This window comes from Hungatella sp. L36, assembly GCF_014288035.1.
The window spans coordinates 1-57,671 of the sequence record NZ_JACOPC010000020.1; the positions used below are offsets into that span (position 1 = coordinate 1).

The following is a 57,671-nucleotide window of genomic DNA, read 5'->3' on the forward strand; positions in this document are numbered from 1 at the left end:
AAACGCTGAAGGCATCTAAGCGTGAAGCCCCCCTCAAGATGAGATATCCCATCGCAAGAGTAAGACCCCTTGAAGACGACGAGGTAGATAGGGCAGAGGTGGAAGCATGGCAACATGTGCAGCTGACTGTCACTAATAGGTCGAGGGCTTAACCAAGTTGGTTTAGGTTGTCAGAAATGGCAGAGGAAGTAAGAACGGATGAAAAGATATGTACAATGTGTGGTTTTGAGGGTATATGCCTTGAAATAGAGGATACCTCATGGTATAATAATCCTCGATAGCTCAGTCGGTAGAGCACGCGGCTGTTAACCGCGCTGTCGTAGGTTCAAGTCCTACTCGGGGAGTTTTGAAATACTTCTTTGTATTTCAGACTCAGCAGATACGAATTTATAAGGCCCCATGGTCAAGCGGTTAAGACATCGCCCTTTCACGGCGGTAACACGAGTTCGAATCTCGTTGGGGTCATTTGTTCCACCAGGCATATGCAGGGAGGAATGAGAATGCCGATGTGGCTCAATTGGCAGAGCAGCTGATTTGTAATCAGCAGGTTATCGGTTCGAGTCCGATCATCGGCTTAGTGACAACTAAATAGTAATCAGATTACAATATTTAGGACCTTTAGCTCAGTTGGTTAGAGCAACCGGCTCATAACCGGTCGGTCCTGGGTTCGAGTCCCCGAAGGTCCACTAACACTGAACTAAATATTTGAAATCTGGCCTGGTGGCTCAGCTGGTTAGAGCGCCGCCCTGTCACGGCGGAGGTCGTGGGTTCGAATCCCATCCGGGTCGTTTGCATGAAACATTTTGATGCAGCATTCACTACCAGCATATGTTGTATCGTTTCACAGCATGTTACAAAAACGGGATCTTAGCTCAGCTGGGAGAGCATCTGCCTTACAAGCAGAGGGTCACAGGTTCGAGCCCTGTAGGTCCCATTTTCATGAGAAATCATGATATGCCGGCGTGGCGGAACTGGCAGACGCACAGGACTTAAAATCCTGCGGGCCTAATCGCCCGTACCGGTTCGATTCCGGTCGCCGGCATGAATGAAAAAGCTTGAAAGTCTCTGTTTAGGAGAGTTTCAAGCTTTTTTGCTTCTCATTTATATAAGCGAATAAGATCATTCACAAGTATCTCTTCATTTGTAAATTGGATTTTATTGCTGCTTAACAATCCATCCGTTGACTGGATTGTTTTTTCGATCATAGAGATTTTCCATCTTTTGCTCAGATCTTTCTTAAAACTGATATAAATTTCGTTCTCTAAGGGATCATATACGATTGAACAGAGCGTATTCTTCTGGCTGGTTTTGTTTAAAGCTTCGAAGGCTTCATTGATTCCAAAGCTATGAATATGTTTCTGTATATATTCATAAGCACAAATATATCTGTCAGCTCCGATCCCATGTACCTTATTATAATCTGCTTCCTTAAAATTTCCGTTTGGAAAATTAGTCATGACAATAAAATCACCCGAAACAGGGGTTATTCTGTTTGTATCATTTCCCTCTTCCAGAATAAATGCATCCCCGGTTTTATCAGCGATCATAGTATGCAGCCCTAGATCGGGGTATAATGGATTTCTGGGATACGAGATTACTCTTTTATTGAGAACTTCAAAAAATTCTGATGCTTTTCCTGTTTTCTTTAGCACCTCATCAAGAATATCAAAGGCATACCAATCATTTTCGTCACAGCCTGATTGAAAGCCCTGACCATATTCTACGGCCTGCGTACAGATAAAAAGCCCCTCACTGTTCATACCGGCGATATCCCTGTATTTGTTTTCTAACAGGGCTGAAAAGTAAAATAAGTTCTTATCATGATAACGATTGACTATTAGTTTTAAATCAATTTCATCGGTATCGAAATTCATTCCGTAAACAGCCTTTTTTTGATGGTATACTGCAAAACTTGTACACATTTTGAAACCTCCTTTTCATACATGAGTTTGTGATATTATATGGCTTCTAACTATATGATATCATCAGGTATATCGAAGGTTCAACCTACAACATGTTTCTGATTCGAAAATGCTCCGCGCAGGCTTAAGCTTTAAAAGGCAGCCAGCCATGACGTGAACCGGTCTTTGTCTAGCAGACAGAGGTTGGATTACGTTATGGCTGGCTGTATTTTTCGTGCTGAATGTAGTTGGGAAATTCACCTAGACCGGTGCGATTAAAAACATCGTAAAGCTTGCGGATGCCACCAGTTTGCCGGCGTCGTTGGTGACGGTTACCTGATTGACAACGGTTTTCCGGCCTTTGTGTATGGCGTTGGATTCTATATAGATGGTTCCGGTATTCACCCCTCTTAAGAAATTGATGCTGCTGCATTCCGTGACATTGGTGGTCTCGCAGGCGTAAGTGGACATTCCTGCCGCCATATCACAGAGAGAGAATAAAAATCCGCCGTGAACATTTCCGTAAAGATTTAAGGCTTCCTGAGTAATTTCCATGGAGAGTTTCGCGTGGCCCGGAGAGACCTCCAAAAGCCTGGCGTTTTCTATGCCTCCGATCGGATGAATATGTCTCAGAATGCCGTCCATTATCTCTGGTCTCATGTATGCATACCTCCTCGTTATGAGCACTTAGCGGACGTCTTTTGGCCGCTTACGTGCGATACATGTCACTGGCGCTTGGCGAGGTCTTTTCGAGCTTAGCGCAGTGACTTCAGGCTATACTATATCATTGCAAAAATCCATTTACAACAGGAAAAAGGAATCATAGGTTTTAACTATCAATTATCGGAATTATCACGGACAGGGCCGATTGGATATTTCCTTCGCTACAGGCTATAATGGATTTATCAAGATTGTTAAAAAAATATTTAACAAGAATAAATAAGGAGGATATATCAAATGAGCAAGTTATCCAATGAAGAATTCCAGGCGTATTTAAAACAGATCCGTGAGCTGGCAGAGGGTCCCCTTGAGGAAATCCAGAAGGAAGTGGAAGTAACCAATAAGTTTCCTCAGGAGTTCTACGACTTAGCAATCCAGAACGATTTATATCGCTGCTCCCTTCCTGAGGAGTACGGCGGATACGGTTTGAACGAGCTGGAGATTTTACAGGTTCAGGAGGAATTCTCCAGAGGACCGGGCGGAATGAGAATGCATCTTCACTATGCAATGGATTTAAACTGGAGAATTCTCGACGATTACGGCAATGAGGAAGTAAAGGCTGAGTATATGCCGAAGTTCCAGAACAAGGAAGTATTTACCTGTTTCGCACTGACAGAGGCGACCGGCGGTACCGGCGCTGACTTACATACCATCGCAGTGAGAGATGGCGATTCTTACGTATTAAACGGTGAGAAGACACTGATTTCCCATACCGACTGCTGCGAATTTGCTTATGTAATCGCAGTAACCAATCCGGAATCCGATAAGAATGACAGACTGTCCGCATTCTTCGTTCCAATGGACGCTCCCGGATTTGAAGTGATCAACATGCCTCATATGATGGGATGCCGCGGAGCCGGCCATGGCGAGCTGAAATTCACAGACTGCCGCATCGACAAGAAATACCTCTTAGGCAAAGAGGGACAGGGACTGGAGATTGCCATGCACTCCTTATCCGTATCCCGTGCTCACATTGCTGCCAGCAACTTAGGTATGGCACAGAGAATGCTGGAACTGTCCTTACAGTATGCCGCTGACCGTGTAACCTTCGGAAAGCCGATCGGAACACGTCAGGCAATCCGCTGCAAGATTGCAGATATGTCCATGATGGTACACGCACTTCGCTGCATGGTTTACGATTTTGCTAAATCCTATATGGAGAATCCAACCGGCGAATATATCGAAGAAAAAGCTGCTATGTGTAAGCTGTACAGCATCGATACAACCAGAAGAGTCAGCGATGAAATGCTGGAGATCTTCGGCGGTGTCGGATACTTTGAAGACTGCAAGTACGGCCCGGTTGAGCGTCTCTACCGTGACTGCCGCGCGATGTGGTTAGAGGAAGGTGCTCCGACTGTACAGAGAATTACAATTTCCAGAAACACCATTAAACACGGCGCTCATATCGAATACGTGGTCTAAAGCTGATTCAGTATTTTAAAGCTATTTCGGGCAAGCCGCTTTGAAACCGAAGATATCTGACACAAAAGGGTCATCAGGTTCATACTCCGGACCTGCCGACCCTTTTCCATATATGGAGGGAAGACAATGAAACCATTAGAAGGCGTAAAAGTAGTGGATTTAACCACATATCTGGCAGCCCCTACCACGGTTCGCGTACTTGGCGAATGGGGAGCCGACTGTATCAAGATCGAATCACACAAAGGAGATCCTGCCAGGACTCAGGGCGCCGTGTTTAACATGCCGTTTACCGACGACGAGAACCTGGCCTTTGATGTGGCAAACTTAAATAAGAAATTTATCACTCTGAACCTGAAGACAGAAAAGGGGATGGAGGTTTGTTATAAGCTTCTGGAGGAAGCGGACGTATTCGTAACCAATACGAGAACGAAATCCCTGGTAAAGCTGGGACTGGACTACGATACTTTAAAGGAGAGGTTTCCGAAGCTGATTTTCGCCCAGGTTCTGGGATACGGGGAAAAGGGACCGGAAAAGGATACGGCGGGCTTCGACGTGACGTGTTACATGGCGAGAGGCGGCGTGTTTGGAACTACGGTAAACCGCGGCGACGCTCCCATGATTCCGACCAATGGTTTCGGAGATTTCCAGGTTGCCATGGCTCTGGCGTCCGGCATCTGTGCGGCTCTGTACCGCAGAGAGAAATCCGGCGAGGGAGACAAGGTCACCATCGGACTGCATCACGCGGCTGTCTATGCGCTGAGCACAGGCCTGATCTCCGCACAGTACGGAAACCAGTACCCGAAGAGCAGAAAAGAAGTTCCAAATCCATTTAATAATGTATTCCGCACCAGAGACAACAAGTGGGTCTGCATCTGCTGTCCGGAGTACGACCGCGATTATGAGAAGATGTTCACGCTCCTGGGCTGTCCGGAAATGCTGGAAAAAGAGCAGTACCGTCACTGCGCGGATGTCAACAGCAACCATTTGAATAAAGACGTGACCGATGTGCTGGATGCAGCCATTGCAAAGATTGACAGAGAAGACTTAATGAAGATGTTAAAGGAAAATGATATGCCGTGTGAAGCCGCATATGAGCCGCTGGATATCTATGAGGATGAGCAGGCGTGGGCCAACGATGTGCTGACGAAGATTCCTTATCCGTCAGGCGGAAAGATCATGCCGACCAACCCCGTAGGCTTTGCATCTCTGGGCAAACCGGACTATGTGATCGGAGGCATGCAGGGCGCCCATACGGTGGAGATTATGAAGCAGCTGGGATACAGTGACGAACAGATCAGCGAAATCATTGCTTCCGGAGCCGCAGAAGGCGCGACAGGACTGAAACCACTGTAATGAACAACGAACAACCAGAAAGGGGAAAGTGAAAATAACATGAGCTTACTTTACACCGAAGAACAGAAAGCGCTGCTTGCTCTTGTAAGGGAGATGGCAGAAAATGAAATAAAACCTCATGTAAAGGACGCGGACGAGAAAGGGGAGTGTCCGAGAGAGCTGTTTAAATGGGGATTCGATATGGGACTTCACATGCTGGAAATCCCGGAGGAATACGGTGGAACCGGTTTAAGCTATGAGACCACCGCCATGATTTTTGAGGAGCTGGCAAAGGTGGACGCGGGCTACGCCATCACCTTTGTAACCACGTTCGTGGCGCTTAGAAATGTAATCCTTGCCGGAACGAAGGAGCAGGGACAGTATTTTGCAGATAAGATTGCCCCCGGCGGATTTGCCGGATTTGCCCTGACGGAGCCGAATGCCGGTTCTGACCCCGCGGCTATGCGCGCCACGGCGGTGAAGGACGGGGACGAATATATTTTAAACGGAACCAAGACATTTATCACCAACGGCGCTCTGGCCGATGTCTTCGTGGGATTCTTTAAAACGGATCCGGCGGCAGGACACAGAGGCATGTCCGCATTTATCATCGATGCGGATGCAGAAGGCGTTACCGTAGGAGCCCATGAGAACAAGATGGGGCTCAGGCTTTCCAACACTACGGACTTGATTTTCGAAAACGTCCGCGTGAAGGCTTCCGCCATGGTGGGTCCTGAGGGCTCCGGGTTCAAGCTGGCCTTAAACGCGCTGAACTTATCCAGAGCCTTTGTGGCGACTCTGGCTGTGGGAATCATGCAGCGGGCGCTGGATGAATCCGTGAAGTATGCAAAGGAAAGAAAACAGTTTAACACCCCTATTATTAAATTCCAGATGGTACAGCAGATGCTGGCCGACATGGCAATTAAGATTGAAGCATCCAGGTGTCTGGTGAATAACACCATGCGGATGATGGATCAGGGAATCATGGTACAGAAGGAAGGCTCCATTTGTAAGACCTTTGTGTCCGACTGTGCACAGGAAGTGACCTCCAACGCGGTTCAGATCTTTGGCGGATACGGCTACAGCAAAGAGTATCCGGTGGAAAAACTCATGAGAGACTGCAAGGTATTCCAGATCTTTGAGGGAACGAACCAGATCCAGAGAATGACGATTGCAGGCGTATTGGATAAGGAATATAAATAGGAGGAATGAAGATGAATATCGTTGTTTGTATAAAACAGGTTCCGGATACCACTGAGATCAAGATTGATCCGGTGAAAAATACGCTGATTCGTACCGGCGTGCCGAGTATCATGAACCCTTTTGATAAAAATGCGCTGGAAACAGGCCTTCAGCTGAAGGACCGCTACGGCGGAAAAGTGACCGTGATTTCCATGGGACCGCCTCAGGCGAAGGCAGTGCTCCGGGAAGCGCTGGCCATGGGAGCTGATGAGGCGTATCTCGTTACCGACCGCGCCTTTGGCGGTTCCGATACGTATGCTACCAGTTATATTCTGTCTCAGGCGATTCAGATGCTGGGCGGGTTCGATGTAATCCTGGGCGGCAAACAGGCCATCGACGGAGATACGGGACAGACAGCCCCCAGTATTGCGGAGCATTTAGGCGCAGTCAGGCTGACGTATATTCTCGATATGGAGGTCGAGGGCGATAAGGTGATCGCCAGACGCCAGGTGGAAGAGGGCGTGGAGGTTATCGAGGCCAGCCTTCCGGTGCTTTGTACCGCGACAAAGGAGAGCAATAAACCCAGATACGCTACCATCAAGGGCGTGCTCACATCCTTGAGAGCAGAGATCGGAGAGATCACTCTGGCGAGTCTGCCGGGTTCCGATACGACTAAGATGGGCTTAAAGGGTTCCCCCACTAAGGTAAAAGCAACTTTTACGCCAAAGAGAAATGCAAACTGCATGAACATTGAAGGCAGCAGCCCGGCGGAGACCGCAGGGACCCTGATTGACAGGCTGACAGAGGCAAAAGTACTTTAAGGACGGCAAAAGGAGGTCGCGAGAGATGAGTTTTGATACATGTAAGGACGTATGGGTATTTATCGAATGCTTCCAGGGTCAGCCTAAAAGCGTGGGCCTTGAGCTGCTTGGCCAGGGACGAAAGCTGGCGGACGGCTTAAAGCAGAAGTTATGTGCCGTAGTCATCGCAAAGGATGTGGATGAGGCGGTGAAGGAGGCCGGCGAGTACGGCGCGGATAAGATTTACGTGGTAAAGGGAGATGAATATGAGAATTACTCCGCTGATGCTTATGGAAATGTATTCTTAAAGCTCTGCGAAAAGTATGATCCCAATACGATTCTGGTGGGAGCAACCGTGAACGGCAGGGATTTGGGCTCTAAGATTGCAGTCAGCCTGCGTACGGGTCTGACCGCAGACTGTACAGCACTTAGCGTAGACGAGGAGACCGGAAATGTGGTCTGGGAACGGCCTGCATTTGGCGGAAATCTTTACGCACAGATTCTGTGCAGCGAGACAAGGCCGCAGATGGGTACCTGCAGACCGGGCGCATTTAAGAAGCCGGAGAAGGTGATGGACAACAAGCCGGAGATCATCATGGAACCGATCCACACACCGGAAAGCGAGATCAGGACTAAGGTGATTGATTTTATTAAGGCGTGTGAGGACAACGATATCCCGCTTCAGGACGCGGAGGTGATCGTATCCGGCGGCCGCGGCATGAAGAATGGAGAGAATTTCAAAGTGTTGAAGGAACTGGCAGACGTGCTTGGCGGAACGGTCGGATGCTCCAGGGCAGCGGTCGATTCGGGATGGATGCCGCAGTCCAAACAGGTAGGGCAGACGGGAACCACGGTAACTCCGAAGATCTACTTCGCCTGCGCCATATCCGGCGCAGTCCAGCATGTGGCGGGCATGAGCGGCTCCGGAACTATTGTGGCGATCAATAAGGATGACACGGCGCCGATCTTCGAGGTGGCGGATTACGGCATCGTAGGCGACGTGTTCGAGATTGTTCCGGCTCTTGTGAAGGAGTTAAAGGCAAGACAGCAGGGATGAGGAAGCGTTCCTTAGAGCGTACCGCAGAGCATACCGCAGTACATGCGCTGATGGCAGGCGTGGTCTGGCAGGATGCACGCAAAAAGGTATAGGAGACGGGTCATGATTGATGAGATGAAGATCAATGCCATCCAGCGGGAAAAGTATCTTTCCGAGGGCTACTGGAAGGATATCACGCTGCTGGACTGTTGGAAAGAATCCGTGAAGAAGTATTCCGAACGGGAATATGTGGTGGATGACAGGGGGAATCGGTATACCTACCGGCAGATGGATGAGGCCGCGTCAAAAGTGGCGGCCTTTCTCCGGAAGCAGGGGGTTTTGCCGGGAGACGCGGTATCGTTCCAGCTCCCCATCTGGAGCGAGTTCGTGGTGGTGACCATCGCCTGCTTTATGACCGGGGCCGTAGCCCATCCCATCGCCATGTCCTATGAGGAAAAGGAACTGATCCGGAGCATGAATTTAACGGAGTCTAAGGTTTACTTCGGCCCCTCCTTTTTTCATAAAACGGATTATGCAAGCCGGATTCTGGCTGTGAGAGAACGCATTCCGTCGCTGTCCTGTGTCGTCATCGTGGGCGGTGAGAAGCCGGAGGGAAACGGGGTATTGGCGTTTACGGAAATTATGGACCAGGCGGATACGGAAAAGCAGGAGATCAGACGGACAGGTGAGGATCTGGCGCTGATTCTCTGCACCTCCGGGACGACCAGCGGGACGAAGGGAGTGCTGCTCACCCACAATAATATCCGCTACAGCGAGGAGGTATTTACCAGAGAGCTGGGGCTGACCAGTGAGGATATCATGTTCATGCCTGCGCCGTTAAATCATGCAACGGGCTTCCATCACGGGCTGATCGCTCCCATGCTGATCGGGGCCAAGGTGGTGCTTCAGCAGAAGTACCGCTGCCGCGAGGCCATTGATCTGATGAACCGGGAGCGGTGTACCTTCTCCATGGGCGCTACGCCATTTATCTATGACATTCTCCGGGAACTGGAGAACGGAGGCGGAGAACTGCCGTTTCTGAAGCTATACCTCTGCGGAGGCGCTCCGGTGCCGGGATATATGGTACGGAAGGCATGGAGCTTCGGAATCCTGCTCTGCGAGGTCTACGGTTCGACGGAAAGTGTCCCCCACGTGTTTGTACGGCCTGATGAGGCCCTCGAATTAAACGGAACCACTTCCGGCCGGCCGGTAGAAGGCGTCCAGATCCGCGTCGTGGATGACGAGGGAAACGATGTGCCGCCCGGGGTACCGGGAGAAGAGCTTTCCAGAGGGCCCAATGTATTTGTGGGATATCTAAAGGATAAGAAGATTACGGACAGTGCCCTGGATGATGACGGATGGTTTCACAGCGGTGATCTGTGCGTCATGGATGAAGCGGGTAATATTCGCATTATTGGAAGAAAGAAGGATATGATCGTCCGCGGCGGCGAGAATTTGAATTCCAACGAGATCAATGACCGGCTGGAGGGCTGTCCGGGAATGGGCGACCACACGGTGATCGGAATGCCGGACGACCGGCTGGGCGAGAGAATCTGCGCCTTTGCCGTTCCGCTGCCGGGATTTGAACATCTGAAGCTGGAGGACGTGACCGGATGGCTCTGCCAGAACGGCGTCCCGAAACGGTTCTGGCCGGAGAGGCTGGAGCTGATTGACCGTATTCCCCATACGGGCAGCGGAAAGGTGAAGAAGTATCTGTTAAAAGAGGAACTGGAAAAAAGAATGGAGGGCCCGGAACGCAATGATTGAGCAGAAATTTGGACCGAGAAGGTGCCGGGATACCAGAAAACCACGCGCGGATCAGTGTCCGGATGTCGTATTTTATCGCTGCAGAAGCTGTAACAGCTTATTTCCAGTTACCGGAGGCCAGGCGCTTGAGGAGAAGAAGATTCTCTGCTGTAATGTGGAAGCAGAGCGCCTGGCGCCGACAGACGCCGGGGAGGCAAAGGAGTTATTAGAACTCAGTTACCAGATTACCGGCGGCTATAACGACAACGCGGTAAAGGTATCCTGGAAAACGAAAAAACAGGAGTGCGCACCGCAGTGGATTTATTTGAAGACCTTCACGGGCGGTTATCTAAAATACGTGATGAAGGAAAAACGTTCCCCCATGGTATTTGCACTGGCAGACACGGATGCGTTCTGCTACTGCGATGAAGATCCCTGTCTGGAATGCGTGTTCCGCTGTAAGAGGGGCTTTACGGTTTACGCATATTCAGAGGGGACGGGACTATTGGAAATGCCGCTGGACAGAATGACAGCCCACTGGCAGACACGGGAAATGGAAACGGAGAGGTAGGGGGATTTTTTTAGATTTATTTGTTAATAAATTAACAGAACTCATGCAATGACGTCTGTTAAATATAATCGAGGAGGGTTTACAGATGAAAAGCGAAAATGTCGGAAGTGGCGGGACAGCGGTGGACTGGAGAGCAGTGCTGGTGTTTGTATCCATTGCATTCAGCTCGCAGTGCGGAGGCGGTTTTGCGTCAGGCTCCACACCCTGGACTTATTTTTTCCAGAACACAGGATTTTACGGTATGCTTCCGGAGGTGACACAGCCTTACTTCTGCCTGCTGATGCCTCTTGTGGTGGCGGCGATCAACTGCTTTATTATCTATTTCTTCATGAAATTCGCCATGGATTTCAGAACCTTTGACTATGGGAATTTCCTTGAAAAATACGGTTCCAGATTCTGGGGAGGCGTGTTGGCAAAACCGATGCAGATCGTGTATGAGCTGAATTTTAACTGGCTGCTCATCGTATGTATGGCACTGGCCTATTCCACCTCCGGCTCAGCCCTCAAGGAGCTGACAGGGATTCCGTACATATGGACCACTTTTATTGTAGGAATTATCATGTTTCTTCTCTGTATGAAAGGCACGGAGCTGGTCCGCAAGAACGCAGTGTTCATGAGTGCTGTTATCTTTATTGCCCTGGTTGTCGTTCACGTTCCAAACCTTATTTTCAATATCGGGAGCGGAAAACTGGCAAATGAGATGGCTGTTATGAGCAGCAGCATGGAGGCCGGAATTGCATCGGGCGCGGGCAGCTTTTTAAAATATCTTTTCATTGCATTTGTATGGGCCTATATCTTTTCCGGTCAGAATCTGGCTGGATTCGGCGCGTACGTCAATCATGCGCAGCTGTTTAACAACAAGAAAACTCTGCGCAGGGCGGTGATCCTGTCCGTGATTGTAAACTGGGTATTCCTGGAGATGAACGCCATTAACCTGGCGGGAAACTACAGTGCGGTTTACGATGGATGGGCAAATGGAAAAGCCGTGTATACAATCCTGGTGGTACAGAACGGCTGGGCGGGCGGCGCCGTCAAGGCGATTTCTCTGACGCTGCTTACCATAGCAATCTTTTTTGCAACAATCTCCACGGCGATCAACTATGCACAGGGCTTTAACGACCGTGCTCTGAACTGGTATCAGAAAAAGACCGGGGAAGATCCGAAGGTTTCTGAAGCTAAGCGCAACCGGCGGGGAGCTGTCCTTACCTTTGTCTATATCTGTCTTACCTGGGTGATTTCCCAGGCGGGGCTTACGGCACTGGTATCCAAGGGACTGACCGCGGCATCCTATATCAATTTATTCACCCTCATCCTTCCCACGGTGATAAATGTGATAATCGGATGGCCGGACAGAGAGTACGACAGCGGCAGGAAAGTGCAGGCCGGAACTAAAAAATAAATGATGGAGGTATTTTTATGTTAGCAACAATGGGTCTTATCTTTGCCATTGCTCTCTTAGTAGTCATGATCATCAAGGGGATTGACATGATCTGCGCCACCGTAATCACGGCGGTAATTATCTTATTGAGCAGTCAGCTCAGCCTGTCCGACGGTCTTCTTACCACATTCTCCGGCGGCGCCGGCGGTTTCGTAACTTCCTGGTTCCTGATCCTGGGGATGGGAGGCATCTTCGGACAGCTGGTGCTGGAAACCGGACTGGCCACAAAAATCGCCAAGTGGCTGACGCAGAAGCTGGGAGCTAAAATGGTGGGTCTGGTCATCCTGATCTGTACCTTTTTTATCACCCTCTTAGGCATCAACGGCTATATCATGGTGTTTGTACTGTATCCGATCGCAGACAATCTGCTTCGTGAAAACAAGATGGACCGCCGGCTGCTTCCATTCATGCTGCTGGGCGGCGGAGCTTCTGCCAATGGTTTTATGTATACCCTGGATATCTGTAACGTACTGCCCAGCGGTTATCTGGGAACGTCTCTGGGATCGGCACCGCTATTATCTCTGGTGTTTACCGTGATCCTGGCTGTGTGCTACTTCTTATATTTCAACTATGCACAGGCGCAGAGCCATAAGAAGCATACGAATGAGGAGCTGCTGGCCATGTATACCAGCTCCAACAAGGTTATGAGCGATGAAGAGCTTCCCGGCATTGGGATGTCGGTGCTTCCGTTCATCGTGGTGTTCGGCATTGTAGTGGCGACCTCCAGCTGGGGAACCTCCACCAGTATCCTGTTTTCGCTGACCGTAGGTATTCTGCTGATTATGGCGACTCAGTTCAAGCATATTGAAAACATCAAGTCCTCCGCTAAAACGGGCGCGGGATCCGGACTGAACTCCATGCTGACGGTTGCCGCGGTTATGGGACTCTCCAAGGTACTCAGCCTGTCACCTGCATTTAAAGAGCTGCAGCAGGCCGTTTTATCCATGAATATGCCGGTATATTTAAAGGCGTATTTCGGAACCGCGGTTCTGACCGGTCTGACCGGTTCTGCAATCTCCGGTGAAACCATTTTCCTGGAGAGCTTTGGTCAGGCGTTTGTGGATATGGGAGTCAATGTCCAGGCCCTGCACAGAATCGTGACAGAGTCGGCCCTGATCTTAAATAAGCTGCCTAACTCTTCCGTGGCGATTCTTACAATGTCCATCTGCGGATGCAGCCTGAAGGAAAGCTATAAGCATATTATTCTGGGGACCACGATTCCGGCAGCGGCAGCGGGATTGATAATCGCCTTGATGGCTACCTTTGGATTTGTATTTTAGTATTTTGTGAATATGAGAAAAGGAACCGTTCCTCTGGTTTATAGAGCAGAGGGCGGTTCCTTTTTGCGTATCAGTCAGGCGTTACGTGTAAGTGAGTCTTATTCCGGCATATTTAAGCAGTGGGCGACCATGAAGTTCGCAAAGGCTTCCACGGCTGAGGTAATGAAGTTTTTATTGCTGTAGACCATGTAAATCATGCGGGTGTCCTTTGGAACATCGAGAAGCCGGACCTTGGCAAGATTGTTAAACTGCCTCAAATAGGGGGTATCGGCCACGATGGCCACTTTTGAGGACTTGGAAATCCTGCCTGCAATGGAGATTTCGTCATCGTAGGAATAGACGGCCTCCACTCCTTTTTCTTTGAGAAGCTTGCGGACAACCTTGCCGATGGGAATCGTGTCCCGGTAGGTGGTCAGCCTGTAGTCCTTTAGGTCGGACAGATACATGGCTCCCCGGCTGGCCAGCGGGTGGTTGTCCTGGACGATGGCGATCAGCTCCTGATAGGTGATGGGGACGAAGACCAGGTCGGGCATGCCGTCCACCATGGAACAGAAGCCGATGTCATATTTACCGCAGGAAACGCCCTGCGCCACCTCGATGGACATTCCGTGATAGATATTGAGCGTGGCAAGCGGATTCTTCTCCTGATAAAGATCCAGCGCCTCCGGTAAAAAGTCACCTAACAGGGTGGGAATGCATCCGATATCGATGGAGCCGCTGATATGACCTGATTTCTCCTTGATCAGGGAGATGCCGTGCTCCAGGATACTCAGGGATTCGCTGACGTACTGATAAAATTCTTCCCCGTATTTGGTGAGCTGGATATTACGCCCCTTTTTCTGGAAGAGGGATACCCCCAGTTCCTTCTCCAGAGATGCGATGGAATCGCTTAAGCTGGGCTGCGTAATATAAAGTGCCTTGGCTGCCTCCGTGTAGTGCTGGACTTCAGCCAGTTTTCGAAAATAGTACAGTTGTGGTAAGTTCATAAGCCCCTCCAATAAATCGATATACTTATTATACAGGATGAACAATGGAAAAGCCAGTAAACAGCGGCACAGCCGGGAAATCTATTTGACATTTGCCCGGAAAGTTTTTACAATGGAGGTTATCAGCGGAAAATAACAGCGATGAGAGGGGGAGACAATATGCAGGAGATTTACGACAATCTGTTTCAGGAGACGATTTCCTATTCTGACCGTCACATGAGTCCGCGCAATCTCTATCTGATCCGGCAGCCCGGACGCAGTCTGATGGTGGATACCTCTTTTCGGTTTGAACGGGACTGGGAGATTCTGCGCGGTATGGTGGACTCTCTGGGCGTCTCCTATAAGGAACTGGACGTGTTCATTACCCACGACCATCCGGACCATACGGGGCTTGTGCCGGCGTTGCAGGAGCTGGGGGCAAGCGTGTACATGAATCCGGAGGAGACCAGGAAGCGGGCGGATCTGCTTCACTGTTACCTGGCGGATGAGGAGTCGCGTATACAGAATCTGCGGATCGTGGGCGTGACGAAGAAGGATACTCCGGACGTCTATCAGGCTATTATGGAATACACCGGGCGCGCCTACGCGGAGCGGGGAAAGGCCCAGGACTTCCCCTTTATCCCGGTTCATCCCGGCCAGACACTGGAATATGGGGAGTATCAGTTCGATGTCGTTTCTTTAAAGGGTCATACGTTTGGGCAGTGCGGTCTCCATGAGAAGAGACACGGATTCCTGTTTTGCGGGGATCAGATCATGACGACCATCGTGCCGATCGTGGGCAGCCAGCAGAAGGATCTGGGACTTTTAAAATGCTATATGGAGTCCCTCGGTGATATGAAGCACCGGTACGCGGACTGCAGGATTCTGCCGTGCCATTACGGGCCTGTAGCGGACGTGGAAAAGGAAGCCAACCGGATTATTCTCGGCTATCTGGATAAATGTGAAATCATGAAAGGGATACTGGAAGAGGACGGAGGACTGATGACCACCCGGGATGTGGGCGTCCGGGCCTACGGAAGAAGCCAGGGGCCGCCCGACTACCGCCATTTCGTCTCCTGTACTCAGATCTGGGCGAAGACATTTTCCTGCCTGGAATTTATGTATGGGGAAGGGCTTGTGGAGAGATGCGAGCGGGAGGGGATTATTTACTGGAAGCGAACAGAAGGGGCAGGATAGAGAACGTGAAAATTAATCGGAGACCACTGGATTTGAAAAACGGGAAGTATGAGGACCGTCTGTTTCTTCAGTTCCTTTTGCTCGTGATGGTGCCTCTTATTATCATGGGAGTTCTTTCTTACCAGATCTATGTGCAGGGGGAGACGAAACGGAACCGGCAGGCGTTGGAGTCTTACGGTGAGAGCGTATCCATAGAATATGACAACCTGTTTTCGTCCATAAGGGAATACTATCTGGACAGTACCAGCAATACGACGTTTAAGTGGATGATCGAACAGCAAAAGGTTCCCTACAGCAATTATACCGAGGTGCGTCAGGCCCAGAACCTGCTGAAGGGAAATTACTTTATGACGAAATACATCAGCCTTTATAATTTCATTAATGTGAGGGAAGGCTGGATTTTAAATAATTACGGGATGTATCCCTACGATTATCTGAAAAATTACGAAGAGACAGATCAGTTTCTGGAGGAACAGAAGAAGGTTCCGCTGTCGGTGTACTGGTTAAACCGGACGGGGGTGCCGGCTCCTTATGATAAAACCGTGAAGGAATCCCGAATGGTGGATACGTCGGGCGAGATTCTGGTCATCAAGCAGCAGGACAGCAGCGGCAACCTGATCTATCTGCTGACTGTGCAGGTCAACACGAATGCGCTTCTTAACATTTCCCAGTCTTATAAAAAAATGGGTTACGATGTGGCTGTGTTAAGCAATGGTTCCATGCTGATGGAGACGAATCCTGATTTTACAGAGAGCTATTTACGCAGAAGCAGCACAGAGGGACAGTCTGACCAGCAGATTTACCGTTCACCGGAGGGAAGACGGTACCGGGTGGCCGTGAAAGAAGCGGGAAGCCATGGGCTTACTTATATTACCGGTTACGATATGGCCAAAATGAAACGGGGCGGGATTGTATTTGTGTTCGCGGCTCTTGGCGTCATGCTGCTGTTCGGCGTGATCCTGGCCGTGTTAAAGGCAGCGGCGGTGAGATTCTCCCAGCCGATTCTGCTGCTTCAGAAGTTCGTGGATGATCAGAACGTACAGATTAAGGAATTATTTGTAGCAAATCTGGTGAAGGGCGGACTGAGCCCGGAGCGTATCGCAGAGACAAAGAAGAAGTATCAGATGGAATCCTGGCAGTCTTACCGGATGATCGGCATCTCCCGAAAGCCGAAGGCGGATGAGGGCGAGATTACGCTGCAGGAGCGGGAGAGGCAGAACCGGGAGCTTCTGTCCGGGCTTCCGGAGGCGGTGCGGGAATCCTTTTACATCGTACCCATCATCTATGAACACTGTATCATTTTCATGATCGGAGAAAATGACGACATTGCCCTGGATGACAAGACGGCCCTGGTCTATAAGCGGATCAAGGATCACGCAGAGGAGATGTACGGCTGCCATATTGCATTCGGCATCAGCCGGCCCTTCCATGATTTAACCCATACCCGAAAGGCTTATGAGGAGAGCTCTGAGGCACTGCACAGCCAGAACCACAATCGGGAGGAGGGGATTTCGTCTCTTGTGCTTTATGATGATTATTCCCTGATGGCTCCGGTGAACAACGTCTATGACCTGATTATGGAGAATGAACTGATCAATGCCGTGGACAGCTGCAAGGAGGAGGAAGCCAGGCGCCTTCTGGAGCTGATTCTAGGCCGCCTGGAGATGAAGGGCGCGTCGGGGATCGAGAGAAACTTCTATGTGACCAGACTTTTGACTGCCATTGTCGATGTTTTGACAAAAGCCTCACTGCCGATCAACGACGTGTTTGACAGTGAACAGTATAATATACTGATCAAGGCGGCGCAGATATACGATAAAAAACAGCTGATTCAGTTTGTCATGGATGAGATCATTCGGCCGATTACCCATTCTCTGACTGCATTCCGCCAGTCCGGGGCATCGGATATCGTGAAGCAGGTAACGGCAATGATTAAAGAATCCAGGGGAAATATTACGCTGAACGAATGTGCGGACGCATTGAACTACCAGCCCAATTACGTATCTAAGGTATTGAAAAAAGAAAGAGGAGTCACCTTTACCGACATGGTCAGTGAGGAGAAGCTGAAGGTGGCAAAATATATGCTGCTGACCAGCGATCTGTCCGTGGCGGAGATATCGGAGAAGCTTCAGTATAATAATGTACAGAACTTTATCCGCTTTTTCAAAAACCATGAAGAAACTACCCCTTCTGCATTCCGAAAGAAGCATAAAGAAGGATGATAACTTAAAAATAAAAGATGATAACAGCGAGAATATCATGATAACTGTTAAAAAGGAAGCCCCTTACAAACACCGTGAATATGCGGGATATAAGGGGCTTTTTTTATGTGAAAAAACAGGCAGATAATGATTATTTACAAACGTTTCCAAGGAGTGTTACCATGAGCTCACAAAAGGAGCGGGTAAGATTACGCTTCCTGTATAACGAAAAGAGCTCTTTCGTAAAAATAAAATAATAGGAGGAACATATGAGTCAAAAGGCAGCAGACCAAAAGCAGAGGCCCAAATCGGATACCATCAAACACGCGCTGGTTTCCCATAAATGGCTGTACCTTATGCTGATTCCCGGCGTACTGTACATGCTGATCTTTAACTATCTGCCCATGGGCGGATTAGTGATGGCATTTCAGGAGTTCAGCCCATACAATGGAGACTCCATGATAGGAGCATTTCTTCAAAGTCCATTTGTGGGACTCAGCGTATTTAAAAAGTTTTTTACCGGGCCGGATTTCTTACAGCTATTAAAGAATACCCTGTCAATATCCATTACCAGCCTGATCTTTTATTTCCCAGCTCCGATTATTCTGGCCTTACTGCTGAATGAAATCAAAAATGCGGCGTTTAAGAGAGTGACTCAGACCATGGTTTACATCCCCCACTTTATATCCATGGTTATTGTAGCGGCCCTGACTGCCCAGCTCTTCAGCACGACAGACGGTCTGGTGTATCACTGGCTGGTGGAGATCTTCGGAAGAAATAACGCGCCGGATGTCATGTCCAATCCCAGACTGTTTGTACCGATGATCGTGGGACAGAACATGTGGAAGGAGACCGGGTACGGAACGATTATCTTCCTGGCAGCCCTTTCCGGTGTGGATGTGCAGTTATATGAAGCGGCAGAGGTGGATGGGGCAAACCGGTGGCAGAAGATGTGGCATATCACGCTTCCCGCCATTAAATCAACCATTGTAATTATGTTAATCTTAAAGGTGGGTTCGATCCTGAATACGGGCTATGAGCAGATTTTCCTGATGCAGAATTCCATGAACCGTACCGTATCCGATGTGTTTGATACCTATATTTACACGAAGGGTGTTGTAAACGGCAACTATTCCCTGGCTACCGCAGCAGGCATGTTCAAGTCCGTAGTCAGTATGATTATGGTACTGGGAGCGAACCGGCTGGCAAAGGCGGTCGGCGAATCTGGCTTCTATTAAATCGGGAAATGAGGAGGACTTAAGACATGGCTAAGACAAAAGCAATCAAGATAAAGCGCAGTCCGGGAGACCAGTTGGTTCAGATCGTAATCTATATATTCGTCGGAGCCTTTGCGTTAATAACACTGCTTCCATTTGTATATATTGTGGCGGGGTCCTTTGCCACGGAACGGGAATTGACAGAGCGGGCGTTTTTCCTGTTTCCACGTACGATTTCCATGAATGCATACCAGTATATCTTTAAAACAGGAGATGCAATTAAGGGATTGAAGAATTCTATCTTTGTGACAGTTGTAGGTGTCCTGATAAATATGGTGTTCTCCAGTACGCTGGCGTATCCCTTATCCAGGCCATATTTTAAGGGGAGAAAATTCTTTACCAATATGGTGATTGTGACCATGCTGTTTTCCGGTGGTATGGTTCCTGCCTATCTGGTGGTTGCCAACGTACTGCATTTAAAGGATTCCTTCTGGGCCTTATGGCTGCCTGGAGCGGTAAATCCATTTAACATGATTATTATCAAGAACTATTTTCAGGGACTTCCCACAGAGCTGGAGGAGGCGGCCAGAATGGATGGCTGCAATGATCTGCAGATCTTCTGCAGGATCATCCTTCCGCTGTCCAAACCGGTGCTGGCAAGCGTCACCCTGTTTTATGCGGTTACCCACTGGAATTCTTATTTCAATGCCATGATGTATATTTCGGACAGCAATAAAGAGGTGATCCAGATCGTACTGAGAAGAATTATATTCTTGACATCCGCGGTAGCCAATGACAGCGGATTTGACTGGGGAGCCATGGGAATTCCGCCGCAGAAAGCGGTTAAGATGGCAACCACAGTGGTTGCAACGGTTCCGATCCTGCTGATTTATCCCTTTGTGCAGAAATATTTCACACAGGGCGTTATGGTCGGGTCCGTAAAAGGCTAGCACAGCATTGCATAAGTTCCAGTGAATATAGCACCCGCTATTTCCGCCAGTGCCGCGTTGCCGAAGCTGGTCGTAGGATCCACTACGCCGTCGTTTCGGCGCCTTGCCCTGACAAAAATATCAGGCACTCTATTCACCGAAACTTACGCAACGCTGTACTAGCAAACAGAAACGTATAGAAAGGAAAAATATCGTTATGAAAAAAAATATTTTGAAAAAAGCAGCAGCCATTACACTGGCTGGAAGTATGGTATTATCCATGGCCGCATGCGCAGGCAAAGCAAACAGCCAGAATGGAAGCGGTGAACCGGAAGCGGCCGCAGACGGCAAGGCTGTGATCTCCTTTATGGTGACTCAGTTTCAGGGCACAGAGTTAAAGAATGACCATTCCGACGAGGTTATCGCTAAGTATGAGGACTACACCAACACTCATGTGGAATGGAGATGGGAGGCCAATGATACGTATAAGGAGAAGCTGGGACTGGTGCTCATGGATAAGGATAACATGCCTATGATCTTAACCGGAAGCGGCGAGCTGACAGCCAACATCGTGGATGCGGCGAAGAAAGGCGCATTCTGGGATTTGAGAGAGTTCTTAAAGGATTCAGAAAGCTATCCCAACTTATCCCAGGCCAATGAGAATATCTTAAAGAGCCTGACCGTGGATGGAAAGGTCATCGGTGTGTACCGTGCGCGTCCCATCGGCCGCTACGGTTTCTCCTACCGGACCGACTGGGCGGAGGCTGTGGGAATCACGGAGGCCCCAAAGAGTGTGGAAGATGTCTATAACATGCTTTATAAGTTTACATACGATGATCCGGACGGTAACGGTAAGGACGATACCTACGGTCTGGAGATGACCAAGTATGTAGGTCCGCTGGATATTATGCAGACATGGTTCGGTGTGGGGAACGAGTGGGTGGAAGCGGATGGAAAGCTGGTTCCGGTTCATCAGACGGCAGAGTATCAGGAAGCATTGAAATGGATGAGGAAGATCTATGAGGACGGGCTGATCCGTAAGGACTGGGCTACCGTGGATTCCGGTACATTCGGAGATGCCTGCAAGAAGGGCGAGGCCGGCGCATTTATCGACGTTATGGACGGCGCCAAGAGAGTCTGGAACTATTATATCCAGAACGATGTGAAGTCTGTTGTTGACGATTCCAGGACGGCATCCATGAATCTGGTTGGTCCGGTCAACAATGTCACTCTGGCAACCAGCGGAATGAACGGATATTACGTGATCACGAAGGCCGGGGCAAAGACGGAGGAGGATGTGAAGAATTGCCTGCATTTCTTAGATAAAATGTGTGATGATGAGATGTTAGTAATGGCGGATTACGGTCTGGAAGGCATTACTTATGATCTGGATGAGAACGGGGAGGTCGTGTTAAAGAACAAACTGGAGGTATCTCAGACTCCTCAGGTGGGATTAAACCAGTGCATCAGCTATATTCCTCACCTGGCATCGGTTTCTCCTGCACTGAAGAAGGATGAACCGACCAAAGCGCAGGATGCGGCTTATGAGAGAAATGAAAAGGTAGCGGTCTTTAATCCGGCGCTGGGTTACCTGGCTAATTCTACGGTGAACGCAGAGGTCGGAACGGATATCGAGCAGATTATCGATGATGCGAGAACCCAGTATATCTGCGGTCAGATCGATGATGAAGGGCTGGAGGCCGCGGCCGCGCAGTGGTTGAACAGAGGCGGAGACCGGCTTATCGAGGAAATAAATCAGTTATATCAGCAGGATACTGCGAAGTAGGAAAAGGGCGGCAGTGTTGAGCATTCTTGAACTTGTGACGGGACACACGGTGGTGTGATGGTGGATTAGATGAGACTTCATAATTTGGGCGACAGAGTAAAGTCAGGACTTACTTCATGGGGCTGCATGTGGGATCAGGGACGGTGCAGTGCGGATACAGAGTATATTCTGAGAAATGAGGACGGGAGCGCGCAGCGCATGCAGTCCAGGGTTACGGCATTTTGGCCGGATGGGTCGGTGAAATGGACCGCGCATACAGCGGACGCGGGGAAGCTGTCTGAGGTGATCGAGGTGGTACCTGCTGACGGTGGGTGTCAGAGAAAAGGAGAGCTGGAAGTTGAGGTTAAGAGGCTGGAGGGACAGCGGATTATTACGGCAGGGAGCGTGGCTGTGGTGATCCCGGACGAAGGGAAATGGCTGTTTGAGAGGCTGGAGGTTAATGGAGAACTCCGGGCCGGGCACGCGGGAGCGGTGCTGATTCTGGAAGAGCCGGCCAATATCCATGGGCGAACCGTCAGGACGGAAAAGGAATACGAAGGTCTGATTGAGCGGGTGACACTGGAGGAAGAAGGACCGGTCCGGGCTGTCGTAAAATTTGAAGGAACTCATGTGTCGGAGGAGGGGGAGAGAAAGCTGCCGTTTGTGATCCGGATGATGATCGGCCTGGAATCGGAAAAGGTGGATTTTGTCCATACGTTTCTCTACGACGGCGATGAGGAACGGGATTTCTTAAAGGGGATCGGGCTCCGCCTGGAAGTGCCTATGGAGGATGAAATGTATAACCGGCACGTGGAAGTGCAGGGGGATTACGGCGTATTCCATGAGACAGCGGCAGAGCTTCTTACCTGGAGACCGCGGCTGCCGGAGCAGATTTACCGGGAGCAGATGGCGGGAAAGAGGCTTGTCTTGGGGGGAAATGAGAAGGAGCTTGTAGAAAGCGTTCTTAAGGATATGCCCTTCTGGGATACGTATGACGTATGCCAGGACAGCCCGACGCATTATAGAATCAGAAAGAAGACGGAAGGGGAGACCTGCTGTTATCTGGACTGCCTTCATGGTATGAGAACGGAAGGGGCCGCGGCTTTTGGAAGCGGAAACAAATCGGTGGCCTTTTCGATCCGGGATTTCTGGCAGACGTATCCATCCGGATATACCTTTAAAGGACTGACAAAGGAGAGGGCGGAGGCATTTGTATGGCTGTACAGTCCGTCGGCCGAGGCTATGGATTTCAGGCATTATGCGGAACGGGGATACAATCAGGTTTATTATGAGGGCTATGATTACAAGGGTGCGACGCCTTATGGAATCGCCTCTACCAGCGAGTATTCCATAGCATTTTATGATGCAGTGATTCCAGAAGGAGAGAAGCTGGAAGCCTTATCCGAAATGGTGGATCACCCGGCACAGTATGTGGGGGACCCCGGATTTTACCATGAGATGAGGGCATTTGGCTATTGGTCACTTCCGGAAAAGAGCTGTGAGACGGAAATGTGGCTGGAGGAGCAGCTTGACCGGGCCGCTGCTTTTTATGAAGGAGAGGTGGAGCAGAGAAACTGGTACGGGCTGTTTAATTACGGCGATTTTATGCACACCTATGACCGGGAACGCCATGTGTGGCGCTACGATATGGGCGGCTATGCCTGGGATAATACGGAGCTGGTACCGACACTGTGGCTGTGGCTTATGTTCATGAGGACCGGAAGGCCGGATGTATTTTCACTGGCGGAAAAGCTTTCAAGACATGCCTCGGAGGTGGATGTATACCATATGGGGAAGTACAGGGGCTTAGGATCGCGGCACAACGTGCGGCATTGGGGCTGTCCCTGTAAGGAAGCCAGGATTGCCATGGCGGCTCACCACCGGTTTTACTATTATATGACCGGGGATCACAGGCTGGAGGATATCTTTGAGGAACTGAAGGACAATGAAATGACATTTTTAAACAGGGATCCGCTGGGAGATTTTTATGAGAAGGCGGATATGGTCTGTAAGAGCCATGCCAGAACCGGTCCGGACTGGTCGTCCCTGTGCGCCAACTGGCTGACTCAGTGGGAGCGCAAAAATGATCCGTTATACCGGGATAAGATCATGACTGGCATGGAGGATATCAAGAAGGCGCCGTTACAGCTGGTATCGGGACCGGACTTTGAATTCGATCCGGAGACCGTTCATCTGCGTTATATCGGGGAACGGGCGGCTGGCGGAACGCATCTTCAGATCTGTATGGGAGCGCCGCAGGTATGGATGGAGATGGCGGAACTTCTGGAGGATGAGGAGTGGAAACGGATGATGGCCGACTATGGACGGTTTTATTATCTGCCAAGGGAGAAGCAGCTGGAAGAGTCCGGGGGAATTATCGGGGATCGGGAATTCTCTCTTCCGTTTATGGCTGCTGCCATGGGGGCTTATGGCGCGGAGTATTTTCAGGATACGGCACTGGCGGAGACCACCTGGGGGCATCTGCTTCATGCAATTCTCTGTGAAGGAAATCATCAGGGACTGGAGTGTGTTACGCGAAAGCATGAGGGGAACAGGGAATATCTGACGGAGATTCCCTGGATATCGACTAATTTTGCCGCCCAATGGTGTTTGAATGTGATTATGGCTCTGGATTTTATTCGGGATACTTTGCCGAAGACACTGCACGAGGCGGATTTACTGGTGGCCGGGATGCCCGAAGGGAGCTTCCGCAAGGCCTGAGAGCAGGCACTCAATTCACCGTTAATTACATAACGAAGTACTAAGCAGAAACCAGAACGGGAGGCCTCTATGATACGGATAACGAAGATAACAAATAACCAGGTGACAATCTCCTGGGAGATAAATCCTGATGCAGACTACTATGAAATATACTGGTCCGACAGGGAACTTGAACCGGAGCAGTACCGGCTGCTGGGGACTGTGCCTGCGGAATGCACCACTTATACATTGGAAAAATCCACCCATGTGCCCCACTATCTGGCGGTGCGTCCGGTAATGGCAGGAAAAACGGCAGGACCATATACCACGTTAAGGACCCCTGTTCACTATATCAGGAATGAGCAGACGGAAAGTCTGGGGCGCGGACTGGTGGCGGTAAAGACGGATCAGGGCGTATTTTTAAGCTGGCGCATGTTTGTCAGTGAGGTGTGCGGCTTCAGTGAAGAGGCAGGGGGCATGACTGGCGTGAATTACCGGATATATCGGAACGGCAGGGCCATTTCACTGGTGACAAACAGTACGAATTATGCAGATGTCCACGGAACGTGCGGAGATGTCTATGCGGTTGCGCCTGTGCACGACGGGGAAGAGGGGGCGGCCTGTGAGCCGGTCGCCGTATGGGAACGGGAGTACCTGGATATTCCTGTTCAGAAGCCGGAGGACGGCGTGACGCCGCGGGGAGAGAGGTATACGTATTCAGCCAATGATATGTCAGTCTCGGATGTGGATGGAGACGGAGAGTATGAGTATCTTGTCAAATGGGATCCCTCCAATTCTCATGATGTTTCCATCAAGGGCTATACGGGCCGGTGCTATATCGACTGTTACAAACTGGACGGAAGACTTCTGTGGCGGCTTGATATGGGGGCGAATATACGGGCTGGCGCCCATTATACCCAGTTTATCTGCTATGATTTTAACGGGGACGGCAGAGGCGAAATGGCCGTAAAAACTGCGCCGGGAACGAAGATGACAGTCTATGGAAGAGACGGAACACCGGCACGGGAATTCTATATTACCATGCCGGAGGAGGATATCAGGCGGGGATACGGCCATGAGGATTCCTATGTATGCAGTGCTGACGATTACTATGAGCATTTAACAGAACTGTTTCTGGGCTGGAGAGAACTGCCTGAGGTCGTGAATGGTCAGTGGCCGGATACGCTGGAAGCGTGTTTCGGAATTCAAAAACGCTGTGAATATCCCTTACAGAAGGAGGATGCCAGGGCGCTGGCGGATTACTTCCTTGACGTCTACGCGCCAGAGAGAAGCCCGAGGAATGATCTGCGGCGGTTTGAAGGATTTATCTATGAGGGACCGGAATATTTAACTATGTTTGGCGGAGACGGGGAGGAGCTGGAGACGGTTCCGTTCCCGTTCCCCAGAGAGGACGACGGCCTTCGATGGGGCGATTACGCCATGAACCGCATCGAACCGTGCAACCGGGTGGACCGTTTTTTATCCGGAGCAGCCTATTTGGACGGGATAAGGCCGTATCTGATCGTATGCCGCGGCTATTACACCAGGTCCTGTCTTGCCGCATACGACTTTTTCGAGGGGAAATTCCGGGAAAAGTGGAAGGTGGACAGCGGATATGTCCCAATGAGAAATCCATTTAACGACGTTCCCCATGCCCTTGCAGGCAGTGACCCTGTCTATGGGAAACTGGCGGGGCAGGGGAACCACTCGATCTCCACGGCTGACGTGGATGGGGACGGCTGCATGGAGATTATCTACGGGGCAGCATGCATTGACCATGACGGAAGTCTTTTATACAGCTCTTATGACCGCAGGCCGGATGGAGTCTTGGCCAAAATGGGACACGGCGATGCCATGCATGTGGCAGACATGGATCCGGACCGTCCGGGGCTGGAGATATTTAATGTGTTTGAGGGAGCCGAGTATGTGCCTTATGGCTATGCGCTGCGGGATGCGGCTACTGGAGAGGCCATCTTTGGGACGTATGCGGAGGAAGATTTGGGGCGGTGCATGATTGGCGATATGGTGCCGGGCGTGCGTGGATACCAGTGCTGGGTAAACGGTGCAGGAATCTATGACTGCAGGGGCCGACTGTTGGACACCAATACGCCGGGAACCAATATGTCCATCCGCTGGTCCGGCGACCTGACGACCCAGATTACTGACGGCAGTGATTTTGACTTAAACCAGAAACCCACCGGTGTGATTCAGGATTTGATCCACGGTGTTATGCTGACTCCGGAGAATACGCTGACGAATAACGGAACGAAGGGAAATCCCTGCCTGACAGCTGATATATTTGGAGATTTCAGAGAGGAGCTTCTGCTTCGGACTGCGGACAGCTCGTCCATCCGCATTTACACCAATACGGAGGTGACAGACCACAAGCTGTTTACCCTTATGCAGGATACCCAGTACCGGTGCAGCGTGGCATGGCAGAATAACTGCTATAACCAGCCGGGATATCCTTCGTTCTATTATGGCTCTGACATGGAGTTCGGACGGGTGCTGCCCTATATGAAACACAAGCCGGTTCTGTATCTGGCCGGGGATTCCACCGCCCAGTCCTACGGCAGCGGCGACAGGCCGCAGGCCGGATGGGGGGAGATGCTTCTCTCCTGTTTGGATCCGGATACTGCGGTTAAAACAGGGCACAGGGAGGACTGTCCGTTTGAACAGGAGATGCAGTATGAAACGAGACATCTGATCGTGGACAACTGCGCTGCGGCAGGGCGGTCTTCAAAGACCTTTCTGGAGGAAGGGCGTCTGGAGGATATAAGAAAACATTTAAAAGAAGGGGATACTCTTCTGATCCAGTTCGGACATAATGATGCCGCTGCTTCGAAGGCAGAACGCTTTGTGCCCGCAGAACAGTTTGCCGGTGTGCTTGAAGCTTATGTCCGCGCGGCAAAGGAATGCAAAGCGGTGCCTGTTCTGTTGTCCTCCATCTGCCTGTATCCATGCAGTGAAAATGAGGAAGGGGAGAAAGGGGCGATTGCCGCATCACTTCCCCGGTATGCCGAGGAGATGAGGAAGCTGGCGGAGAGAGAGCGTATCCCGTACATCGATCTCGGAATGGTGACGGGAAACTGGCTTAAAGGGTTAAGTGAGACGGAAGCGGCCGGCTGCTATAGAGAAGATAAGGTTCATTTGACAGCAGAAGGCGCCAGGCGGTTTGCCGGTCTGGCGGCAGAGGAACTGAAAAAGCTGAGAGCACACGAAAACGCAGTAAAACCGGCGTGACAGGAGGGAGACGGCGCATGATAGCGACAAGGCTGAAAAATATCTATACCTGCTTTCCGGGAGGGAAGCATAAGGTTCTGACGATGAGTTACGATGATGGGCGGACCTGGGACCGAAAGCTGGTGGAACTCTTCAATTCATACAAGATAAAAGGGACCTTCCACCTGAATTCCGGTCTGACGGACGGGGAACGAGTACCTCAGAGTGAGTGGGCGGACCTGTATCTGGGGCATGAGATTTCCTGCCATACGGTGCTTCACCCTACCATAGAGCGCTGCCCTGTGGAGCAGGTGGCTCTTCAGGTATTGGAGGACAGACGGAATCTGGAACGGTCGGCGGGCTATCCTGTGCGGGGATTGTCCTATCCCAACGGATCTTACAGCAAGGAAATACTTTCTCTGCTGCCGGGGCTTGGGATTGAATACGGCCGGGTGGTTGGGGATACCCATCAGTTCGCCATGCCTGAAAACTTCCTGACCTGGAAGGCCACCTGCCATCACAATCACGGGCTTTTAGAGGATGGAGAAGCATTTATACGGCTGAATAAGACTCAGTATCTTTATCTGATGCTTGTCTGGGGCCACAGCTATGAATTTGACAGAGATCAAAACTGGGATCTGATGGAGGAGTTCTGCCGCATGGCAGGAGACAGGGAGGACACCTGGTACGCTACCAATATTCAGATTGTGGATTATATGCGGGCTGCAGGGAATCTGAAGTTTACGATTGACGGTGACCTGGTCTATAATCCATCCGCACAGTCTGTCTGGATCCGTGTGGACGGGGACTTGTTTTTAGTGCCGGGTGGAGAAAGCATAAAACTGTAGAGCAGCCGGTTTCGGCTATGGAGGAATTAGAATGATTGATTTATCCGCTTATGGAACAGAGACTTTAAAAAATGCTGCGTGCATTTATAAAAACCCGCTGCAAAGGCTGGAGGATATAAGGGATTTCGTGCTGGAAGGGAAGGCCGTGTTTTCTTTCCCGAATGCAAGGCTTCGCATGGAAAACCAGTTGGATGCGGCCAGCGGGCAGAAGGCCAATTATGTGTTGTGGTGCCCGGAGGAATTTCCGGCTGATCTATTCGTGCGGTGGCAGTTTTACCCGATTCAGGAGCCGGGTCTGTGCATGATATTCCTGGCTGCTAAGGGACGGGAAGGGGAAGACATATTCTCTCCTTCCCTGATGCCCAGAGCCGGAGAGTATGTACAGTATCATCACGGTGATATAGACGCCTTCCACATCTCCTATTTCCGCAGGAAGGAGCCGGATGAGAGGGCTTTCCATACCTGCAATTTAAGAAAAAGCCATGGCTTTTACTTAACAGCCCAGGGAGGCGACCCGATTCCGGACGCGGACGAGGCGGAAGGGCCATATGAAATAGCGGTCCTGAAGAGGGGAAACGAAGTGCGTTTTTATATCAACGCACTGGAGCTGTTCCGGTTCAAAGACGATGGCGTGACTTATGGAAAGCTTTTGGAGGGAGGAAAGATCGGTTTCCGCCAGCTGGCGCCTATGATTGGAGAGTATGAGGATCTGGAGGTATGGGCATAGAGAAAACCTGAAAAGTGTAAATAGTGAAAATAATAGCAAAAAATTGAAAAAACCGGTTGACAAAATGTGTGGTATCGGATATACTTAATACCGTTGCGAAAGCAATATGCGCCGATAGCTCAGCTGGATAGAGCGTCTGGCTACGGACCAGAAGGCCGCGTGTTCGAATCATGTTCGGCGCATTAAAAAACAAGGGTTTAAAAAAAGACATCCGATTGCGGGTGTCTTTTTTCTTGCTGATATCTGCATGTGTATTTGGCGGAGGGCATCCTCAAAGCAAATTCCCATCAATTCCGATGGTAAAGACCTTACACGGAATCTTCTTCCCGCTGTTTTCTACTGCCCGTTCCACCGCGAACTGGATTCCGCCGCAGCAGGGAACTTCCATACGGGTTACCGTTATGGAGCGGATGTCATTTTCACGCAGGATCTCCGTCAGCTTCTCGGAGTAATCCGTGCTGTCTAATTTCGGACATCCGATCAGAGTGATGTGGTTCCGGATAAAATCGTGGTGGAAATTACCATAGGAAAAAGCGGTGCAGTCCGCTGCGATCAACAGGTCGGCATTGGCGAAATAGGGGGCGTGGATGGGCGCAAGTTTGATCTGGACCGGCCACTGGGACAGGCAGCTTGGAACGTCTTCCGGTCCGGCCTGGTTCTGGGCGGCGCTGCCGGATAAGGAACGGGAGGCAGCCGAGGGACAGGCACAGTGGCTGTCTCCGGAGCCGGCGTGTTCCAGGGCCTTTTTGGCCTTCTGTACAGCGGCGTGATCGTAGGCGGGCGCTTCGCGCTCTACAAAGGAGATGGCCCCTGCGGGACAGGCGGGCAGACAGTCTCCCAAACCGTCACAGTAATCCTCTCTCGTTAAAACTGCTTTTCCGTCTATCATCTGAATGGCTCCCTCGTGGCAGGCTTCGGCACACAGTCCGCAGCCGGTACAGGCGTCTGTATCAATGTGAATGATTTTTCTTATCATGTTTTTTTCCTCCTTGACTCGATAGCTGTATCATACTATACTAAAATCGAAAAGTATGTTGTTTTTGCAACGAAATTAAAAATAAATCGATATGGCGGAGCGAGATGGTTTCATTATTTGACGGGATTGAAAATGGGGAACTGGAACAGCTGCTTCCGTGTCTTGGCGGAAGAAGAGTTTTATTTGATGAGGGAGAGTACATCTTAATGGCGGGCGGCCGGGCGGATCAGGTAGGTATGGTCCTGTCCGGCAGCGTGCTGGTGTTTTCTGACGACTTCTGGGGCAACCGGACCATCCTGGCCCATGTGGAGCGGGGAGGTCTGTTCGGCGAGGCGTTTTCCTTTGCGCGAGTGGAATGTCTGCCGGTCAGTGTGACCGCCGCGGAGAAGACGGAGGTGCTCTTCATCAACTGTGAGAGAATCATAACCGTCTGTCCGTCCGCATGTGAGTTTCATAACCGTCTGGTCCGCAATATGCTTAAAATTCTGGCGGAAAAGAATATGACACTGACACAGAAGATCGGTCACATGGGAAAACGCACAACCAGGGAGAAGATTCTTTCCTATTTGTCGGAGCAGGCAAAGAAGGCGGGAGGGGAGTCCTTTACCATTCCGTTAAACCGGCAGGAGATGGCCGATTATCTGGCTGTGGACAGGAGCGCCATGTCAAAGGAGCTGGGGCGGCTGAAGGAGGAAGGACAGATATCCTTCCATAAAAATCAGTTTCAGCTGCTGAAAGCAGAGCTGCGGTAGTCAAAAAACGCGGCAGGCAGCTGGGCAGCCAACTTTTAGAGCCGTGAACGGCAGAGCAGACCAGACAGCCGAAGCCAGAGGGACTGCAAACCGTAATAAAATGACTGAAAATTACCGAAACAGAGGGAAATAGCGCTTGCTTTTTTTGTGAAATTTATTATACTTATACATAAGATTATATTTCATAAAGAATACGAATCAGTCGCAAAATCAGGTGCAATGAGGTAGCTGTAGGTGGTAGGTGCAGTGCCTCTTTTTTTCTATATGAAAATTCGACAGGCGTGGAGAGGGGACTTATGCGGTTGACAGGCAGTCTGGAAGAGGAAGTGACAGAGAAGATCAGGAGACTTCCGGGAAAAACGGGATTTTATTATGAAAATCTCGTAACCGGTGAGCGGGCGGCGTATCACGAGGACGAACGGATGATGGCCGCCAGCGTTATTAAGCTGTTTGTGATGACAGAAGCATTTGTGAGGTTCGAGGAGGGGACTCTGAGTACCGACAGGATCATCCGCATGAAGCGGGAGGACTGTGTGCCGTCCTGCGGGGCACTTACGTATCTCCATGACGGAATCGAAGTGACGGTTCTCGATCTCGTGACGCTGATGATTATTTTCAGCGATAATACGGCGGCGAATGTGCTCATCGATCTTCTGGGAATCGAGGAAATTAACCGTACGATCAGGCGGATGGGATACCGCGATACGGTGCTCCAGCGGAAGATGTACGATACGGAGAAATCAAAGTGGGGAATCCAGAATTACATAACGGCAGCGGAGACGGGCCGTCTGCTGCGTGAGATGTATCAGGGCAGACTGGTGAGCCGGCAGGCCAGTGAAAAGATGATTTCTATTTTAAAGAACCAGCAGCTGTGCAGCAAGATTCCGTTTTATCTGCAGGCGCTGCCGGAGGAACCGGAAATCGCCCACAAGACAGGGGAAGACTGTGGAATTACACATGATGTTGGAATTGTATATGCAAAACAGCCATTTATCGTGTGCTACTGTGGAAACGATACCGATACGCCGGCATATGAGCGCGTGATGGCGGAGACTTCCCTGTGGCTGTACCATAGAAATTCGGAGGTTAGAGTATGAGAATTGCGAAGATAGAGACCGCGGAAGTGGATATTCCTCTTGTAACGCCGTTTAAGACGGCTTTGCGGACCGTGAACAGCGTGAATGATATTGTGGTCAGGGTTACCGCGGATGACGGCAGGACGGGCTTTGGAGAGGCCCCTCCCACGGCTGTGATCACCGGGGACACGAAAGGCTCCATCCGGTGTGCTATCGAGGAATTTATCGCTCCTAATCTGATCGGAATGGAGATCGATAACCTGGACGGCATGATGAAGAAGCTTCACGGCTGTATGGTGAAGAACACATCGGCCAAGGCGGCGGTGGACATGGCGCTCTATGATCTGTATGCACAGTCCTGCAGGAAGCCTTTGTACCGGGTTCTGGGAGGCAGCAGGACAGAAGTGGAGACGGATCTGACCATCAGTGTCAACGGTGTGGACGAGATGGTGGAGGACAGCTTAAAGGCGGTTAAACAGGGCTTTCGAATTCTGAAGATCAAGGTGGGAAAAGAAGGCGTAAAAGATATCCGGAGAATCCGGGAGATCCGGGCGGCTGTGGGGCCGGAGATCCGGCTGCGCATCGACGCCAACCAGGGATGGACGGCCAAGGAGGCCGTTCGCATCATCAGGGCCATGGAGGATTCGGGAATTGAGATGGATTTAGTGGAACAGCCGGTGAATGCTCATGATTTTGACGGGATGAAGTTTGTGACAGCCAATGTGGCCACGCCTGTCCTGGCGGATGAAAGCGTGTTTTCTCCGGAGGATGCGGTTCGGATTATCCAGAACCGGGCGGCGGATCTCATTAACATTAAGCTGATGAAGACCGGCGGGATTTATGAGGCGCTGAAGATCTGTGCCATTGCGGAAAGCTACGGAGTGGAGTGCATGATCGGGTGTATGCTGGAGAGCAAGATCGCGGTCAGCGCGGCGGCTCATCTGGCGGCGGGTAAGGGGATTATTACCCGTGCGGATTTGGACGGCCCATCCCTCTGTTCCATCGATCCGTATACAGGGGGACCGGTTTATGAGGGCGCGGTCATCCGAATGAATGACAATGACGGGATCGGAATTACAGGAGTTCCCGCATTTGAGCCGTAACTGGCGTAATCGTATGGAAACTAATCCCGCAAGGGTTAGAATATTAGGAACATGGAGGAAAACTTATGAAGAAAAGAAGATTGACTGCGGCACTGCTCTGTGCTGTTCTTGCTGCTTCGACCGTGCTCAGCGGATGCGGCGGTAAAAAGACGACAGAAGGCGGAAGTACCGCCCAGGCTGGTAAGGAAGCAGGGAAAAATGAGAATGGGAAGGACGGAGACAATGGAAAACCAGTCGTATATAAGGAACTGTATTCGGGGGAGGTCGCGACTTTAAATTATTTAGTTTCGTCTTCAGACAACGATATCAGAACAGCGGCATACTGTATTGATACTCTGATCGAGTATGACAGCTCTGGTCAGATCAGGCCGGGACAGGCGACGGAATGGGAATATGACGAGGCGTCTAAGACGTGGACCTTTCACTTAAGAGAAGCTAAATGGGTGGATAACACAGGAACGCCTGTAGCCGATGTGACGGCACAGGATTATGTGGACGCCATCAAATACCAGTTGACACCGGAATACGAGAGCGGGATTGTGCAGAATCTGTTCGGTGTGATTGCAAATGCCAGGGCGTATTACAACGGCCTTGTTTATAACGGCGGAGCTGATGATGAGGGGGTGGTATGGAATGCCATTGATTTCTCTGAGGTCGGTGTAAAGGCTGTGGATGATCATACGCTTACGTATACGCTGGAGACGGAAGTGCCGTATTTCATATCTTCTTTGGCTTATATTGTTTATATGCCGGCTTATGGACCTCAACTGGAGGAGTTGGGGAAGGAGTTTGCAACAGGCGCGGATAAGATGTATTACAATGGCTCTTACTATATGTCGGAGTTTTCTCCTCAGGAGCGCCGGGTGTATAAAAAGAATACGTTAAACTACGACGCGGATATTGTCTATATTGACGAGATACAGAAAATTTACAATGCGGAAGCGTTTACCATCGGACCGGAGATGGTAAAGCGCGGTGAGATCGATCATGTAGAAATCACGGCTGACATTCTGGATGACTGGCTGAGCCATGAGGATACAAAGAATCTGATCAGCCGTGAGAGGCCGAGAAACAGCTATTCCTATTTCTACTGTTTCAACTTTGATCCGCAGTTCGACGCAGAGTATGAGCCGGATAACTGGAGAAAGGCCGTGAACAATGAGAACTTCCGTAAGGCCCTTTCTTCCGCTCTGAATAAGACTAAGGAAGTAGCTGTGCTGGAGCCGAACGTTCCGGAAGATTACGTGATCAATACCATCACTCCGGCGAAGTTTACCTTCAACGCGGATGGAACCGATTTTACAGAGATCGGCGATATGGCGGCTCTGGGAGATACCTTTAATGAGGCGAAGGCCGTGGAGTACCGTGATCTGGCAAAGAGTGAGCTGGCGGCCGAAGGCGTGACCTTCCCGGTGAAGGTGCTTCTGCCGTACAATCCTACCGAGGTCAACTGGGATAAGGAGTGTCAGGTTGTGGAACAGCAGATGGAATCGCTGCTGGGAACTGATTTCATCGATATTATCGTGCAGACAGGTCCAACCGACGGATTCCTGACTGAGATCCGCCGTAACGGAAAGTACGCAATGTTAAAGTGTAACTGGGGCGCTGATTATGCGGACCCGGAGACATGGACCGATCCATTCTACCAGGCGAAAGGCGAGAGCGGCTACGATCTGGGCTATAAGTATGCAAACCTTGCGAAAGCCATTGAGGATGGAACCCCTTCTGCCGACGCTGTATTAGAGTATTTTACAACGATTGAGGAAGCCAAGGACATCAAGGTGGATATCAATGCCCGTTACGAGGCATTTGCCAAAGCGGAGGCCACTCTGATTAATCATGCGCTTGTCGTGCCTTTCAGTATCAGCGTAAGCAAATATCTTGCGACAAAGCTCAATGTGTTTGAAGGCCAGTATGCGCCGTTTGGTGTGTCCAACTTAAAGTATAAGGGCCAGCATTTGCAGGATCATTACATCTCCATGGAAGAATTTGAAGCGAATAAGGAGAAGGCAGGCCAGTAGAGCGGAGGGCGGATGCTTACCGGAACTTTTACTTCGGTAAGTATCCGCATCACTGCGGAATTAAGTAAAAATGTTCTCGGAAATAGATGTAATTTACGAAATTGCCGATGACATCTGCTTCCGAGAGTGTTTTTATAAAAGAAATTACAAAGGAGTTATGTTGCTGATGCTAAAATATCTAGGTAAAAGAATTGCGCGATCGTTTCTTACTCTAATCATTATTCTGACTGTCGTTTTCTGCCTGCTTCGTCTGATGCCGATTGAAGGCTATTTCACCAATTTCGATAAGCTGACTTCACAGCAGATCCAGGTAAGCTTACAGGAGATGGGACTTACGGATCCGCTTCCGGTTCAGGTGGTACGTTTCTTTAACGACCTGGTGCACGGAGATTTGGGGGTATCCAGAATTTACCGGGCAAATGTGCCGGTAGCGGAGATTCTGGCCGATAAGGTTCCGGTGTCCATTAAGCTGGGCGTCCTGTCCATGATTGTTTCGCTGTTTGTCGGGCTTCCCATGGGAGCACTGATGGCGCGGTACAAGTACAGATGGTTTGACAAGCTGGGGACGTTATTTATCGTCTGTATCCAGGCGGTTCCTGCGGCGGTCTACTTCCTTTATATCCAGCTGTACGGAACACAGGCGCTGGGCGTCGGTCTGCTGTTTCAAATCGACGATCCGAAGTACTGGATTCTTCCGGTTGTCTCCATGTCTTTAAATAATATCGCATTTTACGGCATGTGGCTGAGGCGCTACATGGTGGATGAGAGCAATAAGGACTATGTGAAGCTGGCCAGGGCAAAGGGCATGTCCGAGGGCGGCGTCATGTTCAAGCATATTTTCCGAAACGCCTTTGTTCCGCTGGCCCAGTACATACCGACCGCATTTTTGAACACGGTCATCGGCTCCATCTATATCGAATCCTTATACAGCATTCCGGGAATGGGCGGCCTGCTGGTCACGGTGATTAAGAAACACGACAATACCATGGTTCAGGGAATCGTGCTCCTCTATGCCTGCGTCGGTGTTATGGGTCTGCTTCTCGGCGATATCCTGATGGTTCTGCTTGACCCGAGAATCAGCCTGAGCAAAAAGGGAGGTGACAGATGATGAAGCAGTTTTCTTACCGCCATACGAAAGAGGCAGAGCTGATGGACAGCATGGAACAGGCGGCAAAGGGCGCCCCACAGACCGATGAGGAGCTTTTTTCCTTCGCCGGATTTAACGAAGCGGAAGTGGAGCGGACCGGCTACAGCAACTATTCCTACTGGAGCAGTACGTTTCGGGCTTTCTTAAAGAATAAGGGGGCGGTTGTTCTTCTCGTTCTCCTGCTCCTTCTTCTGGCCTTTACCTTCATTCAGCCCCATCTTCCGGGCCAGTATGACCCAAACATGATCGTCAATGATGAAGCGGGAATGCAGTATCGCAATATTCCGCCCGGAGACCAGTTTATTCTGGGAACCAACTCCATTGGCCAGGATCTGTGGGCCAGAATCTGGGCGGGAACCAGAACCTCCCTGCTGATCGGCCTGTCTGTGGCGCTGGCGGAAGCTTTGATCGGCATCACGGTCGGTGTCATCTGGGGTTACGTGCGGAAGGCTGATTTTATACTGACCGAGATTTATAATATTATAGACAACATACCGAATACGATTGTCCTGATTCTGATTTCCTATATTTTGAAGCCGGGTGTGAAGACACTGATCTTCGCCATGTGCCTTACGGGATGGATTCAGATGGCGCGTTTCATCAGAAACCAGATTCTGATTATCCGCGACAGAGATTACAATGTGGCCAGCCGTTGTCTCGGCACGCCGACGGCGAAGATTATCATAAAAAACCTGCTTCCTTATCTGGTGTCGGTTATTATGCTGCGTATGGCGCTGACGATTCCGTCCGCCATTGGAAATGAGGTTTTTATCACGTACATCGGTTTGGGGCTTCCGGTCAACATTCCAAGCCTTGGCAACTTAATCAATGAGGGCCGCGCCCTCATCACCAGCCCGGCGCTCCGTTACCAGCTCGTATATCCGACCATCATTCTTTCGTTCGTCACTATTTCATTCTATATTATCGGCAACGCGTTTTCCGACGCGGCTGACCCGAAGAACCATGTGTAGAAGACAGGACAGAACGGATCGATCAGAAGGAGGAAAGGAATGCCAGAGAAGATACTGACGGTAGAAGATTTAGAGATTAAATTTGAACTGAGGGGAAAGACTCTGCATGCAATCAGAGGAATTTCCATGGAATTACATAGAGGAGAGATCCTGGCTATCGTGGGCGAGTCGGGAAGCGGAAAATCCGTGTTTACCAAGTCCTTTATGGGACTTCTGGACCAGAACGGCCATGTGACGGCGGGGAAGGCCACGTATTACGGTGCGGACAACAAAGAGCCGGTGGAACTGACTTCCTTAAAGAAGGAAAAGGAATGGCTGAAGATCCGGGGCCATGAGATCGCCATGATCATGCAGGACCCCATGACCAGCTTAAGCCCGTTAAAGACGATCGGCGTGCAGATTATGGAGGCGGTGCTGCTTCATCAGAATGTAAACCGCGCCGAGGCGAAGGCCAGAACGCTGCAATACCTGACGGATGTGGGAATCAGTGAGCCTGAGAAACGGTTCGGCCAGTATCCCCATGAGTTTTCCGGCGGCATGCGGCAGCGTGTGGTGATCGCCATCGCCATAGCCTGCAACCCGCAGATTTTAATCTGTGACGAGCCGACAACAGCGCTGGACGTGACGATCCAGGCACAGATACTCGATCTGATTAAGGAACTGCGCCACAAATACCATTTATCCGTCATCCTGATTACCCACGATCTGGGCGTGGTAGCTAATATCGCGGACCGCGTGGCTGTGATGTATGTGGGAGACATTATCGAGATCGGGACGGGCGAGGATATTTTCTACGATGCAAGGCATCCGTATACGTGGGCGCTGCTCTCGTCGCTTCCGCAGGTGGGCGTGAAGGGGACGGAGCTTTTCTCGATTCCGGGGACGCCGCCCAACTTATTTACGGAGATAAAGGGGGACGCGTTCGCGCCGAGAAATCCCCAGGCGCTAAAGATCGATTTTATCAAGCAGCCTCCGTATTTTTTAGTATCACCGACCCATAAAGCCAAAACCTGGCTGCTCGATAAACGGGCTCCGAAGGTGGAACCGCCTTCCGTGGTAGAAAAAATCCGAAACGGAGGTCTGTTTTAATGGAGAGAGAAGTATTATTGGATGTAAAGGATTTAGACGTCACGTTCGGCGAGCGGAGGAAGCGGTATGAGGCGGTAAAGAAGGTCAATTTCAAGATCTACAAGGGAGAGACCTTCGGACTGGTGGGAGAATCCGGTTCCGGAAAAACAACCATCGGCCGGGCAATCATGAGAATTATACCGTCGTCTGGCGGGGAGGTCATCTATAAAGGCGAGAAGATCAACGGCAGGATCACAGGAGAACTGGACCGAAAGGTAATGGGGGAGATCCAGATGATCTTTCAGGACCCTCAGGCTTCGCTGAATGAGCGGGCCAAGGTGGATTACATCATCAGCGAAGGCCTGATGAACATCGAGAAAGGGATCGGCGAGAAGGAACGGAAGAAGCGGGTGGATCAGGCCCTCCTGGATGTGGGGCTGCTGCCGGAATTTGCCAGCCGTTTCCCTCACGAGTTTTCGGGAGGACAGCGGCAGAGAATCGGTATTGCCCGGGCACTCATTATGAATCCGGAGTTTATCATCGCGGATGAACCGATCTCCGCGCTGGACGTGTCAGTTCGGGCGCAGGTGTTAAACCTTCTGGCGGATATGCAGAAGAAGCGCGGGATTACCTATCTGTTTATCGCACACGATCTGTCGGTTATGCGGTTTATCACCGACAGAATCGCGGTCATCAGAAAAGGGGAGATCGTGGAGATGGCGGAGACGGAGGAACTGATTACCCACGCCATTCATCCATATACAAGGGCGCTGCTGTCAGCGATCCCCATGCCGGATCCGCGGCATGAGAGGGAGAAGAAGCTTCTGGTCTATGACGCCTCCATGCATCACTATGAGACGGATCCGCCTTCCTGGCGGGAGGTAAGGCCGGAACATTATGTGCTGGCTAATAGCAGCGAGTATGAGGCGTATAAGAAGCTATACCGGGACAGATAGTCCGCTTTTCGCGGAAATCATGGAAAAGGACCATATGGAAAGAGGAAAGAGGAAAGAGGCAGCAGGAAGGCGGCGCTTTGGCGCTGCCTTTCCTGTGGTTCAGGGAATTCCAGGGAGTCCGGAACAGGAGATGGAACGATGCAGTATGGAATTGTGATACAGCCGGTTGCAACTATTTATGAGATTCCGGCGGAGACTATGGTTAAGGATGGAATGACGCTGTCCGCTATTGCGGATGAGGCGATGTATGGAACGGGGCTTGCGATTACCGGGGAGGAGGTTACCGGGGCGGAGGTTACCGGAGCGGAGGTCACCGGGGCGGAGGTTACCGGGGCAGAGATTACCGGGAGGGAGGCTGCCGGGCAAGGATTTCTGCCGGTGCGCACGTTTTACGGTTATACGGGCTATGTGCGGAAAGAAGCAGTGCGGCTTGTCTCTTTAGAGGAAATGATGGCGTGGGAGGAAGGCGGTCTTATGGTGACCACAGCTTTCTGCGTCGATGTGGTTTCCGTGCCAAAAGTACAGGGAGTAAGGCTTGTCAGCCTGTTCCGGGGCGCTCTGGTGAGTGTGATACCGTATGAATGCGGCATAGAAGGCTGGGGGAAGGTGAAGCTGGCAGACGGCCGTTTCGGATACATCAGGGAGCAGTTTCTGGAAAACAAGGAGTTTTCGCAGGCTGGATTGTGGACAGAGGTGCTTCCGCAGAAGAAAATTGTGGATAAAGATGCATTTCGCCGCGCTGTAGTGGAGACGGCAAAGACGTATCTGGGGATTCAGTACCGGTGGGGCGGCCGTTCCACCGCTGGGATCGACTGTTCCGGGCTGACCTCGGTAAGTTATATGATGAATGGAATCCTGACCTACCGGGATGCGAAAATCGTGGAGGGGTATCCGGTCCGCGAGATCGCAGTGGGTGAGAAAAAAATGGGGGATCTGCTGTATTTCCCAGGACACATCGCCATGTATATGGGAGATGGAAAGTATATTCATTCCACCGGAAAGGCGGGAAGCGGCGGAGTGGTGATCAACAGCCTGAACCCGGAGGATGCGGATTTCAGAGCCGATCTGGCAGAGAGCCTGTATGCGGTGGGAAGTATTTTCTGACAGAGGAACCATGCCGTTTCGGGAGCGGATAGGTTTCGGGAGTGGATAGTTTCGGGAGCGAATCGGTTTCGGGGCGGATAAGCAGCGCAGCACTGATCTGCGGCGCAGAGACGGAAGAGGAGAAAGAGAATGGATAAGAGACTGACGATAGAGAAACGGATTGAGGCGGAGCTCATGAGTTATGATGGGACGATGGGCATCTACGCCGATGATTTTCATGGAAATGTTATTGCCATCGGCGCGGATGAGCCGTTTGAGACGGCCAGCACCATAAAGACATATATTCTGGCGTGTCTGTTTGATCAGGTGGAAAAGGGGAAAGCCAGCTTAGAGGATATGGTGGAATTTAAAGAGGAACACGCGGTTGACGGCAGCGGAGTCCTGTGTGCGCTGGAGCCGGGGGCGGTTCTCCGGGTGAAGGACGCAGCCACCCTGATGATCATTGTCAGCGACAATGTGGCGACGAACATGATGATCGACTATCTGGGGCTGGATACGATCAATGCGTGCATCCGCGGACTGGGATGCAGGGACACGGTGCTGTACAATCCGCTTCATTTTGAGCGGTATGATAAGCTGGGAACATCGACTCCCAGGGATTACGCCAGCATTTTTACGAGGCTGGCAGCGGGGACTTTGATAAGCCCTGAAGCGGACGCGAAGATGCTGGAGATTTTTAAGAAGCAGCACTACAACAGCATGATCACAAAGGATTTCCCGGCTGTTTACATGGACAGCGACAATACGGATGATGTAATGGTGAATGTGGCCTCCAAGAGCGGCAGCATGAACGCCTGCCGAAATGACGGCGGCATCATATACACCCCGTACGGTCCGTATGTGCTGGTGATGTTCAATAAGAAGTTCAGCGATGCCATGTATTATCCGGCGCATCCGGCGACGGTGTTTGGCGCCAGAGTCAGCCGGATGCTGTTTGATCAGTTCATCGCGCTGGAAGGCCGTTTTCAGATGTAGTGAGTGTCTGAAAATTGCTTTTTGTCAGTTATGTGTCACATGATCTGGGATTCAAATCCCGCATGGTGGCACAGGATGTCAAATATCTTTTTTTCCTGGTAGAAGAACTGGTAGCGGACCTGGCAGGCCGCGCTCTCTTTTATGGTGCGGCTCATGCTTCCGAACGAGGGTGCGGCCAGGGACAGGGGCTGGTCCTTGATCAGGTTGACGTGAAGCATCAGGCCGCCCTGGCTGACCAGGAGCTCGCGGTCGGTGAATTCCAGGATCTTAAGCCCTTTGTAGGTGGCGAGGCGGTATTCCTTTCCGCGGAACAAAACCGAACCGACAGAACCGTTAAAATGCGTTCCGGCAAAGGGAATATCGGCCACGGAAAGCATGACGCAGCAGGGGGCTTTCGTCTTCTTATCGGTCCAGGTACACTGGGTCCATACGTAACGGGAGGGAAAGGAACGGCCCCAGTCTTTTTCGATGTAGCCGAGACCGCCGTCAAAGTTCAGCTTTTTCCTGTTTAAAACCAGTTGGCCGGACAGGCGGTGGGAGAGACTTAAGACGCCGTGGCGGCACTGCATGAACGGAACGGCGCAGAAAGGCCCCATAATATCGTAGGCGGGCGGTGTAAACGGCCCGTAGGAGAGGTGACCGGTCAGTGTCACCTCTTTTGTGGCAATATCCAGATGGATGCCCTGCTCCGAGAAGGTGGATGTACCAAGGTTTACATAAAATAGACTTGAAGCCGCCCGGAACTGGTCGGCGGAGCAGGGGATAACCCACGACTCGGTATTGGTGATAATCTGGAGGGAGGCGGATGGCTTTCCCTGCCTGTCAATATGGTATGCCGGAATCAGGGCAAGTACGCCGTCCGGCGACTGATGTTTTAAGTACCAGCCTTCAAAGAAAGAGTGTTTTTTCTGATAGCCGTGAAAATATTTCATGAGGGGAACCTCCGTATTTTTTTTGTTTTTTAGCAGATAGTACCATTTATAGTCTGTCCAGGTGCTGCGGAAACATTCACACTTGTTTCTTTTGACATTATCCGCTATAATGTGACATACAGGCCGTGAGAATGCGGCTTGTACAATAGGTAAAAGCAAGGCTGAAGCATGAGAGAAAAGAATGTGAAAATAAATGAAAACTGAAAAACAGGCGCTGCCTGACCATGGGATACTCATCTGTGAAGATGGGGATTTTTTCCCTTACAGGATAGTGAAATCCGCCAGGCGCACGATGGCGGTCTCCGTAACCAGGGAGGGAGAGATTGTCGTGCGGATACCGGATCGGCTATCGTGGAAGGCCGGCCATGAATTTGCGCAGCGGAATCAGGAATGGATCTTTGCGCATGCTTCCAGGATCAGGGAGGAGCTGGAGAAACGGGAACAGTTTCACTGGACGGAGGGGGCTTTACTGCTCTTTCATGGAAGCCCCAGAAAACTCCATTTTGAACGGGACTATGAGACGGAACGGTTCCGGGTATGCGATACGGGCGATAAATTTCTGGTATCCGGCCCTTTTACGGGGCAGGAGGAAGACGAACCGCTTGTGAAGGCGGCCATGGAAAACTGGTACCGGAAGCAGGCGAGGCGTTTTCTGGAGGAGAGAACCGCGTGGTGGGCGGATCGGATGGGGGTGTCGTATCTGCGAATCGCCATTCGGGATCAGGCCACCAGATGGGGAAGCTGCAGCGCCCGCGGTAATATTAACTATAACTGGAAGCTGGTGCTTCTGCCCGTGGAGCTGGCGGATTACGTTGTAGTGCACGAACTGGCTCATCGCACAGAGATGAATCATTCAAAGGACTTCTGGAAAGTCGTTGAGAGAGAACTGCCGGATTACCGGCAAAGAAGGAGAAGACTTAAGGGTTATGAAAGTGAAATCAATCAGAAATATCAGGATTAAAACGAAGCTTTTGTTTCTGGGAGGAGTCAGCATTCTGGGACTCGTGTTTATCGGCGCGGAGTCCATTATCACGGCGAGACAGATTAACCAGGCCAGCACGGAGATTTCCCAGTCCTGGGTTCCGGCGATCATCATCGCGGAGGAACTGAATACCGAGACCTCGGATTACAGGATCAAGGAATTTTACCATGCCATAACCCACGACCAGGAGACCATGGATCATCTGGAAAAAGAGATGATGGCGGTCCGTGATGAGATCGACGCGGCTTTTACGGAGTATGAGCAGAATTATATTACGGACGAAACGGACCGGGAGCTGATGGAAAACGCCAGGGCCTACTGGGACCGGTACTTGGAATACAGCGATCGGCTTCTTCCGATCAGCCGGGGCAATGATAACGAGGAATCGCTGAAGATGATCATCGGAGAGTCCAGGCTCTTATTTGATGAGGCCAGCGGCAATTTTTTAAAGATGGCGGAGTTTAACCGTCTTGGAGCCGAGGCGGCCAGTGTCCGGGGCGATCAGCTTTACGCCAGGCTGGCCAGGGTGAAGATCGTGTCCATCTGCCTGATTGCGCTGATGATCACGATGCTTGTCATCTATATTATTATTGCTATCGATAAGCCGGTAAAGGCGATCGTGGAGGGGACCAGAAGGGTCTCCAACGGTGACCTGGATGTGTACCTTCCCTACGATTCTGAGGATGAGATTGGAATTCTGACGGATTCCGTGAATCAGCTGATTGAGCGGCTGAAGAATATTATTGACGATGAGAAATACCTTTTCCGCGAGATCGGAAGCGAGAATTTCGAGGTGAAGTCTACCTGTGAACAGGCTTACAGAGGGGATTTTGCACCTATCCTGTATTCCATTGCCAGCCTGATGAGCAGACTGGATATTGCGAAGCAGAAAAAGGAAGAACTGAAAAAGCGGCTGGAGGAACGGGTCGCAGCGGAGCTAATCGCGGAGAAGAAGCTGGCGGAAGAAGCGAAGCTGGCGGAAGAGAAGAAGCTGGCGGAAGAGATGCAGTCGGCGGGAGAAAATACAACGCCTGATCGAGAACAGGCTGGTGAGGAGACGAAGAAGGATGGCAGCAGAACGATGGATGCTTCAGACGAAGAAGGCAGACTTTCATGAGATGGCAAGAATCCATCATATTACACCTGTAACGGCGAGAATTATCCGGAACAGGGATATTGTGGGAGAGGAGGCGGTAGAGAAGTATCTCCGGGGATCATTAAAGGATCTGTATAGTCCTCATCTGTTAAAGGACATGGATCTTGCAGTAGAGATCCTGAAGGAGAAGACGGAGCAGGGAAAACGGATCCGGATAGTCGGGGATTACGATATAGACGGCGTCTGCTCTACGTACCTGCTTTACCGGGCGCTCACGAGAATCGGGGCTAACGTGGATTATGAGATTCCGGACCGGATCAAGGATGGCTATGGAATCAATGAATCCATTATCCGCGCCGCGGCTGAGGACGGAGTCGATACGATCCTGACCTGTGACAATGGAATCGCCGCTGTGGCGCAGATCAGCCTGGCGAAGGAACTGGGACTTACCGTGCTGATCACGGACCACCACGATATCATGCAGGAGGATGGCCATGATCTGCTTCCGCCCGCGGACGCGGTGGTCAATCCAAAACAGAGCGAGTGCAGCTATCCATACCCGGAGATATGCGGCGGAATGGTCGCTTATAAGCTTGTAAAGGCCCTCTACGAGGAATTTTCCGTTCCGGAGGAGGAATGGCTGTCCATGCTGGAATTTGCGGCGATTGCCACGGTGGGCGACGTGATGAAGCTGCGGGATGAAAACCGTATCATTGTCAAAGAAGGATTAAAAAGAATTGCAAATACAAAGAGTATCGGCCTTTTAAAGCTGATCGAGCGGAATGACCTGGATAAAGACCAGATTACTGCATATCATATCGGATTTGTCATCGGTCCCTGTTTAAATGCAGGCGGACGTCTACAGACAGCCAAGCTGGCTCTGTCGCTTCTGCTGTGTGAGGACGGGGAAGAGGCGGACCGGCTGGCCATGGAACTGAAGGAGTTAAATGACCAGAGAAAAGATATGACGAAGCAGGGGACCGAGGAAGCCATTGCGCAGGTGGAGGAGTGCTATCGTGACGATAAGGTTCTGGTAGCGTATCTGCCTTCCTGCCATGAATCGCTGGCGGGAATCATTGCAGGGCGTTTGCGGGAGCAGTATCAGAAACCGGCCTTTGTATTGACGGATGGAGAGGAATGCGCGAAGGGATCAGGGCGGTCGATCGAGCAGTATCATATGTTCGAAGGGCTGGTGAAGGTAAAGGATCTCCTGCTTAAATTCGGAGGCCATCCCATGGCCGCAGGACTCTCACTTGAAAAAGAAAATATCGATGAATTCCGCCGCAGGCTGAATGAGGAGGCGGAACTTACAGAGGATGACTTTGTCCGCAAGATCTGGATCGATGTTCCCATGCCTCTCGATTACATAAATGAGCCTCTTATTGAAGAACTGGAGCTATTGGAACCATTTGGACAGGGCAATGAAAAGCCGCTGTTTGCACTGAAAGGACTTCATATCAGAAGCGTGCGGGTGCTGGGAAAGAACCGGAACGCGGTGAAGTTTTCCCTGGCTGACGATAAGGGCGTTCCGATTGACGCCATGCTGTTTACAGACGGCGACGCATTTTTGGAGGAGCTCGGCAGAAGCCGGGTAATCGATGTGATTTATTATCCGACGGTTAATGTATACAATGGCAGCAGGACTTTACAGATTATAATCAAAAATTATAAAATACCGGTTTGACGAAGGAGCAGGACGATGGAGAAAATCAGAGCCGCAGTGGTTGGATTTGGCGGTATGGGCCGCCAGTACGTACAGATGATTTATGACGGTGAAATCGATGGTATGGTACTCGCCGGAGTTTGCTGCCGAAATGAAAAGGGGCAGAATGAGATCAGGACAGTCTATCCGGGGGCATCTGTCTATCCGAATGTGGAGGCGATGTTCGCATGCGGAGACGAATTTGATGCTGTAGTTGTCGTGACACCTCACGCCACCCATGTCGAGATCGGAAAGATGGCGGCCGCGGCGGGAAAGCATATCCTGCTGGATAAGCCGGCCGGGATATCGACGAAGGAAGTGAAGGGACTCATAGATACGGCAGACCGCGCGGGAGTCTGTCTGGGAATGATCTTTAATACAAGGATGAACCGCGTATTTTTCCGTGCAAAGGAGATGATCGAGTGTGGAGAACTGGGGCGGCTTAACCGCGCTGTGTGGATATCCAATATCTGGTTCCGTACTCCGGCCTATCACAATTCCGCGCCCTGGCGAAGCACATGGGAGGGAGAGCACGGCGGTCTGCTGATCAATCAGAGCCAGCATTTCCTCGATGTGTGGCAGTGGCTTCTCGGCATGCCGGACCAGGTTCTGGCAACGGTGGAATGCGGAAAATACAGTGATATCACGGTAGATGACAGTATGGATCTCCAGTTCTTCTATGACAACGGGCTCCACGGGACCTTTATTGCCTCCAGCGGGGAGTATCCGGGAGTCAACCGTCTGGAAATCTGGGGAACGAAGGGAAGGCTGTGCATCGAGGACAGCAGCCGGATTATATTTGACGAAAATGTGATGTCTACGGATGAATTTAACCGTCTGAATCAGGATATCTATGGAATGCCGGAGCACTATGCAAGAGAGATTACAGTGGAGAAAAATGGCGTCGAAGGATATCAGAAGATCTTCCAGAATTTTACGGATCATTTGTTAAAAGGGGAACCGCTGCTTGCAACGGGAGAGGATGGACTCCACGTACTGATGATTGCGAATGGCGCGTACCTCTCTTCCTGGCAGGGACAGCGGGTTGAGTTCCCGATCGATGATGAAAAGTATGCGGTAATGCTGGAGGAAAAGGTCCGGGACGAACAGAAATCGCTGTCCTGTCTTGATAGATGAAGTGTTCAGGCTTAAATGCGAAGGGAATTTGATCTGTTTTTCTAATGGAGGATGAGGATGGAACAAAACAACTTACTCACTCAGTCAGATATCTGTCTGATACAGCCTTCTGAGCAGTATCAGCATGAGATTATGGACTTCAGAGAAGAATTTCTGCGGAATCATGAAACTGCGTATGGGACAGAACAATTAACGGATGCGGTGAGCTTTGAAGAGTGGCTGAAAAACGTTCAAAGAAACGAAAAGAAGGAAACTGCAGAAAACGGAAGACCACCGTCCTATGAATTTATGGCTATCCGAAAGTCGGACAGAAGAATCGTTGGCATGATTAATGTCAGATATGATTTAACTGAAGAAATGTACCGTTATTTAGGACATATTGGCTATTGCGTCCGCAAATCAGAGCGGCAGAAGGGATATGCAGCTGAAATGCTGCGGCTGGCTCTGAAGGAGGCGAAAAAGATAGGATTGGACAGAGTACTTTTGACGGTCGACAGCGATAAAACGGCTTCGATCGCCACTATGAAGAAAAACGGCGCGGTATTGGAAAATGAAGTCCCGTATCTAGGCAAGATTACGCAGAGATATTGGATTGAGCTATAGAGCTTTGGGACGGATTGGTTCTAGGGGATCTGATTAGGGAAAGTTAAGATCGTTAAGGTTTTCCGTTTTTATAGAAACACTGAATTACAATTGAAATGGGTAAGATGATATTTTTTAACATCGTGAAGAGTGAAAAACGCTTGCATTTTTGGCATTTCTAGTGTATATTATAATTATAGAAGCTGGTATGCTTTTATATTATGTTCTGTGACCGTATAAATCAGAAGCCATAAAAAGAAGGTACGGGTTCAAATTATTTCCGCTACCCAGTACTGCGGCTAATAAAAGGCTGGGATTCAAATAATCGCTCTGCTTTTATAGTAGAGCGATTTTGTGTACTAAGGAGAAAGATGGACAGGGGTAAATTGTATTTTGTTAAAGATGAATTTTATATTAAATTTAAGGGCTGTGGTTTATTAGAGAATAAAGAGATGGTAAACGGAAAACCTCATAACAGACCCTGCTGCTATTTATTTCAATATGATGACAGTAAAATATACTGGATGATACCATTGTCATCAAAAGTAGATAAGTATGAAAAAGAGTATCAGCATTCGTTAAATAAGTATAAGATATGTGATAACATAAGCTTCGGATATGTATTGGGGCAAAAAAAGGCTTTTTTACCTCAAAATCTGTTCCCTGTTACAGAAAATTATATAGAAAATATATACTTAAATCCTGACACGCATCAACCTGTTCTATTGGATAAAAAGTTAATGGTCGAATTAAATGCAAAAGCCAGGAAAAAAATTCGTTATAATAAAATGGGGAAAGCTTTTGGGTTAAGTAATATAAATAAAATATACCATGAATTACTCAGAGAACAGAAAGAATCTGCTTAAAAAGATCAGATTTTTTGATACTGTCTTGACAGTTTTATTAAAAATGCATTATAATCAACCTCAACGGTAAGAGGCGCTGGTGCAGGGAAGAGTCCCTCTGCCAGCGTCTTTGTGCAACTGTTAAATTGAAAGGGAAAAGAGAGGGAAAGTGGACATGGTCAATGAAGTAATGAAGTTTATCACCAGCTATGACAAGGAAGTGGGCGAGGCTATTGAGCTGGAATGCGCGCGCCAGAGAAGAAACTTAGAGCTGATCGCGTCGGAAAACATCGTTTCTGAGCCGGTTATGATGGCGATGGGAACCGTTCTCACCAACAAGTATGCAGAAGGATATCCTGGAAAGCGTTATTATGGCGGCTGCGAGGACGTGGACATCGTGGAGAATATTGCCATCGAGCGTGCCAGGAAGCTGTTTGGCTGTGATTATGCCAACGTACAGCCACATTCAGGAGCACAGGCTAACATGGCGGCATTTGTAGCCATGGTGCAGCCGGGCGATACCGTGATGGGCATGAATCTGAACCACGGCGGCCATTTAACACATGGAAGTCCAGTCAACTTTTCCGGTCTTTATTTTAATATTGTTCCTTACGGTGTCAATGACGAGGGATTCATCGATTACGACGAGATGGAGCGGATCGCTGTTGAAAACAAACCGAAACTGATCATTGCAGGCGCAAGTGCTTACGGAAGAACCATTGATTTCAAGAGATTCCGTGAGGTTGCCGATAAGGTAGGCGCTTACTTAATGGTAGACATGGCTCATATCGCCGGATTAGTGGCAGCAGGGCTCCATCCAAGTCCAATCCCGTACGCGGATGTCGTGACAACGACGACCCACAAGACGCTTCGCGGGCCGAGAGGCGGTATGATTCTGGCTAATAAGGAAGCTGCTGAGAAATTCAATTTCAACAAAGCTATCTTCCCGGGCACCCAGGGCGGTCCTTTAGAGCATGTAATCGCAGGCAAGGCAGTGTGCTTCGGTGAGGCGCTGAAGCCGGAATTCAAAGTGTATCAGGAGCAGGTAGTGAAAAACGCCAAAGCTCTGGCTGCGGCTCTTGTGAAGCAGGGCTTCAACATTCTGACCGGCGGCACGGATAATCATCTGATGTTAATCGACTTACGCGGTATGGAAGTAACCGGTAAGGAGCTTCAGAACCGATGTGACGAGGTTTATCTTACACTGAATAAGAATGCGGTTCCGAATGATCCGAGAAGCCCGTTCGTGACCTCCGGCGTTCGTGTAGGAACCCCGGCCGTAACCTCCAGAGGCTTAAAGGAAGAGGATATGGAAAAGATCGCAGAATGCATCTGGCTGGCTGCGACTGATTTTGAGAACAAGGCCGACTATATCAGAGCCGAAGTGACGAAAATCTGTACGAAGTATCCGATCTACGAATAATTCCGTAAATAATAGAAAATCGTAGAGTAAATCGCAGATAATGATAGAATGCGACACGGTAATGAGATTGCGGTAAATGAGATTGCAGTAAATAAAATAGCAGTAAATGAGATAGCGGTAAATGAGATAGAGGCAGGCCGGAGGCGTGCGGTTCCCTGGAATGGGAGACTGTGCGGTTTCGGCCTGTTGTTTTTTTGTTTTTATTGTATTTCATTTTTATTGTATTTCATTTTATTTTATCGCTTTTTGGCTTTTTCATAGCAGGCATGAGTTAAAATAAAAACAGATGTAATTTTATGCAGATCACGGCAGTGACTTCAATGACTCCATTGACTCCATTGTAAAAAAAGTGCAGGACAGTGCCCCAATAATGAATATGGTGAAAAATACCCGCTTGACATTCACCCTGGGCGAAGCTCTATACTTACGTTATCACCGGAAAAACGGTATGTTTAGGAGGAGAGAAGATGCTTAAAATCAACGAGGCGGCTAAAATGCTGCATGTCAATCCGAACGCCCTGCGCTTTTATGAGAAAAAGGGGGTTCTTGTACCGCACAGGGATGAAAATGGTTATCGGCTGTATACGATGGATGATGTCGCCAGGATTCAGATTGTTCTGCTGTACCGAAGGATGGGATTTTCCATTGAAATGATTTTAAAACTGCTCGGGCAGGAGGAAAGTCCGGTGGATTTATTTTTTCAGCAGTATGATATTTTAAACCGTCATGTTCATTCCATGAGCCTGATCCGGGATTCCCTGGCGGGCTGCATCGACGGGATGCTGGGAGAGATAAATGGAACGGAAGACGGAGGTTCCAGTTTCAATGCGGCCATACCGGCAAGTGCCATGGAGGAGTTGGAGAAAACTGCGGAACTGCTTGCGGGGATGGCGGAGTGGGAGGACCGGTGGGACTTCGACAGCTCTGCGGTTCATTACGATGAGATGGTGAGGCGTGGTGTGAATGGGCTTGCATTTTATGAGAATTATGAAACGGTCCTAAATGAGACGGCGCGGCTGGCTCGGGAGCACGGAGGCATCATGGCGGAAATTGGGGTCGGTACGGGAGAACTGGCTGGACGGCGGCTTTCTGATTGTGAAATTACCGGAATCGACCAGTCGGTGAATATGCTCAAGGAGACTAAAAAGAAGTTCCCCAAACTGAAGGTGAAACTGGGAACTTTTCTGCAGCTTCCCCTGGATTCCGGGAGTGTGGATACCGTGGTATCATCCTATGCGTTCCATCATTGCAATGAGGAGGAGAAAATCCTGGCTGTCAAGGAGATGGCCCGGATTCTGAAACCGGCGGGGCGTATTGTGATTGCGGATCTGATGTTTGCAGATGAAGAGGCAAGGAAGATATTTGCGGAAAACTGTTCTGACGCGGAACGGGAAGATCTGGAAGATGAATACTTCGCATATGTGGACCGGCTGGAAGGCGTGTTGAAAACGTTGGGATTCGATGCCAGGCATGTACAGGTGGATCCGTTAATTTGGATTGTGACCGGGGATAGAAGGGCCGGGGATTAGACGAGGCAGAGAACGGAATCAATGCGGCACCGCAGAAGTGGAAAATCGCTTATACGGCGCCGCATTGTAATGTAAAAATAAGATTTGAACTGCATGACAGCAATGCATTTTTGAATTCTCGTTACCATTGTCAATATCAGCGGTAATTCTCTGCAAATCCGGGAAAAAAATAGTTCATCGACGAGGGCGATGTTACTAATCCGTTGTAACTGGTCTCATCCAATGTTCCAAATACGCACAGCCATCCGTGGGGTAATACATTTCCCCTGCAAAATCGGTTGCGGCCAGCTTGTGTTTTTTCATCCACCTTTCCATGAATGTCTGTGCTTTATAGACGGCAGAATTTGTCAACTCCTCAAAGCTTTCAGCTTCAAATCCGCATACAATATACTCTGCAGCAGGTAGTTCGAAGGTAGAATATCCCTCTGCAGCAGTTCCATATTCGACTTCGGCGCCTGCCATATAGGTACAGTATCCCTCTTTCGCATTTCCGATATAAAGAGCGCCAAATTCATTTCCATGTTCGATGAGATGAGGTATTTTCGGTTTTATTTCGTGAAATTCGTTCCAAAGCTTTGCAGCATATGAAATGCTCGTTTCAGTTCCTCCCATCAATTCTTTAATCGGTATTTCTTTTTCAATCCCAGTAAATATTCGCGGTGTGGCCAGCTGTCTGCGTGTGACTTCCAGAACAATACCATCTGTAACCAGTGGAACATTTTCGTCAACCATTACGTAATTTAAGATCAGTTCAGGTTTTACAAATTGGTTCAGATGTACGTCTGACGTTCGATATTCGTCTGGTGTAATACCATAAACTTCTTTGAAGGCCCTTGTAAAGTTAGCATGACTGGAAAAACCGTAGTTCACTGCAGTATCAATTATGCGGGTGTTTTTGGTTTTCAAATCATCTGCTGCCTGTGCCAATTTGCGTAACTTTATATATTCGCAGACGGGCTTTTTAACTAAGCGTGAAAATAAACGCTGGAAATAGAATGGTGATAAGCTGGCAGTCTCCGCAAGTTTATCAATGGGTATGTCTTCCGTTAAATGGTTTTCTATATAATCAACGGACTTTTGAATTGCTTCCCATGCATGCACGATTTGATATCCCTCCTTTGTTTTCTTTAATAATATTCTAACCGGATAATTTAATATTAGCTTATCACACAATGCTCTTTTTGTATGTTGATTTCAGAGATCCGTCTTTTTCAGACACCGCTTCCTGGTGTCAGCGGTACCATTGGCTTAATTAACTGCATAATTGCTGTCTCCGAGTTTACTTTTTGCCTTGTTGACATTGGCCGATTGTAGTATAATGCCTTTATTTAATAAGTCTCTTAAAAGGCAATGAAGAGGATGGTACAATAATGACGTTAAATGGGATGGGGGCAATTTGGGATTTAAAGAAACATGGGAAGTATTTGTCAGTCAGTAAACTTTGCCTTACAATGATAGACTGTCACAGATACGTCATCTGTGTGGTCCAGCAGGTACCTGTATTTTTAAGGTCAGCGCCGCATACAGATTCACAAAATAAATTTTCGTAATAAACGTGGTAGTAAAATAGCAGTGATTACTGTAAAATGGAATTATAACGGTCAAAAGTACTGTTTTAGACTTTAGACAGGATTTTATAAAACTGGTCATCGTTTTTTGTCTCGAAAAGTTACGAGTTACAGGAATATAAGCATCGTCTGTTGACCGTTTAGGTGAAAATAAACGACAAGGATCAGGAGGTATTCTATGGCAGAATTGACGTCCATGCGAAATATCGGAAAAACAATGGAAGAGAAGTTGAAAGCTGTCGATATTTGTACGGCAGAGGAGTTAAGGCAGACAGGAAGCAAAGAAGCTTTTCTGCGTTTGAAATTGCGTTACCCAAATGTCTGTTTAGTCCATTTATATACGCTTCAGGGAGCGATTGATGATCTGGGGTATAATCAATTGCCCGATGAAGTTAAAAGAGATCTAAAGGCGTTTAGCGACGGCTTTCAATAAACGGCAGCTTCAGAGGGGGGGAAAGGAGTAATACGAAATGAGCAAATATCAGGCATTGTGGGAATATGTACGGGAAAAGGAATGCAAGTCTTTGAAATTAACGTTTGATGAGATAGCGGATATAGTTGGAATACCATTAGACCATTCTTTTTTGAACTATAAAAAAGAGTTGACAGAGTATGGCTGGCAGGTCGGTAAAATATCGATGAAGGAGCAGACCGTCATTTTTGAACAAACAGACTGATCCCATAACGGTCAGGTTCCAGGTAAATTGCGGCTTGTGAAAAACGGGAGAATTCAAATGAAAAAAATGCAGATAATGAGTGTAACGGTTTTCCAGCCGGAGTCGAACGTATCTCTGTTAAGCGGCAAAATCAGGCGGAATGTGGTATGGCAGGACCAATCAGCAGGCCGGAGATGGCTTGCTGTTTTCATAATTTATCGGTTTTCATAAATGATCCGTTTTCATAAATGATCTATTTTTATAAACGATCCTTATTCATAAGGACAGCATGTCCTACAGCAAAATACCGTTGTTACAGCGAAAGGAATTCCTATGTTGGTCGATGTCTGCGTAGCAAGCGCATTTAGTAAAAAAAATATGGGCGGAAATAGAGCCGGTGTAGTTTTGCAGTGCCCTGTTTTGAGCAAGGAAGAAAAAACAAAGATAGCGTATCAGTTAGGATATTCCGAGACTGCCTTTCTTTCTCAGTCAGAACGGGCGGATTATAGTCTGGAATATTTTACGCCGGCGGGAGAAGTTCCCCTGTGCGGCCATGCGACAATTGCGTCGTTTGTCGTGTTAAATCATTTAAACAGACTGAAAAAATCCGGGTATACGATTGAGACCAGGTCTGGGATATTGAGCATAAATGTGGAGGATGACGGGGCAATATTCATGCAGCAGAATACTCCGCAATTTTACGAAATACTGAACAGGGCAGAGGTCGAACCATGTTTCGGTTTAAAAGCTGGCTCCGGTATAGGTAATCTGCCTGTTCAAATGGTATCGACTGGTCTAAAAGATATTATAGTTCCGATTGAGTCGCCGACGGTATTGGAGAACATGGTTCCCGATTTTGCCGCTATTACGAAACTGAGTCAGGAACGGGACTGCGTCGGGATTCATGCATTTTCTCTTACGGGAGAGGGAAATTTAACCGCAGTATGCAGAAATTTCGCGCCTCTGTATGGTATTGATGAGGAATCCGCCACCGGAACCTCCAACTGTGCGCTGGCCTGTTATCTGCATAAATACGAACAGAAACGGAGTCGGTATATATTTGAACAGGGACACCGCTTGAATCGCATTTCCGAAATATATGTTAATGTGCATAGCAGCGGCAATACTGTTACCGGCGTTTTCGCAGGCGGGTACGGGTATGTGGAATCGATGAAAACGATCACCATGGATTGAGAGAACACCTGGTTCCGCGGGTAGAAAAGCTGCTGTCGTGCCGCGGCATTATCAAAAATAGTTACGGGGATGCAGGTACGCCCGGGAAAGGAAGTGAAGCGGATATGGCAGCAGGTTTCATCGGTACGGTAATGAGCTGTCTCCTGATTTTACTGGCTGCTGCGGTGGCACTGGCTGTCTGTGTGCAGATTGTAAAACGGCGCGCCGTGGCGGCGGTTGAGGATATGATGGGAGTGGAGGGAAGCGGATGTGTTCCGAAACTGGAGCAGATACGGGTACTGAAAGAAGCGGGGATCTCTATTACTCCGACAGAAATGGAACAGGAATTTATTCTCGGACTTACGCCTTCGGAAAATGAGTATCTTGCCAGTCACCCATACTATGGATTCTGTATACTGGCCGGGAGCAGGAAGGCGCTGAACTGCGTCTACTCGACCGGGGACCGGGAGTGTATCTATCAGTGGGATTCCTACGGGAAGATATTAAATGGTCTGAAGGCGATATCCGGGCTGCCGTTTGAGGAGATCAGCGGGGTGGAACGTTATGCGGTAACCTTCCGTTTTCATGACCGTGCTTATCAATGGAAGGCCAGAAAAAACCGCGACTGGATGGATACCGGGATGGCGGGATTTTTAAACCGGATTCTGGACCGGCAGGGCGGCGGAGAACAGCGCTTTTATCTGGATAACAGCCATGAGGCGCCATTGTATTTATATGCATCAGCAGCTATGGCAGACAGAGTGAACAGGGAGACAGGCCTTAAGTTCCAAATGGCGAAAGCGGCCCATTCCCGTTAACAGCAGACCGTTTTCAGTGACAGAGGCAGAGGAGGGCAGGAATGGAATTTAACAGGATACTGGCGGCATGCGCTGTTGTGACAGCAGCGGTATGGGCTCTGGAACGCGGTCTTAAGCAGGCAGCGGAGAAGAATCGTCAGAGAGATGAGTATCGGGTTTATGAGAATGCAGGGGGACTTCTCCTTACGATTGTGATCGCGTTGATTGTGCTCCTTTTCGTCTGGAGAGCGGTGTATCCCGAATATCTGAATGGGAAAAACAGCCTGTTTTTTTATGCAATAGGTGTCTGTGCCATTGTGAACTTAGTCAGGGAAATTTTTCTGTTCTTTACAATGCGGATTACGGTCACCGCCATGGAGATTTCGTACCGGGACAGAGGCGGAAGAATGCAGACAACGGGAATATCCGGGCTTCATGTGACGGAGTCGGCAGGCAGACAGTCGAAACCCGGAAAGATCGAGGTATTTGACAGGGAGGGAAGAAGGTTATTCTGGATTCGCTCCAATCTGGTAAATGCGGAATATTTCGTGAAGGACATGGAGAGCCGGAAGATCCGGCGCAGTGCAGATGGGATATGGAATGGATAAGAGCAGAAGCGGAAAAATACGGATAATAGCAGCCGGCGTGGTCTGTGTGATGGCGGCCGTCCTGTGCGCGTTCTATGGGTACGCGGTCTATTGCGGCCTGATTCAGTTAAATAATCCTTCACAGAAGCGGTATCCGGTACGCGGTGTGGATGTCTCCCACTATCAGGGGACCATCGACTGGCCGGTTCTGGCGGCGCAGGATTTGGATTTTGCATACATAAAGGCGACAGAGGGAAGCTCTCATACGGATGAGAAGTTTGCGGAGAACTGGGAAGCGGCGAAGGACACGGGACTCAGGATCGGGGCATACCATTTTTTTAGCTTTGACAGCCCGGGAGAGAGCCAGCTGAAGCATTTTACAGAGACAGTACCAGCCTTCCGGCAAATGCTTCCGCCAGTGGTTGATTTCGAATTCTATGGCGATAAGAAAGTAAATCCGCCCGAACGAGAGACGGTATGCGCGCAGTTGGATGTGATGCTGCAGGGGCTGGAGGCACATTATGGCGTCAAACCGGTGATCTACGCGACGGAAGATACGATGCATTTATATTTGGAAGGAAGATATGAGGAGTATCCCCTTTGGATTAGAAACGTGATGAAGAAACCGGACACAGGTAACTGGAACTGGGTGTTCTGGCAGTATACAAACCGGAAAAAGCTGAACGGATACGAGGGAGATGAAACGTATATTGACATGAATGTGTTTGGGGGCGACCGGGATGCTTGGGAATTCTGGTCCAGGAATTACGAGATGGGCTGGAACTACAGGCCAGGCTGGGGAAGCTTCCGCCCGGATCCGCAGTACAGCGGCGACGGCCGGTATCTGGCGGTTCAGGATGTGGTGACAGATGAGAGCACCGGTCTGCAATCGGTTCGGGTGACGATTCAGGATGGAGAGAGCGGAGAACGTATTTTTGCCTTTATCACGGACCGTGCGCGGGATTTCTGGGGAATCTGCTGGGAACCGGGAACGGACCGGATATGGACGCAGTCTGCCGATACCGGACTTCGGTGTTATGAATGTACGGAACAGGAATGGAGATACAATCCGGAGGCGGAACGCCCTGCCGCCGTGATATCTAAATACGATTCGTATGACGGAAACGGATAGGAGAACGTGGGAAGAGAAGATAATGCCTCTTCCGCCGCGGGACAGGAACATGAAGGAGGAACGGATGGAGAATAAGAACGACAATTCGAAAAATAATAAATGGAAGAAGATGAGCGTGTTTTTAAGCCTGGTTCTTCGTCATCAGCCCGATGCGGCCGGCATCACGCTGGACGAACATGGCT

At 49.8% G+C, this 57,671-nt stretch carries 50 protein-coding genes, 8 tRNA genes and 1 rRNA gene (1 of these 59 running past the window's edge); 53 read left to right on the plus strand and 6 right to left on the minus strand.

The features are described from left to right. From H8S80_RS29595 to H8S80_RS29630, 8 genes are all read left to right on the plus strand, one after another. A 23S ribosomal RNA gene (locus tag H8S80_RS29595) occupies positions 1 to 156 on the plus strand; the annotation flags it as partial. A gap of 115 nt (positions 157 to 271) precedes the next feature. Next, positions 272 to 344, plus strand: a tRNA-Asn gene (locus H8S80_RS29600). Between the two features lie 49 nt (positions 345 to 393). Continuing rightward, positions 394 to 465, plus strand: a tRNA-Glu gene (locus H8S80_RS29605). A 37-nt stretch (positions 466 to 502) separates the two neighbouring features. Continuing rightward, positions 503 to 575: transfer RNA gene (locus H8S80_RS29610), tRNA-Thr, on the plus strand. Positions 576 to 612: 37 nt separating this feature from the next. Continuing rightward, positions 613 to 686: transfer RNA gene (locus H8S80_RS29615), tRNA-Ile, on the plus strand. Between the two features lie 28 nt (positions 687 to 714). Then, a tRNA-Asp gene (locus tag H8S80_RS29620) sits at positions 715 to 788 on the plus strand. A gap of 73 nt (positions 789 to 861) precedes the next feature. Further along, a tRNA-Val gene (locus tag H8S80_RS29625) sits at positions 862 to 934 on the plus strand. Between the two features lie 22 nt (positions 935 to 956). Further along, a tRNA-Leu gene (locus tag H8S80_RS29630) sits at positions 957 to 1,042 on the plus strand. 55 nt (positions 1,043 to 1,097) lie between these two features. Here the strand turns inward: H8S80_RS29630 and H8S80_RS29635 are convergent. Both H8S80_RS29635 and H8S80_RS29640 read right to left on the minus strand, forming a co-directional pair. Continuing rightward, positions 1,098 to 1,922: a linear amide C-N hydrolase gene (locus H8S80_RS29635; protein WP_117622855.1), complete on the minus strand. Its 825-nt coding sequence runs from the start codon at positions 1,920 to 1,922 to the stop codon at positions 1,098 to 1,100. A 240-nt stretch (positions 1,923 to 2,162) separates the two neighbouring features. Beyond that, positions 2,163 to 2,561 carry a PaaI family thioesterase gene (locus H8S80_RS29640; RefSeq protein ID WP_002601502.1) on the minus strand — a complete coding sequence of 133 codons (399 nt, stop codon included), beginning with the start codon at positions 2,559 to 2,561 and terminating at the stop codon, positions 2,163 to 2,165. 297 nt (positions 2,562 to 2,858) lie between these two features. Between H8S80_RS29640 and H8S80_RS29645 the strand changes: the two genes are divergently transcribed. The 9 genes from H8S80_RS29645 to H8S80_RS29685 all read left to right on the plus strand — a co-directional run bounded on the left by H8S80_RS29645 (position 2,859) and on the right by H8S80_RS29685 (position 13,428). Continuing rightward, the gene (locus tag H8S80_RS29645) at positions 2,859 to 4,043 is read left to right on the plus strand and encodes an acyl-CoA dehydrogenase family protein (RefSeq protein WP_002601501.1); all 1,185 of its coding nucleotides are present in this window, start codon (positions 2,859 to 2,861) and stop codon (positions 4,041 to 4,043) included. 126 nt (positions 4,044 to 4,169) lie between these two features. After that, positions 4,170 to 5,396, plus strand: coding sequence for a CaiB/BaiF CoA transferase family protein (locus H8S80_RS29650; RefSeq protein WP_117622856.1), 1,227 nt, complete (start codon positions 4,170 to 4,172; stop codon positions 5,394 to 5,396). A gap of 39 nt (positions 5,397 to 5,435) precedes the next feature. Continuing rightward, positions 5,436 to 6,578, plus strand: a complete 1,143-nt coding sequence (locus H8S80_RS29655) for an acyl-CoA dehydrogenase family protein (protein ID WP_002601499.1) — start codon at positions 5,436 to 5,438, stop codon at positions 6,576 to 6,578. Between the two features lie 11 nt (positions 6,579 to 6,589). Continuing rightward, entirely contained in the window at positions 6,590 to 7,378 is a 789-nt protein-coding gene (locus H8S80_RS29660) for an electron transfer flavoprotein subunit beta/FixA family protein (protein ID WP_025531485.1), read from the plus strand. A gap of 25 nt (positions 7,379 to 7,403) precedes the next feature. Then, complete coding sequence (locus H8S80_RS29665) at positions 7,404 to 8,414, plus strand: electron transfer flavoprotein subunit alpha/FixB family protein (protein WP_117622857.1); 1,011 nt, start codon at positions 7,404 to 7,406, stop codon at positions 8,412 to 8,414. A 102-nt stretch (positions 8,415 to 8,516) separates the two neighbouring features. After that, entirely contained in the window at positions 8,517 to 10,160 is a 1,644-nt protein-coding gene (gene fadK / locus H8S80_RS29670) for a medium-chain fatty-acid--CoA ligase (protein WP_117622858.1), read from the plus strand. After that, entirely contained in the window at positions 10,153 to 10,710 is a 558-nt protein-coding gene (locus H8S80_RS29675) for a hypothetical protein (protein WP_117622859.1), read from the plus strand. Before fadK ends, H8S80_RS29675 begins: the two co-directional genes overlap by 8 nt. An 85-nt stretch (positions 10,711 to 10,795) precedes the next feature. Continuing rightward, positions 10,796 to 12,109, plus strand: coding sequence for an SLC5/6 family protein (locus H8S80_RS34475; RefSeq protein ID WP_243007998.1), 1,314 nt, complete (start codon positions 10,796 to 10,798; stop codon positions 12,107 to 12,109). A gap of 17 nt (positions 12,110 to 12,126) precedes the next feature. Continuing rightward, positions 12,127 to 13,428, plus strand: a complete 1,302-nt coding sequence (locus tag H8S80_RS29685) for a GntP family permease (protein ID WP_055659575.1) — start codon at positions 12,127 to 12,129, stop codon at positions 13,426 to 13,428. A 98-nt stretch (positions 13,429 to 13,526) separates the two neighbouring features. Here the strand turns inward: H8S80_RS29685 and H8S80_RS29690 are convergent, their stop codons facing one another. After that, the gene (locus H8S80_RS29690; protein ID WP_117622860.1) at positions 13,527 to 14,414 is read right to left on the minus strand and encodes a LysR family transcriptional regulator; all 888 of its coding nucleotides are present in this window, start codon (positions 14,412 to 14,414) and stop codon (positions 13,527 to 13,529) included. Positions 14,415 to 14,573: 159 nt separating this feature from the next. On the opposite strand from H8S80_RS29690, the gene H8S80_RS29695 reads away from it, so the two are divergent. From H8S80_RS29695 to H8S80_RS29740, 10 genes are all read left to right on the plus strand, one after another. After that, complete coding sequence (locus H8S80_RS29695; protein WP_117622861.1) at positions 14,574 to 15,590, plus strand: MBL fold metallo-hydrolase; 1,017 nt, start codon at positions 14,574 to 14,576, stop codon at positions 15,588 to 15,590. A gap of 5 nt (positions 15,591 to 15,595) precedes the next feature. Further along, positions 15,596 to 17,812, plus strand: a complete 2,217-nt coding sequence (locus tag H8S80_RS34925) for a helix-turn-helix domain-containing protein (RefSeq protein ID WP_181988032.1) — start codon at positions 15,596 to 15,598, stop codon at positions 17,810 to 17,812. 248 nt (positions 17,813 to 18,060) lie between these two features. Further along, on the plus strand, positions 18,061 to 19,029 hold the full coding sequence (locus H8S80_RS29705) for an ABC transporter permease (protein ID WP_002601488.1): 969 nt from the start codon (positions 18,061 to 18,063) through the stop codon (positions 19,027 to 19,029). 26 nt (positions 19,030 to 19,055) lie between these two features. Then, positions 19,056 to 19,958: a carbohydrate ABC transporter permease gene (locus H8S80_RS29710; protein ID WP_002601487.1), complete on the plus strand. Its 903-nt coding sequence runs from the start codon at positions 19,056 to 19,058 to the stop codon at positions 19,956 to 19,958. Positions 19,959 to 20,154: 196 nt separating this feature from the next. After that, on the plus strand, positions 20,155 to 21,723 hold the full coding sequence (locus H8S80_RS29715; RefSeq protein ID WP_002601486.1) for a type 2 periplasmic-binding domain-containing protein: 1,569 nt from the start codon (positions 20,155 to 20,157) through the stop codon (positions 21,721 to 21,723). A gap of 69 nt (positions 21,724 to 21,792) precedes the next feature. Next, the gene (locus H8S80_RS29720; RefSeq protein WP_117622862.1) at positions 21,793 to 24,423 is read left to right on the plus strand and encodes an exo-rhamnogalacturonan lyase family protein; all 2,631 of its coding nucleotides are present in this window, start codon (positions 21,793 to 21,795) and stop codon (positions 24,421 to 24,423) included. Between the two features lie 69 nt (positions 24,424 to 24,492). Next, complete coding sequence (locus tag H8S80_RS29725) at positions 24,493 to 27,645, plus strand: rhamnogalacturonan lyase family protein (RefSeq protein WP_117622863.1); 3,153 nt, start codon at positions 24,493 to 24,495, stop codon at positions 27,643 to 27,645. A 17-nt stretch (positions 27,646 to 27,662) separates the two neighbouring features. After that, positions 27,663 to 28,472, plus strand: a complete 810-nt coding sequence (locus tag H8S80_RS29730) for a polysaccharide deacetylase family protein (RefSeq protein ID WP_117622864.1) — start codon at positions 27,663 to 27,665, stop codon at positions 28,470 to 28,472. A 31-nt stretch (positions 28,473 to 28,503) separates the two neighbouring features. Further along, positions 28,504 to 29,199 carry a DUF1961 family protein gene (locus H8S80_RS29735; RefSeq protein ID WP_117622865.1) on the plus strand — a complete coding sequence of 232 codons (696 nt, stop codon included), beginning with the start codon at positions 28,504 to 28,506 and terminating at the stop codon, positions 29,197 to 29,199. 108 nt (positions 29,200 to 29,307) lie between these two features. Beyond that, positions 29,308 to 29,381 (plus strand) — tRNA-Arg (locus tag H8S80_RS29740). An 89-nt stretch (positions 29,382 to 29,470) separates the two neighbouring features. Here H8S80_RS29740 and H8S80_RS29745 read toward each other — a convergent pair. After that, on the minus strand, positions 29,471 to 30,175 hold the full coding sequence (locus H8S80_RS29745; protein ID WP_117622866.1) for an ATP-binding protein: 705 nt from the start codon (positions 30,173 to 30,175) through the stop codon (positions 29,471 to 29,473). A gap of 104 nt (positions 30,176 to 30,279) precedes the next feature. Here H8S80_RS29745 and H8S80_RS29750 point away from each other — a divergent pair, with 104 nt between their 5' ends. The 11 genes from H8S80_RS29750 to H8S80_RS29795 all read left to right on the plus strand — a co-directional run bounded on the left by H8S80_RS29750 (position 30,280) and on the right by H8S80_RS29795 (position 41,348). After that, positions 30,280 to 30,927, plus strand: a complete 648-nt coding sequence (locus H8S80_RS29750; RefSeq protein WP_002601480.1) for a Crp/Fnr family transcriptional regulator — start codon at positions 30,280 to 30,282, stop codon at positions 30,925 to 30,927. Between the two features lie 296 nt (positions 30,928 to 31,223). Beyond that, a complete protein-coding gene (locus H8S80_RS29755) occupies positions 31,224 to 32,024 on the plus strand; it encodes a serine hydrolase (protein WP_117622867.1) in 801 nt (266 codons plus the stop codon). Continuing rightward, the gene (locus H8S80_RS29760) at positions 32,021 to 33,106 is read left to right on the plus strand and encodes a dipeptide epimerase (protein ID WP_002601478.1); all 1,086 of its coding nucleotides are present in this window, start codon (positions 32,021 to 32,023) and stop codon (positions 33,104 to 33,106) included. The genes H8S80_RS29755 and H8S80_RS29760 overlap by 4 nt, the downstream gene beginning before the upstream one ends. 65 nt (positions 33,107 to 33,171) lie before the next feature. Further along, positions 33,172 to 35,127, plus strand: coding sequence for a peptide ABC transporter substrate-binding protein (locus tag H8S80_RS29765; protein ID WP_117622868.1), 1,956 nt, complete (start codon positions 33,172 to 33,174; stop codon positions 35,125 to 35,127). Between the two features lie 166 nt (positions 35,128 to 35,293). Beyond that, positions 35,294 to 36,235 carry an ABC transporter permease gene (locus H8S80_RS29770; protein WP_117622904.1) on the plus strand — a complete coding sequence of 314 codons (942 nt, stop codon included), beginning with the start codon at positions 35,294 to 35,296 and terminating at the stop codon, positions 36,233 to 36,235. After that, the gene (locus tag H8S80_RS29775; protein ID WP_172683671.1) at positions 36,232 to 37,245 is read left to right on the plus strand and encodes an ABC transporter permease; all 1,014 of its coding nucleotides are present in this window, start codon (positions 36,232 to 36,234) and stop codon (positions 37,243 to 37,245) included. Before H8S80_RS29770 ends, H8S80_RS29775 begins: the two co-directional genes overlap by 4 nt. Positions 37,246 to 37,284: 39 nt before the next feature. Further along, on the plus strand, positions 37,285 to 38,334 hold the full coding sequence (locus H8S80_RS29780) for an ABC transporter ATP-binding protein (RefSeq protein WP_117622869.1): 1,050 nt from the start codon (positions 37,285 to 37,287) through the stop codon (positions 38,332 to 38,334). Continuing rightward, positions 38,334 to 39,269 carry an ATP-binding cassette domain-containing protein gene (locus H8S80_RS29785; RefSeq protein ID WP_002601473.1) on the plus strand — a complete coding sequence of 312 codons (936 nt, stop codon included), beginning with the start codon at positions 38,334 to 38,336 and terminating at the stop codon, positions 39,267 to 39,269. The genes H8S80_RS29780 and H8S80_RS29785 overlap by 1 nt, the downstream gene beginning before the upstream one ends. A gap of 34 nt (positions 39,270 to 39,303) precedes the next feature. Then, positions 39,304 to 39,426, plus strand: coding sequence for a hypothetical protein (locus H8S80_RS34685; protein WP_278321556.1), 123 nt, complete (start codon positions 39,304 to 39,306; stop codon positions 39,424 to 39,426). Continuing rightward, on the plus strand, positions 39,408 to 40,373 hold the full coding sequence (locus tag H8S80_RS29790; RefSeq protein WP_117622870.1) for a C40 family peptidase: 966 nt from the start codon (positions 39,408 to 39,410) through the stop codon (positions 40,371 to 40,373). Before H8S80_RS34685 ends, H8S80_RS29790 begins: the two co-directional genes overlap by 19 nt. A gap of 129 nt (positions 40,374 to 40,502) precedes the next feature. Next, entirely contained in the window at positions 40,503 to 41,348 is an 846-nt protein-coding gene (locus H8S80_RS29795) for a serine hydrolase (protein WP_117622871.1), read from the plus strand. Between the two features lie 35 nt (positions 41,349 to 41,383). On the opposite strand, the gene H8S80_RS29800 is transcribed toward H8S80_RS29795, so the two are convergent. Then, a complete protein-coding gene (locus H8S80_RS29800; protein WP_002601470.1) occupies positions 41,384 to 42,280 on the minus strand; it encodes a tocopherol cyclase family protein in 897 nt (298 codons plus the stop codon). A gap of 193 nt (positions 42,281 to 42,473) precedes the next feature. Between H8S80_RS29800 and H8S80_RS29805 the strand changes: the two genes are divergently transcribed. The 8 genes from H8S80_RS29805 to H8S80_RS29840 all read left to right on the plus strand — a co-directional run bounded on the left by H8S80_RS29805 (position 42,474) and on the right by H8S80_RS29840 (position 51,576). After that, on the plus strand, positions 42,474 to 43,241 hold the full coding sequence (locus tag H8S80_RS29805; RefSeq protein ID WP_320934375.1) for a M48 family metallopeptidase: 768 nt from the start codon (positions 42,474 to 42,476) through the stop codon (positions 43,239 to 43,241). Continuing rightward, positions 43,207 to 44,379 carry an MCP four helix bundle domain-containing protein gene (locus H8S80_RS29810; RefSeq protein WP_117622872.1) on the plus strand — a complete coding sequence of 391 codons (1,173 nt, stop codon included), beginning with the start codon at positions 43,207 to 43,209 and terminating at the stop codon, positions 44,377 to 44,379. Before H8S80_RS29805 ends, H8S80_RS29810 begins: the two co-directional genes overlap by 35 nt. Beyond that, positions 44,330 to 46,042: a single-stranded-DNA-specific exonuclease RecJ gene (gene recJ, locus H8S80_RS29815; RefSeq protein WP_117622873.1), complete on the plus strand. Its 1,713-nt coding sequence runs from the start codon at positions 44,330 to 44,332 to the stop codon at positions 46,040 to 46,042. Before H8S80_RS29810 ends, recJ begins: the two co-directional genes overlap by 50 nt. 15 nt (positions 46,043 to 46,057) lie before the next feature. Continuing rightward, positions 46,058 to 47,197 carry a Gfo/Idh/MocA family protein gene (locus H8S80_RS29820; RefSeq protein ID WP_117622874.1) on the plus strand — a complete coding sequence of 380 codons (1,140 nt, stop codon included), beginning with the start codon at positions 46,058 to 46,060 and terminating at the stop codon, positions 47,195 to 47,197. A gap of 57 nt (positions 47,198 to 47,254) precedes the next feature. Then, complete coding sequence (locus H8S80_RS29825) at positions 47,255 to 47,800, plus strand: GNAT family N-acetyltransferase (protein ID WP_243007997.1); 546 nt, start codon at positions 47,255 to 47,257, stop codon at positions 47,798 to 47,800. A gap of 350 nt (positions 47,801 to 48,150) precedes the next feature. Next, a complete protein-coding gene (gene cptIN / locus H8S80_RS29830; protein ID WP_002601463.1) occupies positions 48,151 to 48,645 on the plus strand; it encodes a type III toxin-antitoxin system CptIN family toxin in 495 nt (164 codons plus the stop codon). 154 nt (positions 48,646 to 48,799) lie between these two features. Continuing rightward, positions 48,800 to 50,047 carry a serine hydroxymethyltransferase gene (gene glyA, locus H8S80_RS29835; RefSeq protein WP_002601462.1) on the plus strand — a complete coding sequence of 416 codons (1,248 nt, stop codon included), beginning with the start codon at positions 48,800 to 48,802 and terminating at the stop codon, positions 50,045 to 50,047. A gap of 467 nt (positions 50,048 to 50,514) precedes the next feature. Then, positions 50,515 to 51,576, plus strand: coding sequence for a MerR family transcriptional regulator (locus H8S80_RS29840; RefSeq protein WP_117622875.1), 1,062 nt, complete (start codon positions 50,515 to 50,517; stop codon positions 51,574 to 51,576). Between the two features lie 195 nt (positions 51,577 to 51,771). Here H8S80_RS29840 and H8S80_RS29845 read toward each other — a convergent pair whose 3' ends face one another. Next, on the minus strand, positions 51,772 to 52,677 hold the full coding sequence (locus tag H8S80_RS29845) for an AraC family transcriptional regulator (protein ID WP_117622876.1): 906 nt from the start codon (positions 52,675 to 52,677) through the stop codon (positions 51,772 to 51,774). A gap of 645 nt (positions 52,678 to 53,322) precedes the next feature. On the opposite strand from H8S80_RS29845, the gene H8S80_RS29850 reads away from it, so the two are divergent. From H8S80_RS29850 to H8S80_RS29880, 7 genes are all read left to right on the plus strand, one after another. After that, positions 53,323 to 53,577, plus strand: a complete 255-nt coding sequence (locus tag H8S80_RS29850) for a TfoX/Sxy family protein (RefSeq protein WP_002601459.1) — start codon at positions 53,323 to 53,325, stop codon at positions 53,575 to 53,577. Positions 53,578 to 53,614: 37 nt separating this feature from the next. After that, positions 53,615 to 53,821 carry a hypothetical protein gene (locus H8S80_RS29855; protein WP_002601458.1) on the plus strand — a complete coding sequence of 69 codons (207 nt, stop codon included), beginning with the start codon at positions 53,615 to 53,617 and terminating at the stop codon, positions 53,819 to 53,821. A 312-nt stretch (positions 53,822 to 54,133) separates the two neighbouring features. Then, positions 54,134 to 54,994, plus strand: a complete 861-nt coding sequence (locus H8S80_RS29860) for a PhzF family phenazine biosynthesis protein (protein WP_117622877.1) — start codon at positions 54,134 to 54,136, stop codon at positions 54,992 to 54,994. 104 nt (positions 54,995 to 55,098) lie between these two features. After that, complete coding sequence (locus H8S80_RS29865; protein ID WP_243007996.1) at positions 55,099 to 55,791, plus strand: hypothetical protein; 693 nt, start codon at positions 55,099 to 55,101, stop codon at positions 55,789 to 55,791. 41 nt (positions 55,792 to 55,832) lie between these two features. Continuing rightward, positions 55,833 to 56,378 (plus strand): DUF6560 family protein, encoded by a 546-nt coding sequence (locus H8S80_RS29870; RefSeq protein WP_117622879.1) that lies wholly within the window; start codon positions 55,833 to 55,835, stop codon positions 56,376 to 56,378. Then, positions 56,371 to 57,489 (plus strand): glycoside hydrolase family 25 protein, encoded by a 1,119-nt coding sequence (locus H8S80_RS29875; RefSeq protein WP_117622907.1) that lies wholly within the window; start codon positions 56,371 to 56,373, stop codon positions 57,487 to 57,489. The genes H8S80_RS29870 and H8S80_RS29875 overlap by 8 nt, the downstream gene beginning before the upstream one ends. Positions 57,490 to 57,553: 64 nt before the next feature. Further along, on the plus strand, positions 57,554 to 57,671 hold the 5' end (the start) of the coding sequence (locus H8S80_RS29880) for an RNA 2'-phosphotransferase (RefSeq protein ID WP_117622908.1). Its footprint extends 458 nt past the window's final position; only the first 118 of its 576 coding nucleotides appear in the window; its start codon is at positions 57,554 to 57,556; the stop codon falls past the right edge of the window.

What these genes read in the sequence shown, in the direction of transcription:
- H8S80_RS29635 (WP_117622855.1), bottom strand. Translation starts at nt 1,922, where the DNA reads ATGTGTACAAGTTTTGCAGTATACCATCAAAAAAAGGCTGTTTACGGA.
- H8S80_RS29640 (WP_002601502.1), bottom strand. Translation starts at nt 2,561, where the DNA reads ATGAGACCAGAGATAATGGACGGCATTCTGAGACATATTCATCCGATC.
- H8S80_RS29645 (WP_002601501.1), top strand. Translation starts at nt 2,859, where the DNA reads ATGAGCAAGTTATCCAATGAAGAATTCCAGGCGTATTTAAAACAGATC.
- H8S80_RS29650 (WP_117622856.1), top strand. Translation starts at nt 4,170, where the DNA reads ATGAAACCATTAGAAGGCGTAAAAGTAGTGGATTTAACCACATATCTG.
- H8S80_RS29655 (WP_002601499.1), top strand. Translation starts at nt 5,436, where the DNA reads ATGAGCTTACTTTACACCGAAGAACAGAAAGCGCTGCTTGCTCTTGTA.
- H8S80_RS29660 (WP_025531485.1), top strand. Translation starts at nt 6,590, where the DNA reads ATGAATATCGTTGTTTGTATAAAACAGGTTCCGGATACCACTGAGATC.
- H8S80_RS29665 (WP_117622857.1), top strand. Translation starts at nt 7,404, where the DNA reads ATGAGTTTTGATACATGTAAGGACGTATGGGTATTTATCGAATGCTTC.
- fadK (WP_117622858.1), top strand. Translation starts at nt 8,517, where the DNA reads ATGATTGATGAGATGAAGATCAATGCCATCCAGCGGGAAAAGTATCTT.
- H8S80_RS29675 (WP_117622859.1), top strand. Translation starts at nt 10,153, where the DNA reads ATGATTGAGCAGAAATTTGGACCGAGAAGGTGCCGGGATACCAGAAAA.
- H8S80_RS34475 (WP_243007998.1), top strand. Translation starts at nt 10,796, where the DNA reads ATGAAAAGCGAAAATGTCGGAAGTGGCGGGACAGCGGTGGACTGGAGA.
- H8S80_RS29685 (WP_055659575.1), top strand. Translation starts at nt 12,127, where the DNA reads ATGTTAGCAACAATGGGTCTTATCTTTGCCATTGCTCTCTTAGTAGTC.
- H8S80_RS29690 (WP_117622860.1), bottom strand. Translation starts at nt 14,414, where the DNA reads ATGAACTTACCACAACTGTACTATTTTCGAAAACTGGCTGAAGTCCAG.
- H8S80_RS29695 (WP_117622861.1), top strand. Translation starts at nt 14,574, where the DNA reads ATGCAGGAGATTTACGACAATCTGTTTCAGGAGACGATTTCCTATTCT.
- H8S80_RS29705 (WP_002601488.1), top strand. Translation starts at nt 18,061, where the DNA reads ATGAGTCAAAAGGCAGCAGACCAAAAGCAGAGGCCCAAATCGGATACC.
- H8S80_RS29710 (WP_002601487.1), top strand. Translation starts at nt 19,056, where the DNA reads ATGGCTAAGACAAAAGCAATCAAGATAAAGCGCAGTCCGGGAGACCAG.
- H8S80_RS29715 (WP_002601486.1), top strand. Translation starts at nt 20,155, where the DNA reads ATGAAAAAAAATATTTTGAAAAAAGCAGCAGCCATTACACTGGCTGGA.
- H8S80_RS29720 (WP_117622862.1), top strand. Translation starts at nt 21,793, where the DNA reads ATGAGACTTCATAATTTGGGCGACAGAGTAAAGTCAGGACTTACTTCA.
- H8S80_RS29725 (WP_117622863.1), top strand. Translation starts at nt 24,493, where the DNA reads ATGATACGGATAACGAAGATAACAAATAACCAGGTGACAATCTCCTGG.
- H8S80_RS29730 (WP_117622864.1), top strand. Translation starts at nt 27,663, where the DNA reads ATGATAGCGACAAGGCTGAAAAATATCTATACCTGCTTTCCGGGAGGG.
- H8S80_RS29735 (WP_117622865.1), top strand. Translation starts at nt 28,504, where the DNA reads ATGATTGATTTATCCGCTTATGGAACAGAGACTTTAAAAAATGCTGCG.
- H8S80_RS29745 (WP_117622866.1), bottom strand. Translation starts at nt 30,175, where the DNA reads ATGATAAGAAAAATCATTCACATTGATACAGACGCCTGTACCGGCTGC.
- H8S80_RS29750 (WP_002601480.1), top strand. Translation starts at nt 30,280, where the DNA reads ATGGTTTCATTATTTGACGGGATTGAAAATGGGGAACTGGAACAGCTG.
- H8S80_RS29755 (WP_117622867.1), top strand. Translation starts at nt 31,224, where the DNA reads ATGCGGTTGACAGGCAGTCTGGAAGAGGAAGTGACAGAGAAGATCAGG.
- H8S80_RS29760 (WP_002601478.1), top strand. Translation starts at nt 32,021, where the DNA reads ATGAGAATTGCGAAGATAGAGACCGCGGAAGTGGATATTCCTCTTGTA.
- H8S80_RS29765 (WP_117622868.1), top strand. Translation starts at nt 33,172, where the DNA reads ATGAAGAAAAGAAGATTGACTGCGGCACTGCTCTGTGCTGTTCTTGCT.
- H8S80_RS29770 (WP_117622904.1), top strand. Translation starts at nt 35,294, where the DNA reads ATGCTAAAATATCTAGGTAAAAGAATTGCGCGATCGTTTCTTACTCTA.
- H8S80_RS29775 (WP_172683671.1), top strand. Translation starts at nt 36,232, where the DNA reads ATGATGAAGCAGTTTTCTTACCGCCATACGAAAGAGGCAGAGCTGATG.
- H8S80_RS29780 (WP_117622869.1), top strand. Translation starts at nt 37,285, where the DNA reads ATGCCAGAGAAGATACTGACGGTAGAAGATTTAGAGATTAAATTTGAA.
- H8S80_RS29785 (WP_002601473.1), top strand. Translation starts at nt 38,334, where the DNA reads ATGGAGAGAGAAGTATTATTGGATGTAAAGGATTTAGACGTCACGTTC.
- H8S80_RS34685 (WP_278321556.1), top strand. Translation starts at nt 39,304, where the DNA reads ATGGAAAGAGGAAAGAGGAAAGAGGCAGCAGGAAGGCGGCGCTTTGGC.
- H8S80_RS29790 (WP_117622870.1), top strand. Translation starts at nt 39,408, where the DNA reads ATGCAGTATGGAATTGTGATACAGCCGGTTGCAACTATTTATGAGATT.
- H8S80_RS29795 (WP_117622871.1), top strand. Translation starts at nt 40,503, where the DNA reads ATGGATAAGAGACTGACGATAGAGAAACGGATTGAGGCGGAGCTCATG.
- H8S80_RS29800 (WP_002601470.1), bottom strand. Translation starts at nt 42,280, where the DNA reads ATGAAATATTTTCACGGCTATCAGAAAAAACACTCTTTCTTTGAAGGC.
- H8S80_RS29805 (WP_320934375.1), top strand. Translation starts at nt 42,474, where the DNA reads ATGAAAACTGAAAAACAGGCGCTGCCTGACCATGGGATACTCATCTGT.
- H8S80_RS29810 (WP_117622872.1), top strand. Translation starts at nt 43,207, where the DNA reads ATGAAAGTGAAATCAATCAGAAATATCAGGATTAAAACGAAGCTTTTG.
- recJ (WP_117622873.1), top strand. Translation starts at nt 44,330, where the DNA reads ATGGCAGCAGAACGATGGATGCTTCAGACGAAGAAGGCAGACTTTCAT.
- H8S80_RS29820 (WP_117622874.1), top strand. Translation starts at nt 46,058, where the DNA reads ATGGAGAAAATCAGAGCCGCAGTGGTTGGATTTGGCGGTATGGGCCGC.
- H8S80_RS29825 (WP_243007997.1), top strand. Translation starts at nt 47,255, where the DNA reads ATGGAACAAAACAACTTACTCACTCAGTCAGATATCTGTCTGATACAG.
- cptIN (WP_002601463.1), top strand. Translation starts at nt 48,151, where the DNA reads ATGGACAGGGGTAAATTGTATTTTGTTAAAGATGAATTTTATATTAAA.
- glyA (WP_002601462.1), top strand. Translation starts at nt 48,800, where the DNA reads ATGGTCAATGAAGTAATGAAGTTTATCACCAGCTATGACAAGGAAGTG.
- H8S80_RS29840 (WP_117622875.1), top strand. Translation starts at nt 50,515, where the DNA reads ATGCTTAAAATCAACGAGGCGGCTAAAATGCTGCATGTCAATCCGAAC.
- H8S80_RS29850 (WP_002601459.1), top strand. Translation starts at nt 53,323, where the DNA reads ATGGCAGAATTGACGTCCATGCGAAATATCGGAAAAACAATGGAAGAG.
- H8S80_RS29855 (WP_002601458.1), top strand. Translation starts at nt 53,615, where the DNA reads ATGAGCAAATATCAGGCATTGTGGGAATATGTACGGGAAAAGGAATGC.
- H8S80_RS29860 (WP_117622877.1), top strand. Translation starts at nt 54,134, where the DNA reads ATGTTGGTCGATGTCTGCGTAGCAAGCGCATTTAGTAAAAAAAATATG.
- H8S80_RS29865 (WP_243007996.1), top strand. Translation starts at nt 55,099, where the DNA reads ATGGCAGCAGGTTTCATCGGTACGGTAATGAGCTGTCTCCTGATTTTA.
- H8S80_RS29870 (WP_117622879.1), top strand. Translation starts at nt 55,833, where the DNA reads ATGGAATTTAACAGGATACTGGCGGCATGCGCTGTTGTGACAGCAGCG.
- H8S80_RS29875 (WP_117622907.1), top strand. Translation starts at nt 56,371, where the DNA reads ATGGATAAGAGCAGAAGCGGAAAAATACGGATAATAGCAGCCGGCGTG.